The sequence below is a fragment of the Enterococcus sp. AMC2644 genome (assembly GCF_058216475.1).
Map to the genome: position 1 here is coordinate 2,663,358 of NZ_CM177095.1, position 57,671 is coordinate 2,721,028.

General features: G+C 35.2%; 48 protein-coding genes, 1 CRISPR repeat array and 1 other annotated feature (2 of these 50 cut by a window edge). Of the genes, 43 read left to right on the top strand and 5 right to left on the bottom strand.

The genetic code is table 11. The features are described 5' to 3' along the window. On the bottom strand, nucleotides 1–118 hold the 5' portion of the coding sequence (locus AC4BC5_RS12985; protein ID WP_490495778.1) for a hypothetical protein. The gene continues 35 nt to the left of window position 1, outside the view; the window shows 118 of its 153 coding nt (coding positions 1–118); the start codon lies at nucleotides 116–118; its stop codon lies off the left edge, out of view. A gap of 181 nt (nucleotides 119–299) precedes the next feature. Further along, a CRISPR array of direct repeats spans nucleotides 300–2,519; the repeat unit is 32 nt; unit sequence GTTGCAGTCTTTATGACTGCATGGATTGAAAT. Nucleotides 2,520–2,825: 306 nt separating this feature from the next. Further along, nucleotides 2,826–3,063 (top strand) — a binding site (T-box leader). A gap of 59 nt (nucleotides 3,064–3,122) precedes the next feature. Here AC4BC5_RS12985 and trpE point away from each other — a divergent pair. From trpE to AC4BC5_RS13075, 18 genes are all read left to right on the top strand, one after another. Next, complete coding sequence (trpE, locus tag AC4BC5_RS12990) at nucleotides 3,123–4,490, top strand: anthranilate synthase component I (protein ID WP_490495779.1); 1,368 nt, start codon at nucleotides 3,123–3,125, stop codon at nucleotides 4,488–4,490. Continuing rightward, nucleotides 4,487–5,047: an anthranilate synthase component II gene (locus AC4BC5_RS12995; protein ID WP_490495780.1), complete on the top strand. Its 561-nt coding sequence runs from the start codon at nucleotides 4,487–4,489 to the stop codon at nucleotides 5,045–5,047. The genes trpE and AC4BC5_RS12995 overlap by 4 nt, the downstream gene beginning before the upstream one ends. Next, nucleotides 5,048–6,061 carry an anthranilate phosphoribosyltransferase gene (gene trpD / locus AC4BC5_RS13000; protein ID WP_490495781.1) on the top strand — a complete coding sequence of 338 codons (1,014 nt, stop codon included), beginning with the start codon at nucleotides 5,048–5,050 and terminating at the stop codon, nucleotides 6,059–6,061. It begins immediately after the preceding gene. Beyond that, nucleotides 6,061–6,828, top strand: coding sequence for an indole-3-glycerol phosphate synthase TrpC (gene trpC, locus AC4BC5_RS13005; protein WP_490495782.1), 768 nt, complete (start codon nucleotides 6,061–6,063; stop codon nucleotides 6,826–6,828). The genes trpD and trpC overlap by 1 nt, the downstream gene beginning before the upstream one ends. Further along, a complete protein-coding gene (locus tag AC4BC5_RS13010; protein ID WP_490495783.1) occupies nucleotides 6,815–7,426 on the top strand; it encodes a phosphoribosylanthranilate isomerase in 612 nt (203 codons plus the stop codon). Before trpC ends, AC4BC5_RS13010 begins: the two co-directional genes overlap by 14 nt. Further along, entirely contained in the window at nucleotides 7,407–8,594 is a 1,188-nt protein-coding gene (gene trpB, locus AC4BC5_RS13015; RefSeq protein WP_490495784.1) for a tryptophan synthase subunit beta, read from the top strand. Before AC4BC5_RS13010 ends, trpB begins: the two co-directional genes overlap by 20 nt. Then, a complete protein-coding gene (gene trpA, locus AC4BC5_RS13020) occupies nucleotides 8,591–9,355 on the top strand; it encodes a tryptophan synthase subunit alpha (RefSeq protein ID WP_490495785.1) in 765 nt (254 codons plus the stop codon). The genes trpB and trpA overlap by 4 nt, the downstream gene beginning before the upstream one ends. A gap of 466 nt (nucleotides 9,356–9,821) precedes the next feature. Continuing rightward, nucleotides 9,822–11,504, top strand: coding sequence for a dihydroxy-acid dehydratase (gene ilvD, locus AC4BC5_RS13025; RefSeq protein WP_490495786.1), 1,683 nt, complete (start codon nucleotides 9,822–9,824; stop codon nucleotides 11,502–11,504). Between the two features lie 11 nt (nucleotides 11,505–11,515). Continuing rightward, complete coding sequence (gene ilvB, locus AC4BC5_RS13030) at nucleotides 11,516–13,222, top strand: biosynthetic-type acetolactate synthase large subunit (protein ID WP_490495787.1); 1,707 nt, start codon at nucleotides 11,516–11,518, stop codon at nucleotides 13,220–13,222. A 1-nt stretch (nucleotide 13,223) separates the two neighbouring features. Next, nucleotides 13,224–13,697, top strand: a complete 474-nt coding sequence (ilvN, locus tag AC4BC5_RS13035) for an acetolactate synthase small subunit (protein ID WP_490495788.1) — start codon at nucleotides 13,224–13,226, stop codon at nucleotides 13,695–13,697. Nucleotides 13,698–13,762: 65 nt separating this feature from the next. Beyond that, nucleotides 13,763–14,758, top strand: a complete 996-nt coding sequence (gene ilvC, locus AC4BC5_RS13040; protein ID WP_490495789.1) for a ketol-acid reductoisomerase — start codon at nucleotides 13,763–13,765, stop codon at nucleotides 14,756–14,758. Between the two features lie 25 nt (nucleotides 14,759–14,783). Further along, a complete protein-coding gene (gene ilvA / locus AC4BC5_RS13045; RefSeq protein WP_490495790.1) occupies nucleotides 14,784–16,040 on the top strand; it encodes a threonine ammonia-lyase IlvA in 1,257 nt (418 codons plus the stop codon). 84 nt (nucleotides 16,041–16,124) lie between these two features. Then, on the top strand, nucleotides 16,125–17,165 hold the full coding sequence (locus AC4BC5_RS13050) for a hypothetical protein (RefSeq protein ID WP_490495791.1): 1,041 nt from the start codon (nucleotides 16,125–16,127) through the stop codon (nucleotides 17,163–17,165). Nucleotides 17,166–17,174: 9 nt separating this feature from the next. Continuing rightward, nucleotides 17,175–18,431, top strand: coding sequence for a tetratricopeptide repeat protein (locus tag AC4BC5_RS13055; protein WP_490495792.1), 1,257 nt, complete (start codon nucleotides 17,175–17,177; stop codon nucleotides 18,429–18,431). A gap of 10 nt (nucleotides 18,432–18,441) precedes the next feature. Next, nucleotides 18,442–18,999, top strand: coding sequence for a YpiB family protein (locus tag AC4BC5_RS13060; RefSeq protein ID WP_490495793.1), 558 nt, complete (start codon nucleotides 18,442–18,444; stop codon nucleotides 18,997–18,999). 1,091 nt (nucleotides 19,000–20,090) lie between these two features. Next, complete coding sequence (locus AC4BC5_RS13065; RefSeq protein WP_490495794.1) at nucleotides 20,091–21,167, top strand: zinc metalloprotease; 1,077 nt, start codon at nucleotides 20,091–20,093, stop codon at nucleotides 21,165–21,167. After that, nucleotides 21,164–22,330 (top strand): nucleotidyltransferase, encoded by a 1,167-nt coding sequence (locus AC4BC5_RS13070; protein ID WP_490495795.1) that lies wholly within the window; start codon nucleotides 21,164–21,166, stop codon nucleotides 22,328–22,330. Before AC4BC5_RS13065 ends, AC4BC5_RS13070 begins: the two co-directional genes overlap by 4 nt. Before the next feature lie 99 nt (nucleotides 22,331–22,429). Then, complete coding sequence (locus AC4BC5_RS13075) at nucleotides 22,430–23,149, top strand: YebC/PmpR family DNA-binding transcriptional regulator (protein ID WP_490495796.1); 720 nt, start codon at nucleotides 22,430–22,432, stop codon at nucleotides 23,147–23,149. Between the two features lie 38 nt (nucleotides 23,150–23,187). On the opposite strand, the gene AC4BC5_RS13080 is transcribed toward AC4BC5_RS13075, so the two are convergent. After that, the gene (locus tag AC4BC5_RS13080) at nucleotides 23,188–23,517 is read right to left on the bottom strand and encodes a hypothetical protein (protein WP_490495797.1); all 330 of its coding nucleotides are present in this window, start codon (nucleotides 23,515–23,517) and stop codon (nucleotides 23,188–23,190) included. A gap of 126 nt (nucleotides 23,518–23,643) precedes the next feature. Between AC4BC5_RS13080 and AC4BC5_RS13085 the strand changes: the two genes are divergently transcribed. Then, nucleotides 23,644–23,817 (top strand): hypothetical protein, encoded by a 174-nt coding sequence (locus tag AC4BC5_RS13085; RefSeq protein WP_490495798.1) that lies wholly within the window; start codon nucleotides 23,644–23,646, stop codon nucleotides 23,815–23,817. Nucleotides 23,818–23,944: 127 nt separating this feature from the next. Beyond that, nucleotides 23,945–24,586: a hypothetical protein gene (locus AC4BC5_RS13090; RefSeq protein WP_490495799.1), complete on the top strand. Its 642-nt coding sequence runs from the start codon at nucleotides 23,945–23,947 to the stop codon at nucleotides 24,584–24,586. Between the two features lie 144 nt (nucleotides 24,587–24,730). Here AC4BC5_RS13090 and AC4BC5_RS13095 read toward each other — a convergent pair whose 3' ends face one another. Continuing rightward, a complete protein-coding gene (locus AC4BC5_RS13095; RefSeq protein WP_490495800.1) occupies nucleotides 24,731–25,915 on the bottom strand; it encodes an IS110 family RNA-guided transposase in 1,185 nt (394 codons plus the stop codon). A 315-nt stretch (nucleotides 25,916–26,230) separates the two neighbouring features. On the opposite strand from AC4BC5_RS13095, the gene cls reads away from it, so the two are divergent. After that, the gene (cls, locus tag AC4BC5_RS13100) at nucleotides 26,231–27,799 is read left to right on the top strand and encodes a cardiolipin synthase (protein WP_490495801.1); all 1,569 of its coding nucleotides are present in this window, start codon (nucleotides 26,231–26,233) and stop codon (nucleotides 27,797–27,799) included. A 38-nt stretch (nucleotides 27,800–27,837) separates the two neighbouring features. On the opposite strand, the gene helD is transcribed toward cls, so the two are convergent. Beyond that, complete coding sequence (gene helD / locus AC4BC5_RS13105) at nucleotides 27,838–30,108, bottom strand: RNA polymerase recycling motor HelD (protein ID WP_490495802.1); 2,271 nt, start codon at nucleotides 30,106–30,108, stop codon at nucleotides 27,838–27,840. 100 nt (nucleotides 30,109–30,208) lie between these two features. Between helD and AC4BC5_RS13110 the strand changes: the two genes are divergently transcribed. From AC4BC5_RS13110 to thrS, 9 genes are all read left to right on the top strand, one after another. Then, nucleotides 30,209–31,051, top strand: a complete 843-nt coding sequence (locus AC4BC5_RS13110) for an aminoglycoside 6-adenylyltransferase (protein WP_490495803.1) — start codon at nucleotides 30,209–30,211, stop codon at nucleotides 31,049–31,051. Nucleotides 31,052–31,299: 248 nt separating this feature from the next. Continuing rightward, nucleotides 31,300–31,824 (top strand): GNAT family N-acetyltransferase, encoded by a 525-nt coding sequence (locus tag AC4BC5_RS13115; RefSeq protein WP_490495804.1) that lies wholly within the window; start codon nucleotides 31,300–31,302, stop codon nucleotides 31,822–31,824. A gap of 210 nt (nucleotides 31,825–32,034) precedes the next feature. Further along, complete coding sequence (gene asnB, locus AC4BC5_RS13120) at nucleotides 32,035–33,894, top strand: asparagine synthase (glutamine-hydrolyzing) (protein ID WP_490495805.1); 1,860 nt, start codon at nucleotides 32,035–32,037, stop codon at nucleotides 33,892–33,894. A gap of 134 nt (nucleotides 33,895–34,028) precedes the next feature. Continuing rightward, nucleotides 34,029–35,297: a carboxylate--amine ligase gene (locus AC4BC5_RS13125; protein WP_490495806.1), complete on the top strand. Its 1,269-nt coding sequence runs from the start codon at nucleotides 34,029–34,031 to the stop codon at nucleotides 35,295–35,297. A 6-nt stretch (nucleotides 35,298–35,303) separates the two neighbouring features. Continuing rightward, entirely contained in the window at nucleotides 35,304–36,029 is a 726-nt protein-coding gene (locus AC4BC5_RS13130) for an aspartate/glutamate racemase family protein (protein ID WP_490495807.1), read from the top strand. 169 nt (nucleotides 36,030–36,198) lie between these two features. After that, nucleotides 36,199–36,660 carry an IS200/IS605 family transposase gene (gene tnpA, locus AC4BC5_RS13135; protein ID WP_490495808.1) on the top strand — a complete coding sequence of 154 codons (462 nt, stop codon included), beginning with the start codon at nucleotides 36,199–36,201 and terminating at the stop codon, nucleotides 36,658–36,660. 563 nt (nucleotides 36,661–37,223) lie between these two features. Continuing rightward, on the top strand, nucleotides 37,224–37,592 hold the full coding sequence (locus AC4BC5_RS13140; protein WP_490495809.1) for a DUF488 domain-containing protein: 369 nt from the start codon (nucleotides 37,224–37,226) through the stop codon (nucleotides 37,590–37,592). A gap of 35 nt (nucleotides 37,593–37,627) precedes the next feature. Continuing rightward, nucleotides 37,628–37,804 (top strand): 2-hydroxymuconate tautomerase, encoded by a 177-nt coding sequence (gene thmT / locus AC4BC5_RS13145; protein ID WP_490495810.1) that lies wholly within the window; start codon nucleotides 37,628–37,630, stop codon nucleotides 37,802–37,804. A gap of 371 nt (nucleotides 37,805–38,175) precedes the next feature. Next, a complete protein-coding gene (gene thrS, locus AC4BC5_RS13150; protein WP_490495811.1) occupies nucleotides 38,176–40,110 on the top strand; it encodes a threonine--tRNA ligase in 1,935 nt (644 codons plus the stop codon). Between the two features lie 187 nt (nucleotides 40,111–40,297). On the opposite strand, the gene AC4BC5_RS13155 is transcribed toward thrS, so the two are convergent. Beyond that, the gene (locus tag AC4BC5_RS13155; RefSeq protein ID WP_490495812.1) at nucleotides 40,298–41,740 is read right to left on the bottom strand and encodes a helix-turn-helix domain-containing protein; all 1,443 of its coding nucleotides are present in this window, start codon (nucleotides 41,738–41,740) and stop codon (nucleotides 40,298–40,300) included. Between the two features lie 309 nt (nucleotides 41,741–42,049). Here AC4BC5_RS13155 and AC4BC5_RS13160 point away from each other — a divergent pair, with 309 nt between their 5' ends. The 13 genes from AC4BC5_RS13160 to infB all read left to right on the top strand — a co-directional run. Next, the gene (locus AC4BC5_RS13160) at nucleotides 42,050–45,736 is read left to right on the top strand and encodes a SpaA isopeptide-forming pilin-related protein (protein WP_490495813.1); all 3,687 of its coding nucleotides are present in this window, start codon (nucleotides 42,050–42,052) and stop codon (nucleotides 45,734–45,736) included. A 1-nt stretch (nucleotide 45,737) separates the two neighbouring features. After that, entirely contained in the window at nucleotides 45,738–46,562 is an 825-nt protein-coding gene (locus AC4BC5_RS13165; RefSeq protein ID WP_490495814.1) for a pilin N-terminal domain-containing protein, read from the top strand. Between the two features lie 57 nt (nucleotides 46,563–46,619). Then, nucleotides 46,620–48,098 (top strand): SpaH/EbpB family LPXTG-anchored major pilin, encoded by a 1,479-nt coding sequence (locus AC4BC5_RS13170; protein ID WP_490495815.1) that lies wholly within the window; start codon nucleotides 46,620–46,622, stop codon nucleotides 48,096–48,098. Nucleotides 48,099–48,191: 93 nt separating this feature from the next. Then, nucleotides 48,192–49,376: a class C sortase gene (locus AC4BC5_RS13175; RefSeq protein WP_490495816.1), complete on the top strand. Its 1,185-nt coding sequence runs from the start codon at nucleotides 48,192–48,194 to the stop codon at nucleotides 49,374–49,376. A 2-nt stretch (nucleotides 49,377–49,378) separates the two neighbouring features. Beyond that, nucleotides 49,379–50,512 carry a class C sortase gene (locus tag AC4BC5_RS13180; protein ID WP_490495817.1) on the top strand — a complete coding sequence of 378 codons (1,134 nt, stop codon included), beginning with the start codon at nucleotides 49,379–49,381 and terminating at the stop codon, nucleotides 50,510–50,512. Further along, nucleotides 50,496–51,884 (top strand): helix-turn-helix domain-containing protein, encoded by a 1,389-nt coding sequence (locus AC4BC5_RS13185; RefSeq protein WP_490495818.1) that lies wholly within the window; start codon nucleotides 50,496–50,498, stop codon nucleotides 51,882–51,884. The genes AC4BC5_RS13180 and AC4BC5_RS13185 overlap by 17 nt, the downstream gene beginning before the upstream one ends. A 199-nt stretch (nucleotides 51,885–52,083) precedes the next feature. Further along, nucleotides 52,084–52,521: a DUF4234 domain-containing protein gene (locus AC4BC5_RS13190; RefSeq protein ID WP_490495819.1), complete on the top strand. Its 438-nt coding sequence runs from the start codon at nucleotides 52,084–52,086 to the stop codon at nucleotides 52,519–52,521. Beyond that, nucleotides 52,521–52,847 carry a DUF2752 domain-containing protein gene (locus AC4BC5_RS13195; RefSeq protein WP_490495820.1) on the top strand — a complete coding sequence of 109 codons (327 nt, stop codon included), beginning with the start codon at nucleotides 52,521–52,523 and terminating at the stop codon, nucleotides 52,845–52,847. Before AC4BC5_RS13190 ends, AC4BC5_RS13195 begins: the two co-directional genes overlap by 1 nt. Nucleotides 52,848–53,006: 159 nt before the next feature. Beyond that, nucleotides 53,007–53,480 carry a ribosome maturation factor RimP gene (gene rimP, locus AC4BC5_RS13200; RefSeq protein ID WP_490495821.1) on the top strand — a complete coding sequence of 158 codons (474 nt, stop codon included), beginning with the start codon at nucleotides 53,007–53,009 and terminating at the stop codon, nucleotides 53,478–53,480. A 20-nt stretch (nucleotides 53,481–53,500) separates the two neighbouring features. Further along, nucleotides 53,501–54,643 carry a transcription termination factor NusA gene (gene nusA / locus AC4BC5_RS13205; RefSeq protein WP_490495822.1) on the top strand — a complete coding sequence of 381 codons (1,143 nt, stop codon included), beginning with the start codon at nucleotides 53,501–53,503 and terminating at the stop codon, nucleotides 54,641–54,643. Nucleotides 54,644–54,660: 17 nt separating this feature from the next. Further along, entirely contained in the window at nucleotides 54,661–54,957 is a 297-nt protein-coding gene (rnpM, locus tag AC4BC5_RS13210; protein ID WP_490495823.1) for an RNase P modulator RnpM, read from the top strand. Beyond that, nucleotides 54,950–55,252: a YlxQ-related RNA-binding protein gene (locus AC4BC5_RS13215; RefSeq protein ID WP_490495824.1), complete on the top strand. Its 303-nt coding sequence runs from the start codon at nucleotides 54,950–54,952 to the stop codon at nucleotides 55,250–55,252. Before rnpM ends, AC4BC5_RS13215 begins: the two co-directional genes overlap by 8 nt. Nucleotides 55,253–55,264: 12 nt before the next feature. Next, on the top strand, nucleotides 55,265–57,671 hold the 5' portion of the coding sequence (infB, locus tag AC4BC5_RS13220) for a translation initiation factor IF-2 (RefSeq protein ID WP_490495825.1). Its footprint extends 17 nt past the window's final position; only the first 2,407 of its 2,424 coding nucleotides appear in the window; the start codon lies at nucleotides 55,265–55,267; the stop codon falls past the right edge of the window.

The following is a 57,671-nucleotide window of genomic DNA, read 5'->3' on the forward strand; positions in this document are numbered from 1 at the left end:
TTTCAATTGTCTTTTGTTTTTTACCAAGTAAGCAGTCCTCTATTTTGTCTGCTCCAGCTATTTTTTTCACTGGTGTAGTGATTGTTATACCGATAGTTGCAAGTTCTGTACGCATCATTGGTGCGAATCCCATGCTCCCAGAAAAGCCCTAGGAGACTCGCACCATAAAAATGATCTTAAATGATAATTTGATGAGAAAATAAATACGATTATATTTAATTTTGTGAAAAATACATATAATCGGGCGATTTTCATCGGTTAAACGAGAGAATTATCTCTTTTTTTTAGTCATAATCGCCGTTGCAGTCTTTATGACTGCATGGATTGAAATGTTGCTTGTATCTTTTGGTTTAACCAAGCTTGTTCGTTGCAGTCTTTATGACTGCATGGATTGAAATAGTTTCCGCGGTTTCTGTTGCATCTGTATTTTCGTTGCAGTCTTTATGACTGCATGGATTGAAATCGTTATATAAGTCATTTATCAATCCTTCGACAAAGTTGCAGTCTTTATGACTGCATGGATTGAAATATCAGTAATTTCAGTCCCTTTTGCTGCCTTTTTGTTGCAGTCTTTATGACTGCATGGATTGAAATTATCAATATCCGTTCTAAATTTGTTTGAATCAGCGTTGCAGTCTTTATGACTGCATGGATTGAAATTTTTGACTCCTCCATGCGTTCTGTGCAATTCTTTGTTGCAGTCTTTATGACTGCATGGATTGAAATTTCCGTTGCTTTATTTAGTAAACGATAAAGCAAGAGTTGCAGTCTTTATGACTGCATGGATTGAAATAATATCGCTAAACTCAAGTCTGCGACCGTAGCCATCGTTGCAGTCTTTATGACTGCATGGATTGAAATTCTCTACTCATTTTTCGACCACCTCATTAATATTTGTTGCAGTCTTTATGACTGCATGGATTGAAATTCAAGAGGAGTTACTATTTCATACTAAATATGATGTTGCAGTCTTTATGACTGCATGGATTGAAATAATATTAGAATTATCGTACATTGAAATCTGTAATGGTTGCAGTCTTTATGACTGCATGGATTGAAATACGGTGGGTGTGACCGCTAAACCACGCAATAAAACGTTGCAGTCTTTATGACTGCATGGATTGAAATGCAAAGGTACGCAGATTATACCTGCAGGAGCAACAGTTGCAGTCTTTATGACTGCATGGATTGAAATACCTGAATTGAGATTGATTGCAGAGAAACATTTGGTTGCAGTCTTTATGACTGCATGGATTGAAATGCTGTCACTGTTTGTATTACTACTTGATACAGCATGTTGCAGTCTTTATGACTGCATGGATTGAAATAATTAAAACGGTGTGTCCTACAGATCGAGAAATAGTTGCAGTCTTTATGACTGCATGGATTGAAATTGTCATTGTCCCAACTCCTCCCCTGTCGTAATATCGTTGCAGTCTTTATGACTGCATGGATTGAAATTCTAATCGGTTTAGCAACCCTAGAAAATACTTGGTTGCAGTCTTTATGACTGCATGGATTGAAATCTCAAACGCCAATCTTTTGAAGATATTTCTGCTTGTTGCAGTCTTTATGACTGCATGGATTGAAATTTTAAAAGCGCCACGTGGTCAAGGAAAAACATTTGTTGCAGTCTTTATGACTGCATGGATTGAAATTCTATATCTATCTCTTTCTCTAACTCTATCTCTAAGTTGCAGTCTTTATGACTGCATGGATTGAAATAGTAATGAGCATTTTTTAGCGCGTATAACTAGCGTTGCAGTCTTTATGACTGCATGGATTGAAATCCAATAAGCAGAACGATAACCAAGCTCTTTTGCTGTTGCAGTCTTTATGACTGCATGGATTGAAATATTAATTCCCACCACTTTTAACCTTCGACCATTGTTGCAGTCTTTATGACTGCATGGATTGAAATTTCTGACCAGTAAGAATTTTTTTTAATTCATCGAGTTGCAGTCTTTATGACTGCATGGATTGAAATTACTCTTTGACGAGTGTCTTTGATAGCGTTTGGGTTGCAGTCTTTATGACTGCATGGATTGAAATTGTTCAACGACTTTGATTTGTTCATTGATTTTTTGTTGCAGTCTTTATGACTGCATGGATTGAAATTGGGTAGAACAGATAATCCAAATGTTGTCTCTAAGTTGCAGTCTTTATGACTGCATGGATTGAAATTTGTTCAAAATCTTTTGTTTCGGTGTACAATTCCACGTTGCAGTCTTTATGACTGCATGGATTGAAATTAAAGTTATTTTTCCTAATTTTATGGAATTTTTCAGTTGCAGTCTTTATGACTGCATGGATTGAAATAATGGATGAATTTCATGATGATAGTATGAATGAAAGTTGCAGTCTTTATGACTGCATGGATTGAAATCAAACGTATAAGAGACCAGGCTACAATGACATTTGTTGCAGTCTTTATGACTGCATGGATTGAAATACTAAATATGGTTGTTGATGATATGGAAATTAATAGTTGCAGTCTCTATGACTCCATGGATTGAAATTCTGGTACTGTTTTTTTCTTGTCCTAACGTTCCTGGAGTTGCAGTCTTCATAACTGCATGAATTAATTACCAATACCGTACAACTGAAACCTATTAACACAAACATCAAATTTTTTTGCAAAAGTTCCATCTTGTTCCCAATGTATGTCCAATACATCAGCACTTACAATAACATCGTTTGAGAACTATTTTTTACTCAGATAATCATTATTTTCTCTGCCAGAAAAATAGTGAAACCATAAATTTTAATAAAACGATAAAAATATGTTGACAATTGGATGAGAAGAATGTAATATTCTGATTAAATATTAAGCGGACAAAAGAAGAGTACCTTTTTTGATACTTTACAGGGAGCTGACGGTTGGTGTGAGTCAGTAAGTTAAAGAAAGTGAATGGGCTTTTGCGCTGAGACATTGAACTGAAGTAGGTGGCTCCGGGAACTCCCGTTACAGAGGAAAATCGTTGATAGACGATTGATAACGAGAATTTGAATGGAATGATTCAAATTAATTGAGGTGGCACCGTGAATTTATTCGCCCTCAGACTTGCTTTTAGCGAGTCTGAGGGCTTTTTTGTATTTAACGGTCGGAAAGGATGAATAAAATGAAAATTACTCGACAAATACAAGGGGATTATTTGACACCAGTATCTATTTTTTTAAGAATCCAAAACGATAAAAAGTTTTTATTGGAAAGTAACCCGCGTGAAGCAGAAGAAGGCGCGCGTTATTCGATTGTTGCCCTTGATCCTGTTAAAGTATTACGCTATCAAGAAGGAATTTTTTCAGTAAATGGTGATAGCTTTCCTTGTTCGGACCCTTTGAAAGAATTAGAGAAACATATCCTACATGATGAAGAAACAATTCCTGAAATTCCGTTCCAGGGTGGAGCAATTGGTTACGTTGGGTATGATGTGGCTGCTTGTTATGAAAATATTGGAGAAATTCCAAAAGATGGATTGAATGTACCCGATATTTATTTCTATGTTTTTGAAACTTTCGTTGTATATGATCACCATACAGAGATAGTGACTATCGTTCATTCAAATGCTTATAGTCAAAAAACAGTCATAGAAATGGAAACTCGGATTCAAGAGATTATTCAATTCTTACAAACTCCTTCAAGCAAAGAATTGATTGAGAAAAAAGAAATAAATTTACCGTTCACTAGCAATGTTAGTCAAACAGAATTTGAAAATCGTGTTTATCAAGCAAAAAAACTAATTGAGGCGGGCGATTTATTTCAGATTGTTCTATCTCAACGTCTTCAAGCAGAATTTGAAATAGATCCATTTGATTATTATCGTTACTTACGTTTATCCAATCCCTCTTCGTATATGTATTTCCTTGATTTTGAAGAATTACAGGTTGTCGGGTGTTCACCAGAAAGTTTGGTTAGTGTAAAAAATGGACTTGTAACAACGAATCCGATTGCTGGTACTAGAAAACGTGGAGCCACAGTCGAAGAAGATGTAGCGCTAGCAGAAGAACTTCTGGCAGATGAAAAAGAACGTGCCGAACATATGATGTTGATTGATTTAGGCCGAAATGATATTGGTCAGATTGCCAAACGAGGAACTGTACGTTTACCTATCCATATGACCATTGAAAAATATCGTTATGTGATGCATATAGTTTCTTTAGTAACTGGTGAATTAAAAGAAAACTTAACGCCAATGGATGCTTTGAGAGCAACTTTGCCAGCAGGCACTGTCAGCGGTGCACCTAAAATTCGCGCTATGACGCGGATTTATGAATTAGAACCAGTTAAGCGTGGGATGTACGCTGGGGCAGTTGGTTATTATTCCATGAACAATCAAGCAGACCTTGCCATCGCGATTCGAACAATGCTAATTAAAGATAAAAAAGCTTATATTCAAGCAGGTGCGGGTATAGTAGCAGATTCAGATCCGACAGCTGAATATTATGAGACATTACAAAAAGCCAAAGCTCTTTTGGAGGTGGGAAGATGATATTACTTGTTGATAATTATGATTCATTTACACATAATTTAGCCCATCAATTTCATACTGAACTTGTCATTTTGAGAAATGATGATCCTGAATTAATTGAAACTGCACAAAGAGCATCTGCGGTTGTTTTTTCACCGGGCCCAGGGCGACCAGATGAAGCAGGGTTAATGGAAGAAATAATTCGTCGTTTTTATACAGAAAAACCAATGTTAGGGATTTGTCTAGGCCATCAAGCGTTAGGAGAAGTTTTTGGCGGAAAGATTAGAGTGGCTACAAAAATTATGCATGGGAAAGTTTCCAAATTAAAACATGAACAACAAGGATTATTTCGTGATGTGAGTTTGGATACAGAGATTATGCGTTATCATTCGTTAATTATTGAGCCAAAGACGATACCGGAAGTATTTGAAATATATGGATATGCTGATGATGAAATTATGGCGATTAAGCACAAAGATTATCCTGTTTATGGTTTACAATTTCACCCAGAATCTATTGGAACGACAGAAGGTCAGGCAATGATCGATGCATTCCTAGAAGTAGTGGAGGACAAATAAATGAAAGAGTTATTTGAAAAATTATATCAAAGAAATGACTTAACTGAATCAGAGATGACGCAACTAGCAGAATCACTTTTTGCAGGAGAATTAAACGACTCACAAATTTCTGCAGCATTGATCGCTTTAAAAATGAAAGAAATAACCTCGACAGAAATGGCTGCAATTGCAAAAGTAATGCAAAAAAAAGCTTTGACTATTGAAAATGCGCCAATTAATACGATGGATAATTGCGGAACCGGTGGCGATCACTCTAATAGTTTTAATGTGAGTACGACGACAGCTTTTGTTTTAGCGGCAGGAGGGATTCCGATGGCAAAACATGGGAATCGTAGTATCTCTAGTCGTTCTGGTAGTGCTGATGTTTTAGAGGAATTAGGCGTGAAATTAATGACTTCGCAAGAACAAATCAGCCAATTACTAAATGAAATTGGAATTGCCTTCTTATTTGCACAATCAATGCATCCTAGCATGCGTTATGTAAGTAGTGTTCGTCGTGAGCTAGCAACACCTACTATTTTCAACTTAATTGGGCCGTTAACAAATCCAGTAAACTTAGAGACACAATTAATGGGAACTTTTGCAGGTAGTTTGCTTAAGGAAACAGCAGAAACATTAGGTAAGCTTGGACGTAAACGTGCCATTGTTTTGCAAGGAGCATATGGAATGGATGAAGCCAATTTAGCTGGGGATACCAAATTTGCCTTGCTAGAGAATGGGAAAGTAGAAGAACGAACCATCTCTGCTGCTGAAGTCGGTTTACCAGAATATCCATTAGATGCAATTGTCGGTGGTGATGCCAAACGAAATGCAGAAATTCTTGTTTCTGTCTTAGAAAATCAACCTTCACCGTTTTTAGATACCGTCTTATTAAATGCGGGGTTAGGCTTTTATGCAAACGGGAAAGTTAATAGTGTAAAAGAAGGTGTGGAAGAGGCTAGAAAAATTATTGCTTCGGGTACAGCTCGTGAAAAATTGACACAGCTAGTTGAGAAGCAAAAGGAGGTTCAGTAATGGATTTTTTAGAGAAAATTTTAATTGAAAAACGCAAAGAAGTCGCCAAATTACCAGTTATTGAACGGATAAATCAAGCTAAGGGTGCCCCTTTTTATCAACAAGTAAAAGAGCATCCAACAAAATTGCATGTGATTGGAGAAATTAAACGTGCGTCTCCTTCGAAGGGGGAAATCAATGTCGGTGTCGATATTGTATCGCAAGCAAAATCATATGAACAAGCAGGTGTTTCAGCTATTTCCGTCTTAACTGATGAAGTGTTTTTTAAAGGGAATATGACTGACTTACAAACGGTAGCCAAAAATGTTCAAGTTCCTGTTTTATGTAAAGACTTTATTATAGATGAAAGACAATTATTTCGTGCAAAAAATGCAGGAGCTAGTATGGTATTGTTGATTGTTGCAGCATTACCTTTTGATAAGTTAAAAGAATTGCACGAGAAAGCAACCAGACTTGATTTAGAGGTCTTGGTCGAAACACATAACGTTGAAGAAATGGAAAAAGCACATGCTATTGGTGCTAAAATTATTGGTGTAAACAATCGTAATTTAAAAACGTTTATTGTGGATATCCAACATAGTTTAGATTTAGCTCAACCAGACGCAGGCCCTGTCTATATTAGTGAATCTGGTTTTGTTACTGGAGAAGATGCCAAACGAGTAGCTAAAGACTATCATGTTATCTTGGTTGGTGAAACGTTAATGCGTGCAGAAAATCCAAAAGAAAAAATTGTAGAATTGCGAGTGAATCGCTATGACGAAAGTTAAAATTTGTGGTTTGATGAATAAACAAATTGTCGATGAGGTTTGTCGTTTAGGTGCAGATTATCTTGGTTTTGTCTTTGCGAAGAGTAAACGTGAAGTGACCCCTGAGCAAGTACGACTAATGACGAGTGAGGTACCCGTTACAATCAAAAAGGTTGGTGTATTTGTGTCTCCAACAATTGCACAACTACAGTCAGTTGTGCAAGAAGCAAAGTTGGATCTGGTTCAAATTCATGGCGAATTTCCTCAAGGAAGATGTGATGTTCCGATGATTCAAGCAAAAAGTGTCCATGGAAGTGAACAAGCGTTTACTACAACAGCAGATTTTCTATTACTAGATGCACCGCCCAAAGCGTATTATGGAGGAAATGGGGAAACATTTTCGTGGGCAGACACCCAACCTGATTTGTTACCAAAAGAAAAGTTATTCGTTGCTGGTGGCTTGACGATAGAAAATGTTCAACAAGCAATTGCTTATTTTCAACCATTTGGTGTCGATGTTTCTAGTGGCGTTGAAACGAATGGTATGAAAGATTTAGCGAAAATTCAAGCATTTATTAATCAAGTAAAGGAGTATGACCATGTATCAACAACCAAATAATAAAGGATTTTACGGTGATTTCGGTGGGCAATTCGTACCCGAAACTTTGATGTATGCCGTGAAAGAGCTAACCCAAATTTATGAAGAAGCAAAAAATGATCCAGAATTTCAAGAGACTTTAGATTATTATTTAAAACAATATGTTGGTCGCCAAACCCCGCTATATTATGCCGATAACTTAACTAAGCATCTTGGTGGTGCCAAAATCTATTTAAAACGTGAAGATTTGAATCATACTGGAGCTCATAAAATCAATAATGCCATTGGCCAAGTATTGTTAGCTAAACGCATGGGGAAAAATAAAATTGTTGCGGAAACAGGTGCAGGCCAACATGGAGTAGCTACTGCAACTGCTGCTGCATTATTTGGAATGGAATGTATTATTTTCATGGGTGAAGTTGATGTGAAACGTCAAGAATTAAATGTTTTTCGCATGGAGTTATTAGGAGCGAAAGTGGAAAGCGTGGTTTCTGGTAGTCGTACATTAAAAGATGCTGTCAATGAAGCTTTACGCTACTGGGTAGCAACAGTAGAAGATACCCATTATGTATTGGGATCAGCGCTAGGCCCGCATCCATTTCCAGAAATCGTTCGTGATTTTCAAAGTGTAATTGGCACTGAAGCAAAGCAGCAATTCTTCGAAGCAGAAGGGAAGTTACCTGAAGTAGCATTAGCTTGTGTTGGTGGAGGTAGTAATTCTATTGGCTTGTTCTACCCATTTATTAATGACGATGTCCGCTTAATTGGGGTAGAAGCCGCTGGAAAAGGATTAGATACTAAAGAACATGCCGCCTCAATCACAAAAGGTGATGTTGGTGTGCTACATGGAAGCAAGATGCATCTTTTACAAGATGATGATGGTCAAGTACTAGAAGCATTCTCTATTTCTGCAGGTTTAGATTATCCAGGTATTGGACCTGAGCATTCACACCTATATACTTCTGGTAGAGCAGAGTATAAGACGATAACCGATGAGGAAGCTTTGGCAGGTTTCCATTTGTTATCACGTATTGAAGGTATCATACCGGCATTAGAAAGTTCACATGCAATTGCTTACGCCATGAAATTAGCGAAAGAAATGTCCTCAGAAGAGAGTATTTTAATTTGTTTATCCGGTCGTGGGGACAAAGATGTGCAACAAATTAAAGAAAGGATGGCACAGGAATGAAATCATTGACACATGTATTACAACAAAAAAAAGACAATGGCGATAAATTATTTATTCCTTATATTATGGCTGGAGCAAATGGCTTAGAATATTTAGCTGATGAAATTGAAATGTTAGCAGACAGTGGAGCAAATGCAATTGAATTAGGGGTTCCTTTTTCAGATCCAGTAGCTGATGGACCTGTAATTCAATTAGCAGGTATTCATTCGCGTGAGCATGGAACAACTTTAAAGAAAATCATTGCTTTTCTAAAAGAATTTAATTCACCCGTACCCTTAATTTTAATGGGATATTTTAATTCTTTCTTGCATTATGGCTTAGATGAGTTAGTGGAAGATTTAAGTTCTACAGATGTAAAAGGGGTGATTATTCCTGATTTACCTTATGAACATCGAGAAATGTTTTTAGAACCCGCAAAAGACAGTGACATTGCATTTGTTCAACTGGTAACTTTAACTAGTTCAGATGAACGGATTGAACAATTAGTCAATGATGCAGATGGATTCATTTATGCAGTAACAATTAATGGAACAACTGGGATTAATCGAAACTATCAAGAGAATCTATACCAGCATCTACAAAAAATTACTGAAAAAAGCCCGATTCCCGTTTTAGCTGGTTTTGGAGTGTCCAAAGCAGAACACGTTCAGACCTTTAACAAGTATTGTGACGGAGTAATTATTGGCAGTTGTATCGTCCAAAGCTTAGCACAAGTAGGTGTAAGTCAGACGCATGAATTAATTGAATCATTATTTGCATAAAAAGTGTTGCGGCAATTTTGTCGCAACACTTTTTTAGAATATATTTACTTAACATTCATTTTTTTTTCATGTACAATAGTAAAAAGTCGTTAAATTTTAATTTGTTTTTCATTTTTAAATACACGCTTTAGTAAAAATTACTATTTGTGCAGAAAATAAAAAAAATTCAGAAAACTTATTGACTTTTATTTTGATTAACGTTATATTGTAAAAAATCAACAAAATAAACCAGATTTAAAAATAGATTTTTCAACTTGTAAGGAGACGATTCACATGCACAAAGAAAGACATTACTTATTAGTCATTATTAGGTAAGTGGACTTAGAACACGGAAAAAAAATCCGGTTGTTTGAGTCCTATTTGTGTTAGTGAATGGGATTCTTACAAGAGAGCATCCCATTCTACTTTGTTAGAAGGATGCTCTTTTTTTCAGAAAAATCTGGCGTAAGGAACTAGGAGTGGAACTATGAGAAGCGATCAAATAAAAAAAGGAATTGATGCAGCACCAGCTAGAAGTTTGTTATATGCAACCGGGCAAGTAAAGAATATTCAAGATATGAATAAACCTTTCATTGCTATTTGTAATTCATATATTGACATTGTCCCGGGACATGTTCATTTAAGAGAACTAGCTGATGTTGCAAAGGAAGCAATTCGAGAAGCAGGAGGTATTCCGTTTGAATTCAATACTATTGGTGTTGATGACGGAATTGCGATGGGTCACATCGGGATGCGCTACTCATTACCAAGTCGTGAATTAATTTGCGATGCTGCTGAAACAGTTATTAACGCTCACTGGTTTGACGGAGTTTTTTATATGCCAAACTGTGATAAAATTACCCCCGGAATGATTATGGCAGCGATGCGTACCAACGTTCCAGCTATTTTTTGTTCAGGAGGTCCAATGAAAGCAGGTGTTGATCCACGAGGACATCAAATTACTTTATCAAGTATGTTTGAAGCAGTTGGTGCACATAAAGCAGGAACAATGTCTGCAGAAGAATTTAAGTTTATGGAAGAAAATGCATGTCCAACATGCGGTTCATGTGCAGGAATGTTTACGGCCAACTCAATGAATTGTTTATTAGAAATTTTAGGATTAGCTTTGCCAGGAAATGGGACAACATTGGCGGTTTCAGAAGATCGTCGTGAACTGGTTCGTCAATCCGCATTCCATTTAATGGATTTAGTTAAAAAACAAATTAAACCTCGGGATATTGTAACAAAAGAAGCGATAGATGATGCTTTTGCTTTAGACATGGCAATGGGAGGTTCAACAAATACGGTGCTCCATACGTTAGCAATTGCGAATGAAGGTGAGATTGCCTACAATTTAGCAGATGTGAATGAAATTGCCAAACGAGTACCATATCTTTCGAAAATTGCGCCTTCATCTGCTTATTCCATGCATGATGTACATGAAGCAGGTGGTGTATCAGCCATTATTCATGAACTTTGTAGTATTGAAGGAGCGATTCATCCAGATCGTATTACGGTTACTGGAAAAACAATTCGGGATAACGTTAAAGATTCGATTATTCGAAATCCAGAAGTAATTCATCCAAAAGAAAATCCATACAGTCCTGTTGGTGGTTTATCTATTTTATATGGAAATATTGCACCAGAAGGAAGTGTCATCAAAGTAGGCGGTGTTGATTCAGACATTCATGAGTTTAAAGGCAAAGCAATTTGTTTTAGTACACATGATGAAGCAGTTGCGGCAATTGATGATGGTACAGTGAGAAAAGGACATGTGGTAGTTATTCGCTACGAGGGACCAAAAGGTGGGCCAGGAATGCCAGAAATGTTGGCACCTACTTCAAGTATTGTTGGTCGTGGTTTAGGACGAGATGTTGCTTTGATTACAGATGGTCGTTTCTCAGGGGCAACCAGAGGAATTGCTGTTGGACATGTGTCACCAGAGGCAGCAGCTGGCGGGCCATTAGGTTTAGTTGAAGATGGCGATAGTATTACTATTGATTTAAAAAATCGTACACTCAATGTTGAATTATCTGATGAAGAATTAGCTGAACGCGAAAAGACACGTCCAAAATTTGAATTTAAAGTAAAACATGGTTGGTTAGCGCGTTATACAGCATTAGTAACATCTGCCCATACAGGGGGAATTATGCGAGTTCCAGAAGACTAGGAGGAAATTTAATGAAGAATCAAGAACAAGAAATAGCTCAAAAAATGTCAGGAGCAAGACTTTTATTAAAATGCTTGCAAAAACATGATGTTGAATTAGTTTTTGGGTATCCTGGTGGTGCGGTTCTTCCATTATATGATGCTTTATACGATGCAGAAATTCCTAATATCCTAACACGGCATGAGCAAGGCGCAGTACATGCAGCAGAAGGGTATGCCAAAGCAACTGGCAAGCCTGGTGTAGTAATTGTAACGAGCGGTCCTGGTGCAACGAACGTTGTGACAGGAATTGCAGATGCGATGGGCGATTCAGTTCCTCTAATTGTTATTACAGGACAAGTTGCGACACCTGGTATTGGGAAAGATGCATTTCAAGAAGCAGATATTTTAGGAATTACACTACCTATCACAAAACATAATTACCAAGTACGTGATGTTGGAGAATTAGAAAAAACAATTGATGAAGCTTTTCATATTGCAACAACTGGTCGTAAAGGGCCTGTTGTGATTGATTTGCCAAAAGACATTTCAATTATTGAAGGTACGTATACGCAACGGACTAAACCTGTCAATTTGATTAGCTATCAGCCAACAACTAATCCTTCACAGTTACAATTAACGCGTTTGATGGAGCAATTAAAAAAAGCGAAAAAGCCAATTATATTAGCAGGAGCAGGGATTACTGCTGCAAAAGCGTCAAGAGAGTTACAAGAATTTGTTGAACGATATAAATTACCAACAGTTAATACGTTACTTGGTTTAGGAACGTTACCTGCTAACTGTCCTTACTTTTTAGGGATGGGTGGGATGCACGGTAGTTATGCAGCTAACATGGCATTAGCTGAATGTGATCTACTTATTAACATAGGGAGCCGTTTTGACGATCGTTTAGCTACATGTCCAAGTCAATTTGCAACAGGAGCAGTTATTGCGCATATTGATATTGATCCAGCTGAAATTGGAAAAATAATTCCAACCGATATTCCGATTGTAGGGGATGCGAAAAATGCTTTAGAAAAATTATTAGCTTTTGAACCATTTGAAGTTGATAGTCAAGCATGGCAGGAACTTTGCATCGAACGTAAGCAGAAGTATCCATTTAAATACGATCGTGAAAATAAAGAAGAGATTAAGCCACAACGTGTTATTGAAAAAATTGGAGAAATTACTAAAGGCCAATCGTTTGTTTCAACTGATGTTGGCCAACATCAAATGTGGGTTGCGCAATATTATCCATTTAATTTTCCAAATCAATTAATCACAAGTGGTGGACTTGGAACGATGGGATTTGGCATACCAGCTGGAATTGGAGCACAATTTGCTTATCGTGATCGTCCTGTAATTGTTTTTGTTGGTGATGGTGGTTTCCAAATGACAAACCAAGAATTTGCTATTTTAAATGAAAATGGTTTGAACGTTAAATTTGTATTGATTAACAATGGTTCTTTGGGAATGGTTCGTCAATGGCAAGAACGGTTCCATAATGAAAGACGTTCTTCTTCTGTTTTTAAGGGACAGCCAGATTTCATTAAACTAGCAGAGGCTTATGGAATTGATGCTGTGCGTATCACAAATCCTGCCACTGTCGATAGCGAGTTAGAAGCAGCCTTTGCAAAAGAGGGACCATTATTAATCGAAGTAATTGTTTCAAATTCGGAACAAGTTATGCCGATGGTTCCTGCGGGAGTTCCTAATGATCAGATGATAGGGGTGGAATAGAATGAGACGAATTATAACGGCAATCGTTTATAATAAATCCGGTGTATTAAGTCGAGTTACGAGTGTCTTGAATCGTCGACAAGTGAATATTGAAAGTATTTCAGTCGGTGTGGTTGAAGCAGAAATTTCTCGAATGACAATTGTTATTAATGTAAACACTTTGCCAGAAGCAGAGCAAGTAACAAAACAATTGAACAAACAAATCGAAGTGGTGAAAGTGTCAGATATTACGGATGATCCACATATCGAAAGAGAATTAGCTTTAATCCAAGTGAATGCACCAATGAGTGTCCGATCCGAAATTCAAGCAGTTATTGCACCATTTCGTGCTGATATCGTTGATGTAGCACAAAAAACTATTATTGTCCAAGTGGCTGGTACCCATGACAAAATTGATGCATTTATTGATGTGTTACGTCCATATGGTATCAAACAATTGGCAAGAACCGGTATTACCGGTATAAAAAGAGGTTAATCGCATTAAATTGCTTTTAATATATAGAATAAAAAGAAGATTATAACTTTGGAGGGAATAGGATTATGGTAAAAGTTTATTATGAAGATGCAGTAGTAGAAAATGCACTAGAAGGAAAAACAATTGCGGTTGTGGGATACGGTTCTCAAGGACATGCCCATGCACAAAACCTAAGAGATAATGGCCACCAAGTTATCATCGGAATTCGTGAAGGTAAATCAGCAGAAGCAGCCCGTGAAGATGGCTTTGATGTTTTAGAAGTAAGTGAAGCGGCAAAACAAGCAGAAGTAATCATGATTTTAGCACCTGATGAAATTCAAGGTTCACTTTATGAAAATGAAATTGCACCTAACTTAGAGGCAGGAAATTCATTAGTATTTGCTCATGGATTTAACATTCATTTTGATGTTATCACTCCTCCAGCAGATGTGGATGTATTCTTAGTTGCACCAAAAGGACCAGGTCACCTAGTTCGTCGTACATTTACAGATGGCTTTGCTGTACCAGCATTATTTGCGGTATATCAAGATGCTACTGGTAAAGCAAAAGAAACAGCATTGTCTTATGCTAAAGGAATTGGCGCAACTCGTGTAGGTGTGTTAGAAACAACATTCAAAGAAGAAACTGAAACTGACTTATTTGGTGAACAAGCAGTTCTATGTGGTGGATTGACTAGCTTGATTGAAGCTGGTTTTGAAACATTAGTTGAAGCTGGCTACCAACCAGAATTAGCCTACTTTGAAGTATGTCATGAAATGAAATTAATCATCGACTTAATTTATGAAGGTGGATTCGCTAAAATGCGTCATTCTATTTCTAATACGGCTGAATATGGGGACTACGTTTCTGGACCACGTGTTATTACAGAAGTTGCTAAAGAAAATATGAAAGCTGTGTTAACTGATATTCAAAATGGAACATTTGCAAATAATTTTGTAAAAGACAACGAAAATGGCTTCCCAGAATTCAAGAAAATGCGCGAAGAACGTGCCGGTCATCAAATCGAAGCTGTTGGTGCTGAATTAAGAAAAATGATGCCATTTGTAAAAACAATCGACTAAGACAATAAGTAGGGGTGTGAATAATTTGGGGTTAGTAACAAGAAATGATGTAGACCAAGCGTATCAGCTACTCAAATCAGCTGTTACTCATACACCATTACAATATGATCGATATCTATCTGAAAAATATCAAGCAACAATCTTACTAAAACGAGAAGACTTGCAAAAAGTACGTTCATTCAAATTGCGTGGTGCTTATTATGCGATTAAGAAACGCACAAAAAATGAATTAGAAGCAGGTGTTGTGTGTGCGAGTGCAGGAAATCATGCACAAGGAGTTGCCTATACTTGTCGAGAAATTGATGTGCAAGCAGTAATTTTTATGCCAAGTACAACCCCTCAACAAAAAGTATCACAAGTTTCTTTCTTTGGTGGTAATAATGTCACAATTGAATTAGTAGGAGATACCTTCGATGCCTCGGCAGCGGCTGCCAAAGCTTTTGCAAAAGAAAAAGGGATGGCGTTTATTGATCCTTTTGATGATCCGGCTATTATCGCTGGTCAGGGAACATTAGCAGCGGAAATGATGGCAGATGCGCTAGCGGAAAGCTATCAGCCAGATTATGTATTTGCAGCAATTGGCGGTGGTGGTCTCATTAGTGGTGTTAGCACTTATGTTAAAGCTGTTAGTCCAGTAACTAAGATTATTGGCGTAGAACCAAAAGGAGCCCCTTCTATGCAAGAGGCCTTTGATTTTGGTGCCCCTGTTGCCTTGGATCAACTCGATAAATTTGTAGATGGAGCAGCTGTAAAAGAAGTCGGACAACTTACCTATCAACATGCTAAAGAATATGTTGATCAGCTGATGACGGTAGATGAGGGTCTAGTTTGTTCTACAATTCTAGAGTTGTATAGTAAACAAGCCATTGTTGCAGAACCTGCGGGTGCATTAAGTGTTGCCGCACTAGAAGCGATGCGAGATGAAATCAAAGGGAAAACGGTTATTTGTATTATTAGTGGTGGCAACAATGACATTAATCGTATGGCTGAAATTGAAGAGCGTTCATTGATATATCAAGGGTTGATGAATTACTTTGTTATCAATTTCCCACAACGTCCAGGTGCGTTAAAGGAATTTGTTAGTGAGGTGTTGGGTCCAGATGATGATATTACTCGTTTTGAATATACGAAAAAAATCAATCGTGGATCAGGACCCGTTGTTCTAGGTGTTTTATCAAAAACCCGGGAAGATGTACCAAGTCTATTTGAACGAATTGCTGAATTTGATCCAAGTTATATTGATTTGAGTGAAAACCAATCGTTATTCACCTTATTAGTCTAATGAAAAAAGCAAAATCTTTCGAGATTTTGCTTTTTTCTGCTATTTAAATAAACATGTTATAATACATAACAAGGAGGGAGAAAAATGCAGTTAGATTATCAAAAAAATAATACCTCAACAACAATTGTTTATGGTGAAATTTTATCTTCAAGTATCAAGGCAACAATGTTTGAGAATAAACACATTATTGTATTAACAAATCAACGTTACTACGATCATTTTTTTGAAAAAATTCAACACATTTTTTCTCCACAACCAATCGATTGGTATGTTTGTAGTAATTTGATTTATGGTAACCATGTTCGTGAACTTATGGATATATTAGACTTTTTAAGTCGTTTTTCCCCCAATGAAGAGTATTTATTTGTGGCTTTTGGAAATGAGGGGGTCATTCAACTGACTGGTTTTATTCAAAAAACAACCATTCTATCAGGTGATTTTTGGGTATTACCTACGACGTTACGTGCCTTTGCAGTAGCGCTTGTTGAAGAACGGTTTATTTGTAAGCAATCAATGGAAATACTTTTAACAGAAAAAAACTTACCAGAAAAAATTTTTTTAGACCAAACTATTGTTGCGGGACAAAAAGATGGAAAATTAGTAGACTTACAAACATTCATTCGTTTAGGACTAGTTTATGACTACACCTTTTTACAAACGTTATTTAAAAATTTTCCTAATAGAAAACAGGTTCAAACCACTTCTTTTATAGCTTTTGTAGGGAAAGTAGTAGACAGTTATCAACATTCTTCAAAAGAAATTGAAGAATTTGGCGAAATTTTTGAAAAGGCATTTTATTTTACAACCAATGGCCATCTACTCTCAGAAAATATGAAACGCTTTTTAGGAATGGTGTTACATCTGTTTTGGAATTTAGAAGTTATGGAAACCACTTTTCGAATTAAAAATTTTATGATTTGGTTAAAACATTTAGGCTTTCCAATTGTTTTTCCAGAGCAAATTTCGGTTGCTGAATACTTGCAAAATGTGTTACATTTACAAAAAAAGAATCCACAGTTGGTGGTTTTGTCAGAAATTGGTACAATAGGAAGAGAGCAATCGATGACTGAAAATCAATTAATACAGTCGATGGAGCATTATCAAAAAATGATTGCCGAGATTTGAGGGAAGAAAATGACATACAGTGAGAAAATGCTTCAAGCATTACAAAACGAAGATTTAGCTGAAGCACAATTATCTTTAGAAGAAGCACTAAAAAAAGATAATGATACTATTTTGGCAGAATTAGGTGAAGAACTATTAGCTATTGGTTTTTTAGAGGAAGCCAAAGCAGTTTTTATAGCATTAAAAAAACGTCAACCAAAAGAAGATGCCTATAATTTACCACTTGCTGAAATTGCTATTGAGAATAACGAAATAGATGATGCATTCGACTATTTAGAAACAATTTCTAAAACAAACGAGGCATATCCGCAAGCTTTATTGATTACAGCTGATTTATATCAAGTATTAGGCATTCCTGAAGTAAGTGAGGCAAAATTAAAAGAGGCTGCACAATTACTTCCAGAAGAGAATTTAATTCAATTTGCTCTAGCTGAGCTATATTTTTCAATGGATAAATTTGCTGAAGCAGAACAAATTTATCGCAATCTTTTACAAGATAACACATTGGACGTTACAGGTATTTCGCTTACTGAAAGAATTGGTTCCTCACTAAGTATGCAAGGGAAGTTTGAAGAAGCTATTTCGTTTTTTGAAGAAGCGTTAGCAGACGAACAAACCGATGATCGTCTCTTTCAGACCGCTTTTGTTTACTTGCAATTAAAAGAAAACGAAAAAGCTATTTATTATTTACAACAGCTACGTGTAATGAACCCACAATATCAAGCTTTGTATTTGTATTTAGCAGAAGCGTTGCAAGAAGAAGAATTACTGGAAGAAGCGCAAAATGTGATCGAAGAGGGGATACAAGAAAATCCATACCAAGTTGATTTATATCATTTTGCTTCAGAAAATAGCTACCGATTACATGATGTAAAAAAAGCTGAAGACTATCTAGTCAAGGCTTTAGAGACAGGTGAAAAAATTGATGAAACATTATTAACATTGAGTAATTTGTACTTAAATGAAGAAATGTTTGATGAAGTTATTGATACCGTTAGTCGTATGGAAGACCAGGAAAATCCATACGCTTTATGGAATTTAGCACATGCCTATAATGAATTGGAAGAATTCGATTCTGCGGCGAAATATTATGAAGAAGCAAACGTTGCCTTAAATCACGAACCTGAATTTATGAAAGAGTACGGTGTTTTCTTACGGGAAGAAGGACGTTTAGAAGAAGCACGCCATCTATTGGCACATTATTTAAACCATGAACCAGGTGATTTGGAGGTACAGTCTATTTTAGACGATTTATCAGAAAGATAGGGTGAAAAAAATGACCATCAATGTTGCAGATAAAAAACGCTTTTTAAATTGGCTAGTGTCACATGAGTCTTTTTCACGTCGAGAAGTTTCTTGGATTTTAAATTATTTAACAAACCACGAAACAATATTAAAAAATATTCACTTTGTTGAACATGCAGATAAAACACCTCGGGGAATTTGCGTTCAAGTAGCTACCTTGGAAGGTGAACCAATATCATTATTTTTAGAAGACAAAGTATTTACGGATAGTGATCAAATTTTCCATGAAATTCGTTTAAACTGGAAGCATCCATTATATTTAGAATGTCGCTTTAGTCGTTCATGGGAAAATGAATTTTTTTTAGCTGTTTTAGAAGATAATCCCTATCATCGTTGGAACGAAACATTAGATGCTGATGTTTTGGCAAAAGTAGAAGAATACTTTTTTGCAGAAGATATGGAAATAGAAATTGCAGATTTATACAGACAAATTGATCAAGCTTTAGAAAAGGATAATCACGAATTGTTTTTAAAATTATCTGCTGAAGTTAATCAACTGTTAGAAAAAAAATCCTTATTGGTTGAATAAAGAAGTCCAAGAACAAATTTTGCTTGTTCTTGGACTTTTTATGCTTTTTTCATGATAAAATAAAGCCATGAATGAATGGTAAAAAAATTAGTGCGAACCATAAGCTCCCATAAATTATCTAGACGATTCGCACCGTTAGAATGTTGTTAAATGGTAAAATGATGAGAAAATAAATATGATTATATTTTTTTTACAAAAAATACATTTAATCAGGCAATATTCATTAGCAAATAAAGTTCAACACTGACTATTTTTACTACAAATCGCCGTTGCAGTTCTTGTGACTGCATGGATTGAAATTTCTGTATAGCCATATCTAACCGCAAAAAACGGTTGTTGCAGTTCTTGTGACTGCATGGATTGAAATTATTCAAGTTTACAAGCGTGGTGGCGGTGTTGAATGTTGCAGTTCTTGTGACTGCATGGATTGAAATTACAAATCCTAAACTTCTTGCTACCGTTTCTACAGTTGCAGTTCTTGTGACTGCATGGATTGAAATCCTTGTTTGATACCTTTATTTGGGATTTTATCATCGTTGCAGTCCTCGTAACTGCATAGTTTGAACGCATCGACGTATTTGGTACAGAGAACTGTTACAACATAAGTAGAAATCTATGTATACAATATGTAAGAGGTTTACAGGGAGTGGCAGAGACAAAGCAAAATAATATAAATTGTTTAATCACTCTTACTTATATGCTAAAATAGTGATTACAATCTATACAATGAAGTCGATGAAAATAATGAGTTTGAAGGGTTATTGCCAGATATGCTACCAACTTTGTAAGTTGTGAATAGAAATATAGAGTTAAATATTTCTAATACGGCAGTCCTCGTGACTGCGTGGATTGAAAGTATGAATGTGCTATAAGTGTTATGCTTATGTGACATGCACTTTGTCTGTATTGCTTTTTGATAGACGGAGTATTTAATCAGTGTATAAAAAGATGGTAGCTATTTTTAGTCAGACTCAATAATCATTTTGAAGATGGGGTTAATTTGTTAGCAGCATCATATTTTTAAACTCCTTATGAGATATAAAAAGGAGTTTTTTTGTTTGGGGCAAAAAAATTGAATTAGGAGGAACATTATGAAAAAATTTCTCTCCACACTGGCGTCACTTATTTTTGGTGGAGCAATTGGTTTGTTTTTCGTTTGGTATGCGATTATTTATCAGGAATGGGAAACTCTTCAGTATTTAATGTTGATGTTTATGGTTTGTTTCTTTTTTGTTATTCAACTGGTTATTCATGAAGTGGGACACTTATTTTTTGGAAAATTATCTGGTTATCAATTCAGCAGTATTCGTTTTTTTTCCTTTGCATTAACTAAAGATAAAGATGGAAGACTTTCTTTTCATCGATTTAATGTTCCAGGAACGTTAGGGCAATGCTTGATGATTCCACCCAAACAAGAAAAGTTTGTATTTAAACTATATTTATTAGGTGGAGTCTTAGGCAATGTGTTGATGAGTCTATTAATTTTGCTTATTTTTGGTATTCATAATACATATGCCTTGTTTTTTAATATAGTCGGTCTTTTCATCGCAGTGACAAATTTAATTCCTACAAGTTTTAATGATGGCATGAGTTATCGTTTAGCAAATTCTAGTAAAGAGCAAAAAAACTTATTGTATCTCCAATTGCAAGTGAACTATCTGACTTCTTTAGGCTATGCATACGATGAATTACCTGCCGAGTATTTTCAACCTATTGCTAGTAATCCAAATCATACGTATTTTAATGATTGGCAGACTTTTTTAATTGCGGGGCGTTACCTAACTCAAGGGAAATGGTCAGTATATCGTCAGTACTTAGAACGCATGTGGCTCAATCATGAAGAATTAATCGTACCCTATCGACTTGAGTTGAAGAAAGAATTACTTTTTGCATTATGTCTAACGGATCCAGCTGATGAGCGAATCACTATTTTGTGGAATGATAAGCAATTAAAGCAAATTCTGAAGCAACCATCTATTAGTCATCAACGATTGAAAGTGGTTTATACAAAATATATTTTGAAAGATGATTATACAGCAAGTGCAATGATCAAAGAAATTAAGCAAAAAAAATGGAAAGCATTAAATTCTGGGGATCTTCAATCAGAGTTAAAAGTAATCAATCAACTTGAGCAACAGTTTTTAGTAGAAAAAGAGGCGAAAAAATGAACGCATGTGGCATTATTGTTGAATATAATCCTTTCCATAATGGTCATAAATACCATGTGGAAAAAGCTCGTGAACTATCAAAAGCAGATATCATTATTGCGGTAATGAGTGGTAATTTTTTACAACGTGGGGAGCCTGCAATTATAGACAAGTGGTTACGTGCCAACGAAGCGCTGCAAAATGGGGTAGATTTGGTGGTAGAACTGCCAATCCAGTGGTCATTGCAGTCAGCAGATTATTTTGCACGTGGTGGGATTTTGATGTTACAAGCGTTGAAATGTGAGAGTTATTGCTTTGGCACAGACGCAACCAGTGAGTTTGACTATCAGGCATTTGGTAAATTTGTAGTAGCAAATCAGAAAAGGATTGATCAGACTTTTCAGCAGTTAACTAGCCCAACGATGACTTATGCACAAACCATGACTAAAGTTTATCAGAAACTTTATCCGCAATTAATGCTTACAGGAGAGCAGCCAAACCATATTTTAGGATTAACTTATGCCCAAGAAAATGCTCATTACGCTACTCCAATGAAAGGTATTCCGTTGCCAAGGATCGGGGCAGGGTATCATTCGGAAGAAATTCAAAATGAAATTGCGAGTGCTACAGCAATCCGCAAGGCAATAGTAGATGGTCTAACGATTGAGCAAGTGGTGCCAGAACAGACAAAAAACGATTTGCAGCATTATCAAGTCACTTGGAATGATTATTGGGAATTATTGAAGTACCGTATTATTACTAGTTCAGTTGAAGAGTTAAGAGAGAGCTATCAAATGGTTGAAGGGTTAGAATATCGATTGAAATCGCTAATTTATGAAGCAAACTCTTTTGAAGAATTTGTGCAAGCCGTAAAAACTAAACGGTACACTCAAACACGAATTCAACGTTTATTATGTTATGTCTTGTTAAATATTAAAAACAGTGATATCAAAGAAGCATGGAGAAATAACTATTTGCATATTTTAGGATTTACGGAAAAAGGGCAGCGATATTTAAATGAGAAAAAGGCAACTATAGAATATCCGGTACTTTCCAAAATTGGAAAAAAAGAAGAGCAAGAATACAAATTGGCTATTCGGAGCGATAAAATCTATCAAATGGGAAATCAGTATATTTCTGAACAAAATTTTGGTAAATTTCCAATTCGTAGCAATCCTATGTAAGAAAGTACTTCACAGAATCGATTCTGCCAAGTATAATGATAAAGGATAAATTTCATCAAATACCAGATGAAATGAAAAAATAGAAAGCGAAGTGAGATTATGGGTCGTAAATGGGCAAATATCGTAGCTAAAAAGACTGCGAAAGATGCAAACAACAGTAAAGTTTACGCTAAATTTGGGATTGAGATTTATGCAGCAGCGAAATCAGGTGATCCTGATCCTCACTCAAACCAAAAATTAAAGTTTGTTATCGATCGTGCAAAAACATATAATGTACCTAAACATATTATTGATCGTGCAATTGAAAAAGCAAAAGGATCAGGAGATGAGCAATTTTCTGAGCTACGTTATGAAGGATTTGGGCCGAATGGTTCAATGGTTATCGTTGATACTTTAACAAATAACGTAAACCGTACTGCTGCGGATGTGCGCGCTGCCTTTGGTAAAAATGGCGGAAATATGGGTGTATCAGGTGCTGTTTCTTATATGTTTGATAATACAGCATTATTTGGTTTTGAAGGAACAGATGCAGATGAAATTTTGGAATATCTAATGGACAAAGATATTGATGTGCGCGATGTGGAAGAAGAAGATGGACAAATTATGGTTCATGGGGAACCAGAAGATTTTCATGTAATTCAACAAGCATTAAAAGAAAAAGGAATAGAAGATTTTAACGTTGCTGAAATGGAAATGATTCCACAAAATGAAGTAACATTAACTGGAGAAGATTTAGAAAAATTTGAAAAAATGATTGATGTATTGGATGATTTAGAAGATGTTCAAAAAATCTTCCATAATGTTGATTTAGGTGAATAAAAAGAAGTTGTTGAAGGAATTCCTTCAACAACTTCTTTTTACTCTAGATTTTGCTCTGCTTTACGAGCTTCTGCAGCATAGTATTCTTTGACAGATAAGCCGTGTGGTAAAATAGTAACATCGGGATAACCGGTTAAACTCTTTTCTTTATTTAAGGTAATTGATTCAATGAATTTTTCTGGTTGGTGAATCCGCACATGTTCTACCCATTTAAAGCTATCAATGGGAATTTTTGGTTCAGGTCTAGTGTGTTTCTTTGGAGTAGTTGGAGGAGATGCTTCCGTTTTTTCTATGACGGTTTCAGTTGTTGTTTGCTTTAGTACAGGTGATGAAGGCTGGATATTTGGGATTTGATTAGAAATTTTCAAAGTAACTCACACTCCTTTTTATGGTTACTAATGTTATCGGTTACTTTGGAAAGAAACTTAAATAAAATAGACTAGAAATGCGTTTATTTTGATTGTTTGTTATAATGATAAAAAGGATGTGATTAGATGCCAAATCGATATGCAAAGAATTGGATGGAAGCTTCTAAAAATCTCAGAACAGGTAAGAAAAAAGAGAGTCCGTTTGGTAAAAAAAAGATGACGATTAAAGAAAAACAAGCTCAAAATCGTCGCCGAGGATTTTTAGCGGGTGCTATTCGTGAATTGATGAAGAAAAATTAGTTACTAAGGATGAGGCGTAAAAGCCTCGTCCTTTTGTAAGCAAATTTCAAAATTACAGTAGTTTGACATTCGTACTTTATGGTATGATAAAGAAAATATGTTCTATTATGTAACAGGGGGATGAGCAGTGGAGGACAAAATTGTATTACAACCCTTTGATCGGATTTTAAGTGGCTATGATCGTTTATCTGAAGTTGCAGTTTCAATTGAAGATTGCGGAAAACTTTATCGAAAGTATGAGTCAGTAGGAGTCCAAGGGTATCGGGTATGGAGTTATCAAGGAGCAAGCTATTTAAACCATTATTTACATTGTTCTGTTGATCGAGTTCCGACACTGATTTATAAAAATAAATATTTGATTCCGCTAATTTTTCGTTCTTCTAGAGAATCAGAAGCATTGTTTGATGCGCCATATCGTATGACGGGCTTTTTTTATTTGTTAGATTGGATGGTTGCGCATCGACCAGAGAAAGCGTTAATTGATTATGACAAAGAGAAAGAAAAAGAAGTTCTTTATTGGGTGGTTGATAGTGCGTATATTGCGTTTCGTCTTTACGAAATTACAGAAGGTGCTGGTTTCCCATTGAGCCATTTTCATTCGGTCAGTGAGTTTGAAAATTGGAATCGTATTTATAGTTTAATCAATAGTGACAGAATTGGTCGTCATAGTCGGTCGTTTGACCAAAGTAACCTCATGCAATTATCAGAACTACAAATGATTTTAAAGATAGTAAAATTAAAATACCCAAAAACAACGTTATTTGTTTAAAGAGAAGCTGATTATGTTCAGCTTTTTTCTTTGTTGTAAGAAAGACTAACTATATAAAGTCAAGTGAAAACAAACAAAATTTTCTGAATGAAAAATAGCAAATAAGTGCATCACAAATAAACATCAGAAAGACTAATTTTTTTATTACTGACGAATTTCATAAGGTTCATTCTTTGTTAGAATCGCATGAATAATATAGCATAGCTTTCTTGAAACAGCGCCAATCGCTGTAAGATGGTGTTTCCCTTCTGCTCGTTTCTTGTCATAAAAGGCTTTGAAAACTGGATCGCATCTGGAAGCAATAAGTGCCGCTTGAAACAACGCTTTTCTTAAGTAAGGAGACCCGCGTTTACTCATCACGTTGTGAGTGGCTTCATATTCACTAGATTTCGAGACAGAAGCATCGATTCCTGCGTAAGCTACTAGTTTTTTAGGATTGGAAAATTTCTGAATATCACCAATTTCACCCAAAATCGTGGCGCCAAGAACAGGTCCAATGCCAGGGACGGTCTCTATGACCGAATGAAGAGAAGCCATTAATTGTGCAATTTCTTCTTCTGTCCGTTTGATTTGTTCTTCTAAAAAACTAAGTTGATCAATCATGGAACGTAATTGAAAAACGAAGGCATCTTGTGCAAAGCGAACACCAAAAGAATGAGCTGCGACTGTTTTCAGTGCTTCCGCTTTACTTAGTCCAACACGACTTCGACTCGCTAAACGGAGTGTTTCGGCTAATGTTTCGGCAGAAACTTGATTGAATTCATCAGGGGAAGAAAACTCAGATAAGACGGCTTTGGAGGCTTTGCCAAAAATGCCAACTTTTGAAAACACCTTTTCATATTCAGGAAAGACTTGGTCTAAGACGGCAATGATTTTTCGTTTGAAATCGCCCGCTGTACCAACTAAGTATGAGCGATAACGAGTCAATTGACGTAGAGAGAAAATAGTTTCATCCGCTAAAGCTGTTTCGTTGAACGAACCATAGCGAATTAAATCGGCAATTAATACCGAATCAATAATATCGTTTTTTCGTTTACGAATTTCGGTCCCTTTTCTCCAGCCATCGGTTTGAATTGGATTGATGACATGAACAAGAAACTGTTGTTCGTCAAGAAATGAGAAGAGAGCTAACCAATAGTGGCCAGTGGCTTCCATTCCAACTAAGAAGTCATTTGTGGAATCAGAGAAAGAAGTGAGGCGTTCTAAAAGAGCGTGAGCACCGTCTAAAGAATTCGCAAAAGAAAAACCTTTAAGTAGGACTTTTCCTTCTGCATTCATGAGAGAAGCGACGTGAGATCGTTTGCCAATATCAATACCTAGATACAACATAAGCACACCTTCTTTACAAAATTTGGATTGATTGCCACTCAACTGAAAAGCGTCACTACCTTGTTCTAGATACGGAGTAAGGCATTTACCTTCAACATCTAACTCATTCGTAAACAGCTTAACAGAGAGAGGGATTAGTCTTTCGATTACGAGTTTTAAAACTCAAGGAGAAAACAATCTACCTCTCAATCCATTAAGTATATTTTCTCAAATAATTGAGTAAATACCAAATAAAAATAACAAAAGGTTCCTAAGGTTCTCCTCTAAAAATCGGAAAATTAAAACCTTAAATATAATATACAAGGAGATAGAAAAATGAAAGAGTCGGAGGAGCCGATTTATTTATTGAAAAAAGGCAAGAAAGGCTTATTGCAACTAGTCTTTAGTCGTTTAGGGATTGTTATTGTCTTTTTACTTTTACAAATTTTTATGTTAGTGGCATTATTTCAATACGTTTCCACGAATTATGTCCATGTTTTTTATGGTGGGGCAATTGTTGTAACCATTTTTGGTTATATGTTTTTATTGAATAGTGCAAGTGATAGTAGCGTCAAACTGACATGGATGGTCTTGTTTACGGTTCTTCCCATTATTGGTATTTTCTTTTATTTTTATATGCGTCTAGAATTAGGTCATCGATTAGAAAAGCGTCGCTTGATTCGTTTAAAAAATGAAAGTAACAATCTTATTCAAACAAGCCCAAATGTCAAAGAGAAAATTAAAACTGAGAAAGATTTACTTGGTATTGCTACCTTTTTATCAGGAACAGGCTCATATCCAGTTTATGAAAACTCTGAATTAGTTTATTTCCCAACAGGAGAAGATAAATTTGCCGATTTATTAACGGAGCTAAAGAAAGCTGAATCTTTTATTTTCTTAGAGTATTTTATTGTTGGTGAAGGCAAAATGTGGGGTTCTATTTTAGAAATTCTTATTGAAAAAGCAGCAGATGGTGTGGAAATTCGTTTTTTATATGATGGATTTAATGAATTTTCATTATTACCACATAGTTACCCCAAAAAATTAGCTAAATTAGGAATCAAATGTAAAGTATTTGCACCAATTCATCCCTTTGTATCAACCGTCTATAATTTTAGGGATCATCGGAAAATCTGTGTGATTGATGGGAAGGTTGCTTATACAGGTGGAATTAATTTAGCGGATGAGTATATTAATGAATTGGAACGTTTTGGTTATTGGAAGGATACTGCAATTAAAGTCAAAGGCGAAGCAGTTGACAGTTTTACATTGATGTTTTTACAAATGTGGGCCATGGATGATGGTGTGTTAGATTTTGAACATTGGTTGCAACGTCCTCAACCAGAAATAAAAAAATCAGGCTATGTGATTCCTTATGGTGATGCACCTTTGGATGATGATCGTGTTGGTGAGTTTATTTACTTTGATATTTTAAACAAAGCAACTGAATATGTACACATCATGACTCCTTATTTAATTTTAGATGGAGAGATGGAGACCGCTTTGCGTTTAGCAGCGAAGCGAGGTGTCGATGTAAAAATTATTTTGCCACATATTCCAGACAAAAAATATGCTTTTGCCTTAGCAAAAAGCCATTATAAAAGTTTATTACAAGCTGGTGTTAAAATTTATGAATTTACGCCAGGTTTTATTCACGCAAAAGTTTTTGTTAGTGATGACAAAAAAGCAACGGTAGGAACTATTAATTTAGATTATCGTAGTTTTTACCATCATTTTGAATGTGGATTATATATGGAAAATGTTGAGACGTTAGTCGATATTGAAAAAGATTTTCAAGAAACTTTAGCGCAATCTCAAGAAGTGACCATGCAAGATGCCTTGAAAGAAAAAACTTCTACTAAAGTTTTAGGATGGATGTTGAAAGTTTTTGCGCCATTAATGTAAAAAAAGCTCAAGTTCAATGGCTGAACTTGAGCTTTTTTTTAAATTGCTTGATAAGTCAGTGGATTGGCGCTAACTAGTAATGGACTTTTTTGCCCAACAGTGATAAGCGATAATTCATGCATAGCACGAGTAGCGATTGTATATAAAACTAGTTGATCTTGTGCTGTTTGAAAATTCTCTCCGATATTCCAAGCAAAGACGCGGTCAAACTCTAAACCTTTGGCCAAAAAGGCTGGAATAATCATAATCGAACGTTTCATAAAATCTTCTTCGGAAACAATTAATTGGACTTTTGATTTCATTTCATCTGAAAGCTCCGCATATAATGCCTCGCATTCTTCAGTTGTCTTCCCAATAATTGCAGTACGCCAGTGTTGCTGCTTATTGGCCTCTTGTAATTCATCGCATAGCCAAGCGAGACTTTCTGCTAATGTTGCTTTTTCTACAAGACGAGGTAACGGCCCTTTTCGTGCAGTTGTTTGCACTTGATCTTCTTGAGATAAGAATTGATTAGCGAACTGTGTGATTTCTTCTGTTGAACGATAGCTAGTCGTTAACTGGTAACGAGTGACTGTTTGTTCAGGAAATAAAGTATCCAATGAATGAACAATTGTTTCATTTCCAAAAACTTTTTGATTCAAGTCGCCACACAATGTCATTCCAGCACGAGGGTAAAGCTCACGTAATAAAGCGACTTGTGCAGGTGGAAAATCTTGCATTTCATCAATAAAAATGAAACGTGCTTTTTGTTCAACGTGTACTGGGTACAAGCGACGTAGTAACAAAATAAACAATAAGGCATCTTCTTGAGATAGCTGTTTGTTTTTCAAATGTTGACGTGTTTGGTTACTGGCTGTTGCCCAGTCTTCGCTAGAAATACTTGCGTTGGCTAAGAGTTTTGGCTCGATTTGTTTTAGAAAATGTAAATATTGTTTAGGGAAATTAATAAATTGAAAACGTTCCACACCACGAGTTAACGCACGGAATTTTTTACGTACGATTTGCCGACGAACTTTATTGAAAAGCTGACGTTCCTTCTCTTCAGAATCTTCCAAGTTAGGATCATTTTCAAAAATTTCTTGTACCTTTTCTCGAGTAGCTTCTTTAACCCAAGCCTTTTTTGCTTCGTCTTTTTCTAAACCACCAATTTTTTTCAAGACTTTTGTTTGTAATAACTGTGTCCGTTGGTAAAGTGGTAATTGCTCATTGGTTTGTTGATACCATTGGCGTAATTGCTCTTTAGTGATGTATGTTTCACCTTTAATTTTTAAATCGCGGAACAATGGACCAAAGGCTGTAATTCCTTCTACATAGCGGGGGATTTGGTGAACCAAAACTAACCCATTTTTCAGTTTTTCTATGCGGTCATTGGCACCTGTTAAAAACTGTTCTTCTTGTTGCTCTTCTTGAACAATTTCATAGTTAGGTAATAAATTTTGTAAAAATGAACGGAATGTTCGAGTTGGGACTTCGCTTTCACCTAATGATGGTAATACCATAGCAATATAGTCAGAAAAAAGATGGTTTGGTGAAAATAATAAAACTTGTTGGTCATCCAACCATCTACGATTGCGATAAAGAATAAATGCAATTCGTTGTAATAAAGCAGAGGTTTTCCCACTACCAGCAATTCCTTCAATTAAGATAACTTTATTCGTAGTGTCACGAATAATTTGATTCTGAGCTTTTTGAATCGTTGAAACGATATTCTTCATTTGTGAAGAGGATGCTTCGTCTAGGATTTCTAATAAAAACTCATCATTAATGATTTCCGATGTATCGACCATTGAAAGCAATTGCCCGTCTTGAATTTTAAATTGGCGTTTTAATAATAAATCCACTTCAAATTCATCATTGTCTGTTTGGTAAAAAGTAGTTCCAAGTTCGCCTTCATAATACAAATTAGCAATCGGAGCGCGCCAATCAATGACAATAGTATTCTCTTTGTTGTCTCGTAAAGAAGCAATTCCTAAATATAAGGTTTCTTTTGCTTCATTGCCTTCTGTAAAATCAATACGTGCAAAATAGGGACTATTTGCCATAGTTGTTAAAGTTTTGATTCGCTTTTCTTGTGATTCGGCTGTTTTATAACGGAGCATCAGTTCTTGTTCATGTTGTTGATACTCTAGTACAGATTCATAAAATGCCTCCTCGGAGCCAATATTAATTTTTTTATCGGAAATTTCTTTTAACTGTGAGTTTAAAGAATCTTCTAGCGTTTCTTGTTGCTTTTTGATCATTTCTTGCTCATTGTGAATCACTTGAATAGTAGATTCGACATGTTGTTGCTCTAGTAAACGTTCGTTCATGCAGACAACCTCCTAAAAAATATAGCCATAAAATTATAGCATATAACGACTATCAATGGGATTAAAACGTGCTAAAATGAGAAGAAAAGGAGAGGGTTAGTTGCGAAGCGAAAAAGAAATGATGGCATTGATTTTACATACTGCGAAAAAGCTTGGAGTAAAGGCAGTGGCACTTAGCGGATCACGAGCAAATCCTAAAGCACCTCGTGATCCATTTCAAGATTATGATATTGTCTACATCGTGGAAAATAAAGAAGAACTGTTAGAAAATAGAACGTGGTTAACGACTTTTGGTGAAGTGCTAGTTATGGAGACACCTGAAGAGATGGTATTATTTCCTCCAACATTGGGTGAATGTTTTACTTTCTTAATGTTATTTAAAGATGGCAATCGAATTGATTTAACTTTATGCCCTTCGTCCTATGTAAAAGCATGGGTAAAGGAAGAACAACTTTTTCAAGTGCTTTTTGATCCAGAGAATATTTTGGCATCAGCACCAAGCTTAGGGGACGAAGTTTATTGGACAAAGGGACCTAGTGAAGCGATGTTTCAAGACTGTTGTAATGAATTCTGGTGGGTGTCAACATATGTGGTTAAAGGGCTAGTTCGTCAAGAAGAGGTTTATGCTAGTGACCATTTGTATGGTATCTGTCAACAAGAATTGCTACGACTATTAAGTTGGCACGTTGTCTTGGAAAAAGGTCCATTGAATGTTGGAAAAAATTATAAATATTTGTTTACTAATTTAGAAAAAGCTTATAAAGAACGATTTCAAAAATTACTTGATTTTACAAGTACGGTAAAAATCACCGAATCGCTTTTATTGACGCAAGCTTTTTTTCATGAGCAAGCACAAATTTATGCTGAAAAAACAGACTTTCACTATGATAAACAAATTGCAGAAAATGTAATGGATTATACGAAAAAATGGCTAAACTATTGAAAGCTTTTCAGAAGTTTCTTTTTGTACAGTCGGTTTTTGACGCTTGCTTTTTATAGGTATCCTTTTGTGATTTGTGTACAGCTCTTATTGTAGAAGAAATTGTATCCGCAAAATATTTTAATAGGAAAGCTTGAATTTCTAGGTAGTTTCTTTTTCATACTCTTATTCCTGCTATTGATAGAAGTGATTTCATGAGTTAACTCTTCAATAATTAGCTGTGTTATACTGAAATAAAAAGGAGTGTGCTAATGTTACTATTCAAACAACCTTCTATGAAATATGCAGCACAAATTAAACAGTATAAACAAGAGTTTCAGAACAATAACGATACAATTGACGGAAGTTCTTTTTTAGAACAGATGTCCTCAATAGAACAATGGCTAGAGCTGTTGGAACTATTTTATTCAAAAGATACTGTGCCAGAAAATTATGCTCCTTCTGAAACATGGTTAGTCATTAGAAAAGAAGATGATTGTCTAGTAGGAATGAGTAATTTACGGTTTGAACTAAGTAATAGCTACTTAGAGAGTTTCGGTGGACATATCGGTTATTCAGTACGACCAAGTGAACGAAAAAAAGGATATGGAAAAATTATTTTAAACAAAACGCTGATGCAAGCGAAAAACCATGCACTTGAAAAAGTGCTAGTTACTTGCAACGATGTTAATGTAGCATCGGCTAAAATCATTGAAGCCAATTACGGTGTTTTAGAAGAAAAAGTAGTCGATACTTCTGATCAGATGTTAGTGAGACGATATTGGATAACCTTGTAAGGGACAATTATGGTTGTCCTTTTTATTTATGTGATTGTTTCTGTTACACATTCATGAAATTTTCATTTTTTATTTAAAAAAACCCAAATTTTTTGTATACTCCTAGACTATCTTGATTAGGTATTCTATACTATACTAGACTATTATTGTGGTCAAAGCGGGAATTTGATTATGAGATAGATAATTAAATATTTAGATAGGTGGATTTATATGTGCGGAATCGTTGGTTTTGTGACGAGCAAATACTCAATAGAAGAAAAAAAAGAACAAATTAGCCAAATGATGGATCGAATTATCCATCGTGGACCGGATAGTTCTGGTGAATTTGTAGACGAACACGTAGCGCTAGGTTTTAGACGTTTAAGTATCATTGATTTAAAAAGTGGCGATCAACCTATTTTTAATGAAGATAGAACAAAAGCGATTATTTTTAACGGAGAAATCTATAACTTCCAAGAATTAAGGAAAGAATTAGAAGCTAAAGGACATATTTTTACTACAAAAGCAGATACTGAAGTAATTTTACATGGATATGAAGAATATGGGAAAGATATCGTCAAAAAATTACGTGGGATGTTTGCTTTTGCTATTTGGGATCGTGAAAAGCAAGAATTATTTGGTGCCCGTGATCATTTTGGAATTAAACCTTATTACTACTATCAAGGCAATGATACGTTTATGTTTGGTTCTGAAATTAAAAGCTTCCTAGATCATCCTGATTTTATAAAAGAAATCAATCCTAGAGCTTTGAAACCTTACATGACCTTTCAATATTCAGCAATCGACGAAACATTTTTCAAAAATGTTTACCGTATTCCAGAAGGGCATTATTTCTTCGTACGTAACGGTGAATTAGAAATGACTCAATACTGGGATGCTCAATTCTCAGAAGAAGATATGACATTAGAACAAGCAATTGATTTAATTGATGAAGCTGTTCAAGAATCGGTTGCAGCTCATTCAATTAGCGATGTAAAACTGGGAACTTTCTTATCTAGTGGTGTAGACTCAAGTTTTGTTACATCGGTAAGTAAACCAAATTATACATTCTCAATTGGTTTTGGGGATAAGAGCTATAATGAATCACATGAAGCAAAAAAATTAACTGAACGTTTAGGTTTGCGTAATTTTTCAAAATTAGTAACAAGTGAAGAAGCTTTTGCAGCCTTTCCCAATATTCAATATCACTTGGACGAACCAGCATCAAATCCTTCATGTGTCCCATTGTATTTCTTAGCAAAATTAGCTCGTGAACAAGTAACTGTGGTCCTTTCAGGAGAAGGTGCAGATGAATTATTTGCTGGCTATACAGATTATGGTTTCGCTACAAAAGCAAAATCAGTCCGTGTTTTTGCAGAAAAACTGAAAAAATTACCGAAAAAATCGCGTTATCGTTTAGCACGTACTATTAAGAAGATGCCAAACTTCAAAGGAAGCTTGCATTTATATAAATCATTAGCACCAGCAGAAGACTTCTTTATTGGTCAAGCCTTTGTTTTTGAAGAAACGGAAGCTGATATCTATTTACAACCTAATTTCCGTAAAAGCGAAACAGTTCGTGAAATTGCCCAAAAACAATATGATAAAGTATCTGATTTACCAGAAGTGAAGAAAATGCAATATTTAGATATTCATCAATGGATGCCCAAAGATATTCTATTAAAAGCAGATAAAATGACAATGGCTCACTCTTTAGAGGCTCGTACACCGTTATTAGATATTCGTATGATGGAATTAGCAGAACGTATTCCTGTGAAATATTTATTGAATGCTGAAAATACAAAATATGCTTTTAGAAAAGCGGCTAATCGTCATTTACCAGATGAATGGGCAGACCGTGAAAAATTAGGTTTCCCTGTACCAATTAAAGATTGGTTACATGAAGAAAAGTTCTATAAAGAAGTGCGCGGTGTATTCGAAGCAGAATTTGTCTCTGAATTTTTCGATCAAGAAAAAATTCTTGATATGTTAGATAAAAACTATACTCAGGAAATCGATGCGCGTCGTAAAATATGGACAATCTATTCTTTCTTAGTGTGGTATAAAGTTTATTTTATTGACGAAAAATAAGAAAGAGGATGTCTTGTATTTCTTGATTTGTGTTATACTGATGAAGATATTATGCTGGTTGTAATTACAATCGACGAAATCATAGAGACACAACATAAATCAGCTTGGGAAATTTTGAAGTATCTAATTCAAGAATGAATGAACGAAAGAATGTGATTTTAACAGTGAATGAAAAGATTAAGGAACAATTTCAACCTATTTTATTAGGTAGCGATATCAATGTTTATGGGATGGCGCGTTCCTTCTATGAAGAATATGGAATTGTCTCAGAAGCCCATAGCGCTGCTTTCCTGTCTGCAACAAAGTACAGTAAAATCGTAAACGTACATGCGCACCAAGGTTTCAGTGAACCAGAAGGATTTATTCAAACAATGCGCGAATTGATGAAGCAATATGCGAACGATTCACGTAAATTGTTATTAGTTCCTTGTGGGGATGTCTACACTGAGTTAGTAACTCACTTTAAAGATGAATTATTGCAACGATTTATTTGTCCAACAGTAGATGCTAAAACGCAAGAAGTGTTATCAAATAAAGTTTCATTTTATGAAACCTGTGAAACATACGGTTTGCCGTATCCGAAAACACTGATTATTACAAAAGAACTTTTTAAAGAAACGCCCTCAGTAGTATTACCATTTGAATTTCCAGTGGCTTTAAAACCAGCAAACAGTGTGGAATATTTGGATATTGATTTTGAAGGACGTAAAAAAGCTTTTATTATTGATACTCAAAAAGAACTTGATGAAGTATTAGCCAAAATTTATCATGCAGGCTACACTTCAGAAATGATTTGCCAAGATTTTATTCCTGGTGATGACTCACGTATGCGTGTTTTAAATGCATATGTTGATCAACAGCATAATGTTCGTATGATGTGCTTAGGACATCCTTTGTTAGAGGACCCAACGCCACAATCAGTTGGAAACTATGTTGCTATCATGCCTGATTATAATGAAGCTGTTTGTAAAAAAATTAAAACTTTTTTAGAAGAGATTAAGTATTCTGGTTTTGCAAACTTTGATATGAAATATGATGAGCGTGATGGCGAATATAAATTATTTGAAATTAATTTGCGCCAAGGACGTAGTAGTTTTTTTGTGACTCTAGGTGGATATAACTTAGCCAAGTATCTAGTGGAAGACTATATTTTAGAGACACCTTTTACTGAAACTGTTTATGGTAAAGGCGATAAATTATGGATTGGTGTACCAAAACGTATTTTGAAGAAATATATTGCTGAAGGATCTGATAAAGACGAAGCAATGAAGTATTTAAAAAATAAACAATATGGTTCAACCATTTTTTTCAAAGAAGACATGAGTATCAAACGCTATTTACTTGTACAACATATATTTTACTCGTATTATGGAAGATACAAAGAATACTTTAGAAAGAAATAGATGTGTATGAAAAATTTTTTTGCAATTTTAGGTGGAATGGGCACATTAGCAACTGAGAGTTTTGTTCATGTGCTAAATGAGCGGACACCCAATCATTCAGATCAAGATTATTTGAATTATGTATTGATCAATCATGCAACCGTACCTGATCGAACAGCGTTTATTTTAGGAAAATCAGAAGAAAGTCCGCTTGCTGCTTTAAAAGAAGACATTGATCAATATTCAGTTTTAAATCCAAACTTTTTTGTGCTAACTTGTAATACAGCGCATCATTTTTATGATGAACTAGTAGAAGAAATGACTGTTCCATTATTGCATATGCCACGTCTAGCGGTTCAAGCTATTTTAAAGAAATTTGCTGACTTAGAACGTCCAATTCGTGTGGGTGTCTTAGCGACAGAAGGGACGATTCAGTCAAAAGTATATGAAAATGAATTGAATGCTTTTGAGAATATCGAGACGATTATCCCTAAGCAAGATATTCAACAACAAGTAACAAATTTAATTTATCGAGATATTAAAGAGCGTAATTTTTTGAATGAAGAATTGTATTTCGCTATTTTGGATCAGATGATTCACGAACAACAATGTGATGTGGTTTTGTTGGGATGTACGGAACTTTCTTTAATGCAAGAAGCAACAAGAAATGAGTTCTATCCAATTGTTGATGCTCAATCGGAATTAGTGGACGAAACGATCCGTTTAGCATTAGAGTATCGAGCAGATAGTTAAAACTATCTGCTTTTTTTAGTGACTTTAGTCCGTTTCACTCGCAGAGCGTGTGAAACAAAAAAACCGCGCGCTTATAGGCGTGGACGAAGTAGCTTTAGCGATAAAAAACTCCTTTCGATATACTAATAAGTGGCTACCAACCGCTTATCAAATCGAAAGGAGTTTTTTTATGTCTACTGATGATAAAAGTTTATCACATACAAGATGGAATTGTAAGTATCCTATAGTTTTTACACCGAAGTATCGACGGAAAGTAATTTATGGACAATTAAGAAAAGATATAGGAAGGATTTTACGAAGACTATGTGAGATGAAAGACGTGGAAATTATTGAAGCCCATGCTATGCCGGATCATATTCACATGCTAGTGAGAATTCCACCGAAAATGAGTGTTTCAAGTTTTATGGGTTATCTAAAAGGAAGAAGCGCAACGTTAATCCATGAGCAATATGCAAATCTGAAGTATAAATATGGCAATAAGTCATTTTGGTCCAAGGGCTACTATGTAAGCACGGTGGGATTAAATCAAAAGACGATTGAAAAATATATTCGAGAACAAGAAGCAGAGGATCGCATAAGAGATAGTATAAGTAAAAGAGAGTACGTGGATCCATTTAAAAGTAAGAAATAAATAAAGAGGCGAACGATGAGCGGTTGGCAGTCTTTAAAAAAGCTCCTTTTAAGGGGCAGCGAATGACGACCTCTTCTAGAGGTGATAAAAAGCCACCCGTTTTCACGGGTGGATATTTACTTGCAAAACTTTAAGAAGTGAAACAAATTTGACAAGTCATTATTCGTTTATACTGCTGGAATGTTAAAAAATTTTTACCCAAATTGGTATCAGAAACAGCTAGTATTTTTTTATAACTAAACTTGTTTTTTCGGCTATTTAACAATAGCTTCATTCGGTGAGAAAGGACATATCTATTTTAAATGCTTGATAGCCAATTTCAAGGATAAATAATTCTTCTATAACTTCTATGAGTTCGCTAGCTGAATTTTAAATTAACTGTAAAGAAAATTGACATTAGTACAGTCTTCTTAGTCAAAAATCTTTTTTGCTGTAGATTAGATTGGCTGCAGTAATTACAACTAATCGTTTATAAATCGCTACCCTATTAGATTGCGTTTAATCACCTCGTTGCTTTATACTAATATCCAATTGAAGTATACTAAAAGAAAGTAGGTGATTTTATGGGAAGTTTAACAATTAAACGAGCATATGACGCAGTCCAATTAGTTGATGGTAAGCGAGTTTTAGTGGATAGAATTTGGCCAAGAGGTATTAAAAAAGAAAAATTACAACTAGATTTATGGGCAAAACAAATTGCACCAACTAAAGAGCTTCGACAGGAATTTAACCATGAGCCAGAAAAATTTCAATGGTTTACAAAAAAGTATCTTGAAGAATTGGCAGAAAATTCCTATACATCTGAATTCGTAACCACTGTCAAAAAATGGCTTCAAAATCAGAATGTTACTCTGATTTATAGTGCAAAAAATCCTCAATATAATCAAGCACAAGTTTTACTTGAATTTTTACAAGAACAGCTAAAAAAATAGTATAATAAAGGCATGCTTATAAAGGAGGAACGATTATGCCATTTGTCCATATTGAGTTATTAGAGGGAAGAACACCTGAACAATTAGAAGCAATGATGAAAGAAGTAACAGAAGTAGTTCATAAAACAAGCGGTGCACCAAAAGAAAATATTCACGTTATCATCAATGAAATGAAAAAAGGAACATATGGAAATAACGGTGATTGGAAATAAATTTGTTTCTTACTTGCAATTTTCTGCAAGAAATGGTTAAATAAGACCATAATTGATTGATGAGAAAGACAACTGCACTTGAGAGTCTTCAATAAGAGAGGAAAAGCTAGGCTGAAACTTTTCTAGAAGAAAACCAAGGAATGACCACTTTCGAAACTTTTGTTGAAGCAAAAGCGGTCGTACCGTTATCACGTTTGAGGAACACGTTTATTTAGAGTGTTTAAAATTAGGTGGAACCACGAAAGTATTCGTCCTAGTACCGTATTACGGTACTAGGACTTTTTTTGTTGCAAGTCATCTTATAATAGATAAAACAGGAACTTGTAGCGTGGTTGCTTTTTTATCAATCAATAATTGAAGGAGGCAATAGCATGTTAAAAATTACTTTTCCAGACGGTGCTATAAAAGAATTTGAATCTGGAATTACAACAAAAGAAATCGCTGAAAGTATTTCTAAAAGCTTAGCTAAAAAAGCATTAGCTGGAAAATTCAACGGAGAATTAATTGACTTAGATCGAACAATTGAAGAAGATGGTTCAATTGAAATCGTTACACCAGACCATGAAGAAGCATTAGCTTTATTACGCCACTCAACGGCTCATTTAATGGCAAATGCTATGCGTCGCTTATACCCAAGTATTCATTTTGGTGTAGGACCAGCAATTGATTCTGGATTTTATTATGACACTGATAATGGTGAGCAACCAGTGACGGCCGAAGATTTACCAGCTATTGAAGCTGAAATGATGAAAATCGTAAAAGAAAATAATCCAATCACTCGCCGTGTTTTAACCAAAGAAGAAGCACTAGAATTATTTGCTGGTGACCCTTATAAAGAGGAATTAATTAATGAATTACCAACAGATGAAGTAATTACTGCTTACGAACAAGGAGATTTTGTTGACTTATGTCGTGGCCCACACGTGCCCTCAACTGGACGCATTCAAATTTTCAAATTGCTTTCTGTAGCTGGTGCATATTGGCGTGGCAATTCAGACAATCATATGATGCAACGTGTTTATGGAACGGCCTTTTTTGATAAAAAAGACTTAAAAGAGTTTATCCGTATGCGTGAAGAAGCGAAAGAACGTGACCATCGTAAACTAGGAAAAGAATTAGACCTATTTATGTTGTCACCTGAAGTGGGTTCTGGTTTGCCATTTTGGTTACCAAAAGGAGCAACTATTCGTCGAACAATCGAACGTTATATTACTGATAAAGAAATTAGCTTAGGTTACCAACATGTTTACACACCAGTTATGGCGAATGTAGAATTTTACAAACGTTCTGGTCACTGGGATCACTACCATGAAGATATGTTCCCACCAATGGATATGGGCGATGGAGAAATGTTAGTTTTACGCCCAATGAACTGTCCACATCATATGATGGTCTACAAAAATGATATTCATTCTTATCGTGAATTGCCAATTCGTATTGCAGAATTGGGGATGATGCATCGCTATGAAAAATCTGGTGCACTTTCTGGTTTACAACGTGTACGTGAGATGACCTTAAATGATGGCCATACATTCGTTCGTCCCGATCAAATTAAAGATGAATTCAAACGTACGTTGGATTTGATGACTTCAGTTTATGCAGATTTCAATTTAACTGACTACCGCTTCCGCCTAAGCTATCGTGATCCAAAAAATACTGAAAAATATTTCGATGATGATGCTATGTGGAATCATGCGCAAGCAGTGTTAAAAGAAGCGATGGATGAGTTAGAATTGGATTACTTTGAAGCAGAAGGTGAAGCTGCTTTTTACGGTCCTAAACTTGACGTTCAAGTAAAAACTGCATTAGGCATGGAAGAAACACTATCGACTATTCAATTAGACTTCTTATTACCAGAACGTTTTGACTTAACATACGTTGGTGAAGATGGTGAAAATACACATCGTCCAGTTGTTATTCACCGTGGAATTGTCTCAACAATGGAACGCTTTGTTGCTTACCTAACAGAAATGTACAAAGGCGCTTTCCCAACTTGGTTAGCACCAATCCAAGCAACAATTATTCCTGTTTCTGTTGAAGCTCATAGCGATTATGCCTACGAAGTCAAAGAAATGCTTCAAACAAAAGGCATTCGTGTAGAAGTAGATGATCGTAATGAAAAAATGGGCTACAAAATTCGTGCTTCTCAAACTCAAAAGATTCCTTACCAAATTGTAGTAGGTGATAAAGAAGTGACTGACGGTACAGTCAATATTCGTCGTTACGGTAGTAAAGAAACAGCGGTTCAATTGTTACCAGAATTTATTGAAGCAATTGTTGCTGATGTGAATAATTTTAGCCGTTAATAACAAATGTAAAGAAACTATTTACGTACAAAAAAGATAAATACCCAAACGATAGGAGAAAACCTCTTTAGAGGAATATCACTATTGTTTGGGTATTTTTTTTAAAGATTTGTCTGTCAATTTAGGATTTGTTCAATCAGTCGTTTCAAACTATTACAAGCAATTTAGAAAGTCATGCTTATTAGGATCACGATTCTTTGTTATGAATGAGTAGCTCTGCTATTGTTTCTGCAAGATGTTGATAGTCTTGCTGCGTGAGCAATCCTTGAATGAAGATTTGTTGCTGATACGAAGAATTTGTCATTTCAGGATATTTTGTTGTTCCTACGATTAAATGGCTTTCTTCCGGATTATTCACAAAAACAATATTATATTTACTGGCAAAATAAGTTTTTATGCCATTTTTGACGTGTTCTAAGAATAAATCAGATAAATCTGTGTATAGATAGATGTTTACTCTAGGTAAAACTCTCTTCGCTGATAATAAATATTGGCATAATAATAAGCTTTGTGTTTCAAAATGATTGTGTACCCAGTCTCCACATTGCTTGGAAAAATCATTTCGTAGTTTTTGAACAGAGATGAAGAAATAGGGTTGGGTCTGTTCTTTGATGTTGAAGCCAATACCTGGAAAGGACAGGAGTAACTTTTGATCTATTTTAAAAAAGAAGCTCCCTAAGTATGATCGAATAAAATTTTGATAAATGAAATCAGCTTGGGTATCGTCAAACGGCGCAACATGTTTTTCAAAAAGAGCAATCCAAAGTTTGTAATCATGCTCCAATTCAGGTGCGTAAAGATTACTAAAATCTAAAGAGATTGTATAGTTCGACAAATTGGAATTATGAATCATTAACAAAAGGAAATACCATTCTTCATTGTTCCAATCAGTAAGAAAATCAGGTTTAGCTGGAAAACCTATGTCTTTGATAAAAGGAAACTTTACGTCTTTAAAATGGAAGGGACAGTTCCTTTCAATCGCAGAACAACAGATAAATAACTGTAGACCTAAAATTTCTTCTTGGACAAAAGTAAAGTTCAAATGCAATGATTGATTGATTTGATTAGCTAGCTTAAAATATTTCTCTTTATTTTCTAACCAAGGAATATTTGATAATTGGCGATGTATCATAAATAGGACAAAAAAAGAAAAACAACGAATAGTTGATTCTTTCCCTCGAATTTTTAATTGATGTGAGACGGTAATATGTAAATCATAATTGTTTATGGTGTTATTAATTTCTTTCACTTTTCTTTTAATAGTTGAAAAACTGACAAAATAATGATTACTAAAGTCTTTAACTGAAACCACTCGTTGCGTAAGTACCTCTTTCAGAATACAGTAGGCAACGTCTTCAGATGTCATCAAATTGAATAAATCTTGAAAACTACAAGTGGGGTGCCTTAATAAGCGAAGACCATGTCTTTTATTAATAATTAATGTCATTTCTTTCTCAGAATAACACTCTTTTATGTAATCTTGTAGTTTCTTACATAATCTTTTTACTTGTGTAATGTTAGAGTAACCTAGTGAAAATAATAAGGTTTCACTTGAAATATAATCTATTTGGTTATCTAGTACCTGAACAATATCAAACATCATCCACACAGATGAATCAAAACCCAGCATATCTTCCTCTCCTTATTGTGAAAATCTACTATTTCAATGATAACTTATTTTCTGCTATCTTCTGTGTTCTAAAATGGAATATCAGAAAGTGCGAAAACGAGATTTTTAGAAATATTAAAATCATATTAGAATATTAAAATTAAGTAATGCTTTAAAACAGCTAATTAATACTATTGACGAAGAAAATAAAATTATAAAAAAGAGACATTTTGAATGGAATGTCTCTTTTTGATATTTCTGAGAGCTTGATTGTGGAATATATCGCAGAGCTTAATTGTTATAAGATAAAAACGAGAAAGGAGGATAAGAATGAGAAAGAAAAATATTGTGGGATTCGTTTTACTAGTTTTGGTCATCAATCTGTTGTTGCCATTAGCTGGCGCATATCAGATCTTTGCTGACGAAAATGATACAAGCTCAGAGAAGTTAATCGATACGTCTGAGTTAAAGGTTAACTATAGTGCAAGTGAGACGAACGGAAAAATCAATTGGAAATTTGATTATTCTTATCATGGAAAAGATGCTGCAAAACAAAAATTAAAATTAGCATTTAGTGCCAATGGGGAAAATATTCCTTTCCAATCAATCACTGGTTGGAATACTGAGAATGGATGGTTTGTCCAAGATGAGTTCTCAGAAACTACTACTGGTACAGTAGAATTAGTCACTGATTATTCAGTTGAAACGGCCATGTTAAGTATACAGGCAGATGAACTGTCTGATAATGAAGCTATTCAAACTGATGTGCTGACAACTGAAATGGCAGGTCCGTATCAATTGCGGATTCCAGTTAGCAAACAAAAAAATAAGGCGAATTTTGTTGAATCAACTTCTACAGTTGACTCTGAAACGGCAACAAGTGAAAGTCAAAAAGTTGTAGAAAATCAACCACCAGTAACTACTAGCTCAGATAGTACGCAAAAGTCACTTGATAGTATAGAGACATCTGAAACAACGACTATTTCTGAAAAAGAACAACCAGAAGCTAATAGTAGTAGTACTGAAAGTGAAGTATTTGAGCCTATAGGGAATTTCAGTAAGCTAGAGGCTTTTATTAATTCAACGAATTATCCGAATATCAGTCCTGAATATACGACTAATGAAACAGGCACTTATCCAACACATTATTGGAATCCAATAAATAATCAAACAGTCAGAAATCATCAGGGGAAAAAATTTGGTACAAATAGCTGGGATGGGCGTAACTGGGATGGAAACCCAGATAATGTCACGGATTCCTACATCGAATATGGTGGTACGGAACAAAATGCTGATTTGGCTATTCGTAAATATGCCAAAGAAACGAATACTCCAGGATTATATGATGTCTATTTGAATGTACGAGGGAATCAGAAAGAGAATATTAAACCGATAGATATTGTTTTAGTTATTGATATGTCTGGGAGTATGAATTCAGATGTTAACGGAGGAAACGACCGGGTTGGAGCAGTTCGTAAAGGGGTGCAAGAATTCTTTAAGGCAATTAATCAAGCAGGGATTGGTAAATACGTAAATGTTGGTTTTGTCGGTTATTCTAGCTCAGGAAGGGGATATATTGATTTAATCAAAAAAGATATTGCACCTGTATCCAATAATCAACATGTAGCAAATATCAATGCTGACTTGGGGAAAGAGTTTAAAGGTGGAACGTTCACTCAAAATGGAATTGAAACAGGTCATGAGATGCTTCGAAAGAGTACGAACGAGAACAAGATGATGATATTACTAACGGATGGTGTTCCTACATTTTCAAGAAAAGTAACCCAAGCAATTAGAGAAAATGGTACCATCTATGGAACAAGCTTTAGTTCTGATTTGGATACGCCAGGAAGTACATCTGAACTTAGAAATAGTTATTCCGTTTCAAACATCCGTATTAGTGATACTTGGCCAGCGACTTTAGGTGCCGCTAAAATAGCTAAAGATGGAGGTTCTATTATCCATACATTAGGTATCCAATTAGGTTCCGACTCAGATTACTTAACTAAAGACCAAGTACGCGCACGAACTAGTTTGCTTGCTTCGCCTGGTTTTTATCGAGATGCAGAGACTACTGCGCAAGTGACAGATTATTTAGTCGAGCAAGCTAAAACTGTGGCTGCTTCGTTTAATACGATTGTGAATGGTTCTATTTCTGATCCAATCGGCACGCAGTTTAACTATGCTTCGAGTGATGTATCTGTTCGTAGTGTAGGAAAGACTACTGTTTCAAATTTACCTACTGCAACAATTTCTAATGGAAAATTAGATGTAACAAATTTGAATTTAGGAAAAGGTCAAGAAGTTCAATTTCATTATCAAGTGCGTATGAATACTGAAGATGAGAACTTTACTCCTGAAAAATGGTACCCAATGAATGGACCAACGAAATTAACACCAGATGGAAATGACCCAACTAATCAACTAGATTTTGGCGTTCCTTCTGCAAAAGCACCTGGTGTCAAATTGAATTTGAAAAAGATTTGGGAAGAATATGATAAAGACTCATCCAGTCGTCCAGAGTATTTAGATTTTTCTGTTAAACGTAGCCCTACTATCAATAATCAAGCATGGCAAACGGGGTATCTTCGACTAACGTCTTCTGAATCGGATACTTGGGAACGACAGGCTATTGAAAAAGTTTCTAAAACCCAAGGTGGTCAAGAAACAGTATGGTTACCTAAATTTAATAACCAGGGAGAAGATTTTACTTATAAATTTTCTGAATTAAATATACCTGATGGCTACGACGCAACTTCTAATGAAGAAGGTACTGTTTGGACGAATAAGAAGAAGTTTGTGCCGTTAGGATTACAAATAGTTAAAGTTTCTGACCAAGACTCGCAACAATTAAAAGGTGCACAATTTAAATTAACAGGTGGCAATCTACCAGCTGATGGGGTGCTGTTAACAGATAATGAAGATGGAACCTATCAATTGCCAGATGAAACCAAACTTGAATTAAACAGTGAATATACTTTACTTGAGGTTCAAGCACCAAAAGGTCATGTATTATCTAATAATCAATGGATTGTCAAAGTGAGTGATACAGGCGTAGTAACTATTAATAATAAAAAAGATGGTATTACAATTGAAGAAAATACGATTCACTATACTATTGAAAATCAATTTGAAAAATTAGTAATCACAACTGAAAAATACGCCAAAGAAAATAATGAGCAACTAGCAGGTGCACGTTTAACTTTAAGAAAGTACGAAGACAATTGGAATGGCTTAGGGGCAGTAGTAGGTCAACCTGATGATTTGATTGCTAATGATAAGACTTCAACTAAGTCTCTTGCACCTGGTTTTTATAGTCTTCAAGAAACAGTTGCCCCTACCGGTTATCAAGTTGATGATACCCTCTTTAAATTTCAAGTAGATATTGAAGGAAATTTAAAAGATGAACAAGGGAACATTATTCAAACGAATACACGCCCTTCATCCGATGGTTGGTATCTAACTAACGACAATGACCAAAAAGTAGTTGTTTTTGCCAAGTATAACCAATTACGTAAGTTTGAATTTTCAATCCTGAAAAAAGATGCACAAACAAATAAAAAACTTGCTGGTGCAGTTTTTGAAGTACGAAGACAAGGGGAAGATCAGCTACTTGCAAAATTAACGACTAATAAAGAAGGAACTGGAAAATTTAGTACGGCTGATACTGATGAAGTATTTTTATTTGAACCAGGTACCTACTTGATAAAAGAAGTAACAGCTCCAGATGGTTTTGTTGTACTTGAAGAAATGTTTGAAGTGGTTATTTCTGATAAAGGACTTGTTACTGTTAAATATGGAAATCAAGCAATGAATGAAGAGGAAGTTCAAGTTTCTTTAGAAAATGAAACGAATAATACTATTGAATTAACAATTGCCAATACGCCAAAAGGCTTACTGCCAGCAACTGGTGGTCAAGGGAGAAAGGCATTTATTATTAGTTCAACAATTATAGTAGCTATCGGAGTTGCACTTGGTGGATATTATATTTATCGCAATAGAAAGGAGATAGATTAAGATGAAAAAAACTTTTTCAACTGTCATAATCCTTCTTGTTATTTCTTTTGCGTCAACGGCTTTTCCAACTCTTATTAATGCCGATGAAAAAACGCCATCGATTGAATTTATTTTACACAAAAAAATGTATGAAGATTCAAATGCTACGCCAGATTATAGACAAAACACTGGAACAGAAATGGATTTTAGTAATGAAGCAACCTACGGATTGAACGATGTGACATTTGAAGTTTACGATGTTACAAATTGGGTTTCCGAAGAATTACAAACAAAACCATTAGAAACCTTGATGGCTGATGTAATGAATACAAAAACGCAAAAATTACAAGAAAAATTTTCTCGTGATACAGATAATCCATTGCTTCAAGAGATAGTAACAACTTCCGTAGCTGATGAAGCAGGCGTAGCTATTGTGGATGTAAATCCAACTGTGAATAATAGTGCCTATCTATTTTTAGAAACGAGCGCACCCACAATAGCTGGGCAAGAGATTCATGAATTAGCTGCACCAATGCTTGTCGTATTGCCAATTGAAAATCCATCGGTACCTGGGAGCTATCTTTCAACAATTCATCTATATCCTAAAAATTTTGGATTTGATGAGCCAGTGAAACCGACAGAACCGCCTAAACCTTCAAAACCTGAGGAGTCAACACCTGGCAAGCCAAGTAAACCTAGCAAGCCAAGTCAGCCTGGCAAACCTTCTTTACCAGTTACTGGAGAAGCAAAATCGATGATTAGTATTTTAGGGATTGTTATTCTCGTGATTGCTTTTCTACTTTATCGAAAACAATTAGTCAATCGTAGTAACAAGAACAATCAATGAAAGTTTTAAAAAAATGACTATCCAACATTATACAATGAAAAATTAGGAGGAAAATAAATGAAAAAGATGTTAAAAAGTATTTTTATGTCTTTATTAGTATTACCGATATTTGTGGGAGTGTTTGGTTCTGCAACCGTTTATGCAGATGATGCCAAAGTTCCTGTGACATTACACAAGGTGATTTTCAATGATGAATATCCAGAGGCCTATCCAAGTCAAAATACAGGGAAAGAAATTGCCGATTTTGGTGGAGAAGCGTTACCAGGGGCTGTTTTTACTGTTTATGATGTAACAACAAAATACCATGAATCAGTTAAAAATACTGACCAAGCAACAGCGCAAGCAGCAGTAATTAAGGACTATACTGCCAATCCAACTGATTTTGCTAGTTTAACTAGTGTTACAACGAATGAACTTGGAGCAGCAACTTTTAATTTACCGGAAAAAAGTGGCGGATTAGATGCTGTGTATTTATTTGTTGAAACTAAAACTCCAGGAAATGTAACAGTTACAAAAAAAGCAGCACCAATTGTACTTGCTTTGCCAGCCTATGCTTTTGATGCAGCAACAGAAAAGTTCACAGATGAAAAGTTAAGTCATGTACATTTATATCCAAAAAACATCACATCAGAAGATACAAAAACAGTTCAAAATATTGATGAGTTCAAAGTAACAACCGAAGAGGGTAATGTTTACAACATGGAAAGAGGACAACAACTTGATTTCCGTTTAACGTTAAATATTCCTGAGGACATTGCTGATGTTGACTATTCTGTCACAGATACACCAACAGGTGGTTTACAATTTCTTGCAGACTCTTTAGTAGCTGGTGGTTTAACTGTAGGTGATGATTATACAGTTACTCCAAATAATGATGGTGGCTTCACGCTAACATTAAATTCAACTTCAGAAAAAGTTCAAGCTTTAGCAGGTAGTACCTTTACTGTTGATTACAAAATGGAATTAACAAAAGACTTGGTTCCGGATGCTATTGAAGGGAACAAAGCAACTGTCACAATTGATGGTACACCTCAACCAAAAGTGGAACCAAAAGAAAAATTCCAAACTGGTGGTAAAAGAATAGTTAAAAAAGATGCCCATACTGATAAAACGTTAGCAGGTGCCGAATTTGTAGTAATTAATGAAGATGGCAAATATGGCGAATTTGAATTGAATACTGCTGGTACAACTTATGCTTTAATTGGCTGGGCAGATGAAGCAACAAGTAAAAGTACAATTACTTCTTTAACGGATGGTTCTTTAAATGTTGTTGGTCTAAAAGATGGCGAATATACGTTAAATGAGACTAAAGCTCCTTCTGACAAATACGTAAAAATTCCTGATGGCACGATTAAATTTGAAGTTAAAGCAGGAACTTATGAAGATGCACAAATTATCACAGTACCTAATACACCTAAAGGTTTATTACCATCAACCGGTGGTAACGGAATCTATGCTTTTCTAGGAATCGGTGCGGCACTAATGTTAGGTGCATACATTTGGTTCAGAAAATCTAAAACACAAGCAGAGGTATAGTAGGAAATTAGATTTTCTCTATCAGAGGTCACTTAAACAAAAGGTAACTTCATTTTCGAAGTTGCCTTTTTGTTTAGAAAAAAGGAGCTAGTAATGGATAAAAACTTGAAAAATGAACGAATAAATCTCTTTTTAAAGATAATAATGGCCTTACTATTTCTAACAGGAGCCATTACTTTTAGTTATCCTTTCGTCGTAGATGCTATTAATAACTATTATGATCAAAAAATTATTGAGAAAATTCATCGTGAAAATCAAGAGCAGCTAATGACTGAACGAGAAGAACGTCTATCAAAAATGAATCAACAAAATGAGAAACTTCGTACAAATCAGCAAACTACAAATATTCCTGGGATGGGATTAGTTCAAGACCCTTTTGAAGAATCACTTGGAAATACGCCTGATCCAGATCGGCAATATTTTGCAGATCATACTATTGGAGCGATTTATATTCCTAAAATTCATGTTAGTCTGCCTCTATTTGACGAAACCAATCAAGTGTTATTAGAAAAAGGCGCCACTGTTTTACAAGGAACATCTTTTCCAATCGGTGGAATAGATACCCATTCAGTGATTACGGGTCATAGTGGTTTGCCAAATAAATTATTATTTACAGATTTAGAAAAATTGAAAAAAGGGGATGTTCTATATATTGATGTTGCGGGAGAAAAATTAGCTTATCAAATAGAACAGTTTAAAACAGTTCTTCCCCATGAACTAGAAGATTTAAAAATTAAAGAAGGAAAAGATTTAGTAACATTAGTGACTTGTACACCGTACATGGTAAATACTCATCGCTTATTAGTAACCGCTCATCGTATCCCTTACGAGGAAGAAGTTATGGGAAAAGAGAAAGAGCAAACAGAACAATACCATTACAATCGTTTTCGATTATTTATGATGCTTATTCCAGTGTTTTTCTGTTCTGTTTTTTATTGGATGTGGCGCAAATTTGTTTATTACCAAAGTGGAAAATATCGATATGATTTTCAATTTATTTATCTTAAAAATGGCCAACCAGTAGAAGGACAACCATTTATTCTGTCAAAACGCAACAAACAAGTATCTATTGCTACCAGCGATCAGAATGGTTTAGTCTGCTTTTCACAAATTCGTGGAGGTTGCTACTGGGTAATGCCAGAAAATAGGAAATATCCAAAAATTAAAGGGTACGTATTTCGTCTGAAAGATAAACAATTTTTATTACGTAGTCGCTCTATTATTCGAAAAGAAAAGCATTCTAATGGCGTTCTTTATTGGGTAGAGAAAGGAAAATAGAAATGAAAAAATCAAGACGTCAATTATTTTCTCGTATCGCCGTCATCTGCCTGTTTTTAATTGGGGTATTGATTATGACCTATCCCTTTTATGTCAATGCGTTGAATAATTATTTAGACCAACAAAGGATGGCGCATTATTTAGCAAAAGAAAAAAATGTTGAGGCTGAACGACAAAGATTACAAGAAGAAAATGAACGTTTGAAAAAAGAAGGTCTCACACCAGGTGCTGATCCTTTCAGTGAAACTTCTTCTCAAAAAGCAAACGAACAATATTATCAAAAGCATTTTATTGGAAAAATTAATATTCCTAAATTGGCAGTGGAATTGTCTTTATTTGATACGACAACCCCACTATTGTTAGAAAAAGGAGCAACTGTATTAGATGGAACGAGTTATCCTTTGGGTGGCAATGGGACGCATGCTGTTATTTCTGCTCACAGAGGACTTCCAGAACGTGAACTATTTACGAATCTTCCTAAACTACAAAAAGGCGATATTTTTTTAATAGAAGTCTTGGATCAAACGTTAGCCTATAAGGTGAATGATATACAAGTAGTGGAACCAGATGAAACATCGTTATTAAAAATAGTTGACGATAAAGATTTAGTGACTTTAGTAACTTGTACACCCTATATGATTAATTCACACCGTTTGTTAGTTACTGGCGAGCGGACCGCTTATACCCCAGATATTCAAGAAAAACAAGAAGTAGGAAATCGTAAACGATATTGGGAACAACTAATTGTAGTGGTAGGAATTGGTAGTTTTATCATTTTTAGTATTTGGCTATTAGCATATCAAATCTATAAATTTAAATTGAGAAAAAGAAACATTGATTTGGTGTTAGTAATGCAAGGAAATGGAGCTGGTCTTTCACTGAAGTTATTTGATGCTAAGGAAAAAAAAGCTATGTTTAGAAACCATAAGCCGTATGAGCAACTTACAGATGAGCAAGGGAAAGTTGTGTTTAAAAATCTCCCTGGAGCTAAATATTCTATTAAATATCAAGATAAAATAATCGTAAAAATGGGCATAGCCAATAGAAAGGGGAAAGTAAAAGTGTTTCGAGTGAATCATAAGTTAGCTCGTATTATAGAAGAAAAAGAGGGAGAAATTTATGTTCGGATTCTCTAAGGATGTACTCTTAAAAAAAGAGATACTCTATTTTCTAGACAAACAAGAAGAATGTGTGTCAAGCAAAGACATATCAAATTATATCAAGTCATTGACAAGTCAAACCATTCGAAAATATTTAAAAGAAATTGCGGAAAGTATCTCGGAGCTTTATTTACCAGAACAAATGCAATTGAACATAGGAACACGATACGGTATTTATTTATTGCGAAGAGGCGCCAATTTTGACCGTTACTTTGAAGAACTCTATACACAAAATATTGTTTATAATGTATATCAACAAATTATTTTGCAGCGTTCTTTTTCTACATCTGATTTTTGTCAGAAGCATCAAGTTAGTTTATCAACGTTACGTCGTGTAATAAAAAAAATAAACCAAGCGCTAACTGATTATCAAGTTTATTTAAAAATTGGCAAAAAGGTTACAATTGTGGGTGATGAAAAACATATTCGCTTGCTCTTTTTTATGTTTCTTTATACCATTCATCAAAAATTATCTTCTATACGATGGATAGATTCAGATAAGTATATGAAACTAGGAAAGGAAATTTGTGAAGCGTTCTATATTTTTCCAGATTATGAGCATTTGGAAGTTTTTGGAATCTGGTTGTTCATCAATCATCATTCCGATAATTTGGGAAAAACGATTGAGATAGATGAGCGTGGAAATTTTGAGTCTATCGTCTTGCCAGATGCCGAGTTGAGCCCAGATACTTGGGAATTTGTATTGATTATCATGTATGCGTTAGATATATTTGAATTTGAGCCAGAATTAAGTTTTGAAAAAATTCATCAAAATTACTTTTCTGACATTACTCGAAACTGGCTACTTTTTTTTGAAAAAGATGTTCGGCATGTATTACCCGAAGAAAAAGAGAGTATCTATTTACAAATGTATAAATTATCGATACTTGAACAGATTATTCCAACTTTTGGTAACTTAAAAGATGTTTTTTCGGTATTTAATGAGTTGAAGGTACAAGAAATTTATCCGTACTTTGGGGTAGTTTTCGAAAAAAAATGGAAAAAGTTTGTCTCTCAATACCCATCGGTAGAACAAAACAAATGTAAATCAATTTTCTTAGGTTGGGCATTCCAACATACTTCAAAGGAAAAACTTTTTCCAATCGTTCATGTATACTTACAGTCCAGCCTGCCTAAAGTAGAAATCCAGTTAATGAAAAAGATTCTTGAATATAAATTATTAAATACCGCGCAAGTTATCTTTGTTTTAGAAGACCAAGCTGCCGATATTATCTTATCCACAGAACCTGATGAAGAAGGAATTTTAATTAATGCCAATCTATCTGAAAAAGATTTTTCCATAATCGAAGAAGAAATAAGAAATTGGATTCAAATCAGTAATCATTAAGTTGTGCTTCTTTAGTTTTAGTTGCTACTCAAAAAACATCAGTTTTTATTTCTGGAAAAACCTCATTTTGAAAAGAAAACGATTAAAAATGGCGCTAAATAGTTAAATAAAACTAATTTTATTTAAAAATTTTTCTAATTTATTATCAATTAGCGTATTTCATTGTATACTAAATTGAAACGAATAAAGGAGAGAAATTATGCAAAATAGACGTCTTCTTGGACATGAGCGTTCAGTGCTATTGGTTGTGCTACTAGCTTTCATCACATGCGGTATTTATTTTTTTGTATGGATGTATCAAATAACCAAAGAATTGACAGAATATACAGAAGATTATCGTTTGAACCCAGCGTTAGCTATTGTTTTTACATTATTGACATGTGGTTTATATACGTTTTATTGGTGGTATCGTATCAATAGTTTAATGATGACAGCACAATATGAAACGGGCTATCAAATATTAGCTGATAATAAATGGCTATTCTTACTATGTAATCTGGTTGGTTTCAGTATTATTAATATGGCTATTGTCCAATCTGATTTAAATCTTTTATGGGAACGTGGTGCTCTTGTAGAAGAACCTTCAATAGAAGAAGTGCCATTTGAGTCTAAAGATGATGAATGGACAGATTATTAATGTGTATCTTTAAGTGGATCACAGGCATACCTTGTCCAGGGTGTGGAATGACACGAGCGTATCTTCACTTTTTGTCAGGAAAGATTGAAGAAGCCTGCTACTATCATCCGTTATTTTGGTTGATTCCTATTATTTTTGGTATAGTAGTCTTTCAAAAAGTGCCATTTGTTTCGAAAATTTATCGTTCAAAATTATTTTGGAGTAGTACCCTTAGTTTAGTTCTAGGAGTATATATTTATCGAATGCTTCAATTTTTTCCGAATCAAGCACCGATGGATTTTGAAACTCAAGCATGGATTCCCAGATTATTCGCTACACTGTGGTAACCACTGACTACTATAACACGAGAAACTTGAACTAATGCCAAAGTTATGTTATATTCATAAAGGTAATGATAGTAGAGGTGAGTGAGGGCGATTTTTTCCCTCACTCTTTTTATGGAATGAAGCATATTTCATTCATTGAGATAAAGGAGGCGATAAATTTTGAGTACTGTGGTGGAAACTGTAACCGAGTTAGTAACCCCTGTTTTAGAGGAACAAAATTTTGAGTTAGTAGAAGTAGAATTTGTGAAAGAAGGCAAGAATTGGTTTCTTCGTGTCTTCATTGATAAAGAAGGTGGCATTGATATTGAAGAATGTGCCTTTGTCAGTGAGCATTTGAGTGAAAAGTTAGACAGTATTGATCCTGATCCTATCCCTCAAGCATACTTTTTAGAAGTTTCTTCTCCAGGAGCAGAACGCCCTTTGAAGAAAGAAGCAGATTATCAACGAGCGTTAGGTGAATACATTCATATTTCTCTTTATCAACCATTAGATGGAGAAAAACAATATGAAGGATTTTTACAATCGTATGATGATACTGAACTTGTTCTAAAAATTAGAATTAAAACAAGAGAAAAAGAAATTACTGTTGATCGCAAAAATATTGCGAAAGCTCGTCTAGCTATTCAATTTTAAACACGGAGGAATCAAAGACAATGAGTAAAGAAATGTTGAACGCATTAGATGCTTTAGAAGCTGAAAAAGGAGTTTCTAAAGAAATTGTTATTGAAGCATTGGAAGCAGCATTGATTTCTGCTTATAAACGTCATTACGGACAATCACAGAATGTAGAAGTGGAATTTGACCAAAAAAAGGGAAATATCCATGTCTATGCGGTCAAAGAAGTTTCTGAAGAAGTTATGGACTCGCAATTAGAGGTTTCTTTGAAAGAAGCTATCACAATCAACCCTGCTTACGAAATTGGTGACAAAATCCGTTTTGAAGTAACACCAAAAGATTTTGGACGGATTGCTGCCCAAACAGCAAAACAAGTTATCTTACAGCGTGTACGCGAAGCAGAACGTAATATCATATACACTGAATTTAGTGCGTATGAAAAAGATATTATGCAAGGTATTGTTGAACGTCAAGACAACCGCTATATTTACGTAAATCTTGGGAAAATTGAAGCAGTCTTATCAAAACAAGATCAAATGGTTAATGAATTTTATCAACCACATGATCGTATTAAAGTCTACGTTTCACGTGTTGAAAATACTTCAAAAGGCCCGCAAGTCTTTGTAAGTCGTAGTCATCCGGATTTATTACGCCGTTTATTTGAACAAGAAGTACCAGAAGTGTATGATGGTATTGTAGAGATTGTTAGTATTGCTCGTGAAGCAGGCGATCGTTCAAAAATTGCTGTTCGTTCACATGATGCAGATATTGATCCAGTAGGTACATGTGTAGGACCAAAAGGACAACGTGTACAGGCACTTGTTAACGAATTAAAAGGTGAAAACATGGATATTGTTGAATGGAATGAAGATCCAGCAGTGTTCATTGCAAATGCATTGAATCCAGCAGAAGTAAGCGATGTGATTTTTGATGCAGAAAATCCAAAAGCATGTACAGTTGTTGTACCTGATTACCAATTATCATTAGCCATTGGTAAACGTGGACAAAATGCACGCCTGGCTGCAAAATTAACAGGTTATAAAATTGATATTAAATCAGAGTCAGACATGCAAGATTTTTATGCACAATTAGACAATGAAGCAGTTGTGGAAGAAATTGATGAGATTGTTGATGAATCAGAAGCTATTTTAAATGATGACACAACATCAGTAGACGAATAATATCTGGAGGGATTCTAATGAAAAAAAGAAAAATTCCTTTGAGAAAATCAGTTGTATCAGGAGATATGTTTCCCAAAAAAGAATTGTTGCGAATCGCTCGTTCAAAAGAAGGCGAAGTTTCAATTGATCCAACGGGTAAAAAACCAGGTCGTGGTGCTTATATTGCTATTGAACCAAGTGAAGCTCAACTTGCATGGGATAAACGCATTTTAGACCGTGTATTAGAAGCAAAACTGACGGATGAATTTTATCAAGAGCTATTAGATTATGTGACACATCAAAAAGCGCGTCGAGAGTTATTTAATAATGAATAGACAAAAAGCGCTCAATATGTTAGGACTAGCAATGCGTGCTGGTAAACTGGTGACCGGTGAAGAAATGACGATTAAAGACATCAAATTGCAAAAAGCAAAACTTGTTTTAATCGCCAATGACGCTGGTAAGAATACACAGAAGAAAGTAAAGGACAAAAGTTCTTTTTATCAAGTTCCTTGTCTTGATCATTTCGACTCAAATGAACTGAGCCAAGCCATTGGAAAAGACCGAATGGTGGTTGGCATTCTAGATAGTGGATTTGCCAAGAGAATCGAGGAATTAATATTAGGTTAGGAAGGTGATTGCATGGGGAAAAAAAGAGTATACGAACTTGCAAAAGAAATTAACAAATCAAGTAAAGAGATTGTCGATAAAGCACAATCACTAGGCTTTGACGTGAAAAATCACATGGGAGTAATCTCAGATAGTGAGGAGAAAAAATTACGTCAAACATTAGGCGGAGGTGCAGCACGACCAAATAAACCAGCATCCCAAAAACCAGGAAACCAACAAAATAACGCACAAGGCGATAAGAAATTCCAATCGCAAAGAAATAATCCTAACTTCCAAAACCGTCAAAATCAAAGTGGGAATCAAAACCGTTCAAATAACCCAGGACAACGTAACAATAACCAAAACCAAAATCGTCCGAATCAAGGGCAAGTAAATCAAAACCGTCCAAATACAGGACAAGGACAAGCAACAAACCAAAATCGTCCAGCACAAGGACAAAATAACAATCAAAACCAAAATCGTTCAAACACTGCTCAAGGACAAACAAGTCAAAACCGTCCAAATGCAGGACAAGGACAAAACCAAAATCGTAACCGCAACAATAACTTCAACAATCGTAATAATTTTGGTGGAAATCAAAACCGTAATAAGTTTAACAAAAAAGGGAAAAAGGGAAAACAACATCCACAATCGAATAAACCTGCTGTACCAGCACGTAAATTCCGTGAGTTGCCAGAAGTTTTAGAATATACAGATGGCATGAATGTGGCAGATATCGCCAAAAAAATCTACCGTGAACCAGCAGAGATTATCAAAAAACTCTTTATGATGGGCGTTATGGTTAATCAAAACCAACCATTAGATAAAGATACCATTGAATTGTTGGCGACAGATTATGGAATTGACCCACAAGAAAAAGTTCAAGTGGATATTGCAGATATTGATAAATTCTTTGAACCAGAAGAATTAAAAGAGGAAAACCTTGTTTCTCGTCCGCCAGTTGTAACGATTATGGGACACGTTGACCATGGTAAAACAACGTTACTTGATACTTTACGTCATTCACGTGTTAGTGTAACAAGTGGAGAAGCGGGAGGAATTACGCAACATATTGGTGCGTATCAAATTGATATTGATGGTAAACCGATTACTTTCTTGGATACTCCAGGGCATGCGGCATTCACAAGTATGCGTGCACGTGGAGCGAGTATCACAGATATTACAATTTTAGTTGTGGCAGCAGATGATGGTGTAATGCCTCAAACAATTGAAGCAATTAACCATGCGAAAGCGGCTAATGTACCGATTATTGTAGCTGTCAATAAAGTCGATAAACCAGCAGCGAATCCGCAACATGTGATGCAAGAATTGAGTGAATATGAATTAATTCCTGAAGCGTGGGGTGGCGATACAATTTTTGTTGAAATTTCAGCGAAATTTGGACAAAATATTGAAGAATTATTAGAAATGATTTTATTAGTTGCTGAAGTGGAAGACTTACAAGCAGATCCAACACAACATGCAATTGGTACAGTTATTGAAGCACGTTTAGATAAAGGTAAAGGTCCTGTAGCAACATTGTTAGTCCAACAAGGTACGTTACATGTCGGTGATCCAATTGTTGTTGGTAATACGTATGGCCGTGTTCGTGTAATGACGAATGATTTGGGTCGTCGTGATAAAGCAGCTGGCCCAGCGACACCAGTCGAAATTACAGGTTTAAATGATGTTCCTCAAGCAGGTGATCGTTTTGTTGTCTTTGAAGATGAAAAAACAGCTCGTGCTGCTGGTGAAGAACGTGCGAAACGTGCTTTAATGGAACAACGTGCATCAAGCTCTCGTGTAACATTAGACAACTTATTTGAAAGCTTAAAAGAAGGCGAATTAAAAGATGTTAATGTTATCATTAAAGCGGATGTACAAGGTTCTGCCGAAGCTTTATCTGCTTCATTGAAGAAAATTGATGTAGAAGGCGTTCGTGTAAACATCGTCCATTCAGCAGTTGGTGCAGTGAACGAAAGTGATGTTACTTTAGCCGCTGCAAGTAATGCGATTATTATTGGTTTTAATGTACGTCCAACACCGCAAGCAAAACAACAAGCTGATGCTGAATCTGTAGACATTCGTTTACATCGCATTATTTATAAAGCAATTGAAGAAATTGAAACTGCGATGAAAGGGATGCTTGATCCTGAATTCGAAGAAAAAATTACGGGACAAATGGTTGTTCGTGAAACATATAAAGTTTCTAAAGTTGGAACAATTGCTGGTTGTTACGTAACAGAAGGCTTTATCCGTCGTGATAGCGGCGTTCGTGTGATTCGTGATAATATCGTTATCTATGAAGGCGAATTGGCTAGCTTGAAACGTTTTAAAGATGATGCTAAAGAAGTGAAATTAGGCTTTGAATGTGGTGCGATGATCGATAAATTTAATGACATCAAAGTAGATGACGTAATCGAGGGATTCGTTATGGAAG

What these genes read in the sequence shown, in the direction of transcription:
- trpE (WP_490495779.1), top strand. Translation starts at nt 3,123, where the DNA reads ATGAAAATTACTCGACAAATACAAGGGGATTATTTGACACCAGTATCT.
- AC4BC5_RS12995 (WP_490495780.1), top strand. Translation starts at nt 4,487, where the DNA reads ATGATATTACTTGTTGATAATTATGATTCATTTACACATAATTTAGCC.
- trpD (WP_490495781.1), top strand. Translation starts at nt 5,048, where the DNA reads ATGAAAGAGTTATTTGAAAAATTATATCAAAGAAATGACTTAACTGAA.
- trpC (WP_490495782.1), top strand. Translation starts at nt 6,061, where the DNA reads ATGGATTTTTTAGAGAAAATTTTAATTGAAAAACGCAAAGAAGTCGCC.
- AC4BC5_RS13010 (WP_490495783.1), top strand. Translation starts at nt 6,815, where the DNA reads ATGACGAAAGTTAAAATTTGTGGTTTGATGAATAAACAAATTGTCGAT.
- trpB (WP_490495784.1), top strand. Translation starts at nt 7,407, where the DNA reads ATGTATCAACAACCAAATAATAAAGGATTTTACGGTGATTTCGGTGGG.
- trpA (WP_490495785.1), top strand. Translation starts at nt 8,591, where the DNA reads ATGAAATCATTGACACATGTATTACAACAAAAAAAAGACAATGGCGAT.
- ilvD (WP_490495786.1), top strand. Translation starts at nt 9,822, where the DNA reads ATGAGAAGCGATCAAATAAAAAAAGGAATTGATGCAGCACCAGCTAGA.
- ilvB (WP_490495787.1), top strand. Translation starts at nt 11,516, where the DNA reads ATGAAGAATCAAGAACAAGAAATAGCTCAAAAAATGTCAGGAGCAAGA.
- ilvN (WP_490495788.1), top strand. Translation starts at nt 13,224, where the DNA reads ATGAGACGAATTATAACGGCAATCGTTTATAATAAATCCGGTGTATTA.
- ilvC (WP_490495789.1), top strand. Translation starts at nt 13,763, where the DNA reads ATGGTAAAAGTTTATTATGAAGATGCAGTAGTAGAAAATGCACTAGAA.
- AC4BC5_RS13050 (WP_490495791.1), top strand. Translation starts at nt 16,125, where the DNA reads ATGCAGTTAGATTATCAAAAAAATAATACCTCAACAACAATTGTTTAT.
- AC4BC5_RS13055 (WP_490495792.1), top strand. Translation starts at nt 17,175, where the DNA reads ATGACATACAGTGAGAAAATGCTTCAAGCATTACAAAACGAAGATTTA.
- AC4BC5_RS13060 (WP_490495793.1), top strand. Translation starts at nt 18,442, where the DNA reads ATGACCATCAATGTTGCAGATAAAAAACGCTTTTTAAATTGGCTAGTG.
- AC4BC5_RS13065 (WP_490495794.1), top strand. Translation starts at nt 20,091, where the DNA reads ATGAAAAAATTTCTCTCCACACTGGCGTCACTTATTTTTGGTGGAGCA.
- AC4BC5_RS13070 (WP_490495795.1), top strand. Translation starts at nt 21,164, where the DNA reads ATGAACGCATGTGGCATTATTGTTGAATATAATCCTTTCCATAATGGT.
- AC4BC5_RS13075 (WP_490495796.1), top strand. Translation starts at nt 22,430, where the DNA reads ATGGGTCGTAAATGGGCAAATATCGTAGCTAAAAAGACTGCGAAAGAT.
- AC4BC5_RS13085 (WP_490495798.1), top strand. Translation starts at nt 23,644, where the DNA reads ATGCCAAATCGATATGCAAAGAATTGGATGGAAGCTTCTAAAAATCTC.
- AC4BC5_RS13095 (WP_490495800.1), bottom strand. Translation starts at nt 25,915, where the DNA reads ATGTTGTATCTAGGTATTGATATTGGCAAACGATCTCACGTCGCTTCT.
- cls (WP_490495801.1), top strand. Translation starts at nt 26,231, where the DNA reads ATGAAAGAGTCGGAGGAGCCGATTTATTTATTGAAAAAAGGCAAGAAA.
- helD (WP_490495802.1), bottom strand. Translation starts at nt 30,108, where the DNA reads ATGAACGAACGTTTACTAGAGCAACAACATGTCGAATCTACTATTCAA.
- AC4BC5_RS13115 (WP_490495804.1), top strand. Translation starts at nt 31,300, where the DNA reads ATGTTACTATTCAAACAACCTTCTATGAAATATGCAGCACAAATTAAA.
- asnB (WP_490495805.1), top strand. Translation starts at nt 32,035, where the DNA reads ATGTGCGGAATCGTTGGTTTTGTGACGAGCAAATACTCAATAGAAGAA.
- AC4BC5_RS13125 (WP_490495806.1), top strand. Translation starts at nt 34,029, where the DNA reads ATGAATGAACGAAAGAATGTGATTTTAACAGTGAATGAAAAGATTAAG.
- AC4BC5_RS13130 (WP_490495807.1), top strand. Translation starts at nt 35,304, where the DNA reads ATGAAAAATTTTTTTGCAATTTTAGGTGGAATGGGCACATTAGCAACT.
- tnpA (WP_490495808.1), top strand. Translation starts at nt 36,199, where the DNA reads ATGTCTACTGATGATAAAAGTTTATCACATACAAGATGGAATTGTAAG.
- AC4BC5_RS13140 (WP_490495809.1), top strand. Translation starts at nt 37,224, where the DNA reads ATGGGAAGTTTAACAATTAAACGAGCATATGACGCAGTCCAATTAGTT.
- thmT (WP_490495810.1), top strand. Translation starts at nt 37,628, where the DNA reads ATGCCATTTGTCCATATTGAGTTATTAGAGGGAAGAACACCTGAACAA.
- thrS (WP_490495811.1), top strand. Translation starts at nt 38,176, where the DNA reads ATGTTAAAAATTACTTTTCCAGACGGTGCTATAAAAGAATTTGAATCT.
- AC4BC5_RS13155 (WP_490495812.1), bottom strand. Translation starts at nt 41,740, where the DNA reads ATGCTGGGTTTTGATTCATCTGTGTGGATGATGTTTGATATTGTTCAG.
- AC4BC5_RS13160 (WP_490495813.1), top strand. Translation starts at nt 42,050, where the DNA reads ATGAGAAAGAAAAATATTGTGGGATTCGTTTTACTAGTTTTGGTCATC.
- AC4BC5_RS13165 (WP_490495814.1), top strand. Translation starts at nt 45,738, where the DNA reads ATGAAAAAAACTTTTTCAACTGTCATAATCCTTCTTGTTATTTCTTTT.
- AC4BC5_RS13170 (WP_490495815.1), top strand. Translation starts at nt 46,620, where the DNA reads ATGAAAAAGATGTTAAAAAGTATTTTTATGTCTTTATTAGTATTACCG.
- AC4BC5_RS13175 (WP_490495816.1), top strand. Translation starts at nt 48,192, where the DNA reads ATGGATAAAAACTTGAAAAATGAACGAATAAATCTCTTTTTAAAGATA.
- AC4BC5_RS13180 (WP_490495817.1), top strand. Translation starts at nt 49,379, where the DNA reads ATGAAAAAATCAAGACGTCAATTATTTTCTCGTATCGCCGTCATCTGC.
- AC4BC5_RS13185 (WP_490495818.1), top strand. Translation starts at nt 50,496, where the DNA reads ATGTTCGGATTCTCTAAGGATGTACTCTTAAAAAAAGAGATACTCTAT.
- AC4BC5_RS13190 (WP_490495819.1), top strand. Translation starts at nt 52,084, where the DNA reads ATGCAAAATAGACGTCTTCTTGGACATGAGCGTTCAGTGCTATTGGTT.
- AC4BC5_RS13195 (WP_490495820.1), top strand. Translation starts at nt 52,521, where the DNA reads ATGTGTATCTTTAAGTGGATCACAGGCATACCTTGTCCAGGGTGTGGA.
- nusA (WP_490495822.1), top strand. Translation starts at nt 53,501, where the DNA reads ATGAGTAAAGAAATGTTGAACGCATTAGATGCTTTAGAAGCTGAAAAA.
- rnpM (WP_490495823.1), top strand. Translation starts at nt 54,661, where the DNA reads ATGAAAAAAAGAAAAATTCCTTTGAGAAAATCAGTTGTATCAGGAGAT.
- AC4BC5_RS13215 (WP_490495824.1), top strand. Translation starts at nt 54,950, where the DNA reads ATGAATAGACAAAAAGCGCTCAATATGTTAGGACTAGCAATGCGTGCT.